This is a genomic window from Enterobacter cloacae complex sp. 382A5 (assembly GCF_050031095.1).
GTDB lineage: Bacteria > Pseudomonadota > Gammaproteobacteria > Enterobacterales > Enterobacteriaceae > Enterobacter > Enterobacter cloacae.
Window position 1 is genome coordinate 2,124,226 of the sequence record NZ_JBLGVK010000001.1, and the last position, 54,810, is coordinate 2,179,035.

Annotated in this window: 58 protein-coding genes (2 of these 58 cut by a window edge); 25 read left to right on the top strand and 33 right to left on the bottom strand. The window is 55.1% G+C overall.

Annotation, left to right across the window (positions count from 1 at the left end; translation table 11 throughout):
- Both ACQG2G_RS10100 and ACQG2G_RS10105 read left to right on the top strand, forming a co-directional pair.
- Nucleotides 1-338, top strand: partial view of a GNAT family N-acetyltransferase gene (locus tag ACQG2G_RS10100; protein WP_061771648.1) — the 3' portion only. It extends 175 nt beyond the left edge of the window; only the last 338 of its 513 coding nucleotides appear in the window; the start codon falls outside the window, past its left edge; it ends in the stop codon at nt 336-338.
- Between the two features lie 77 nt (nt 339-415).
- Complete coding sequence (locus ACQG2G_RS10105; protein WP_061771647.1) at nt 416-898, top strand: hypothetical protein; 483 nt, start codon at nt 416-418, stop codon at nt 896-898.
- 70 nt (nt 899-968) lie between these two features.
- Here ACQG2G_RS10105 and ACQG2G_RS10110 read toward each other — a convergent pair whose 3' ends face one another.
- The 3 genes from ACQG2G_RS10110 to ACQG2G_RS10120 form a co-directional block, all read right to left on the bottom strand.
- Nucleotides 969-1,664 carry an alpha/beta fold hydrolase gene (locus ACQG2G_RS10110; RefSeq protein WP_038419330.1) on the bottom strand — a complete coding sequence of 232 codons (696 nt, stop codon included), beginning with the start codon at nt 1,662-1,664 and terminating at the stop codon, nt 969-971.
- A gap of 128 nt (nt 1,665-1,792) precedes the next feature.
- Nucleotides 1,793-2,509, bottom strand: a complete 717-nt coding sequence (locus tag ACQG2G_RS10115; RefSeq protein WP_062934396.1) for an SDR family oxidoreductase — start codon at nt 2,507-2,509, stop codon at nt 1,793-1,795.
- Nucleotides 2,510-2,779: 270 nt separating this feature from the next.
- A complete protein-coding gene (locus ACQG2G_RS10120; RefSeq protein ID WP_248766864.1) occupies nt 2,780-3,613 on the bottom strand; it encodes a MipA/OmpV family protein in 834 nt (277 codons plus the stop codon).
- A 205-nt stretch (nt 3,614-3,818) separates the two neighbouring features.
- Between ACQG2G_RS10120 and ACQG2G_RS10125 the strand changes: the two genes are divergently transcribed.
- The 3 genes from ACQG2G_RS10125 (at nt 3,819) to ACQG2G_RS10135 (ending at nt 6,535) form a co-directional block, all read left to right on the top strand.
- Nucleotides 3,819-4,496 (top strand): response regulator, encoded by a 678-nt coding sequence (locus ACQG2G_RS10125; protein ID WP_062857496.1) that lies wholly within the window; start codon nt 3,819-3,821, stop codon nt 4,494-4,496.
- Nucleotides 4,496-5,884 carry a sensor histidine kinase gene (locus tag ACQG2G_RS10130; protein WP_248766865.1) on the top strand — a complete coding sequence of 463 codons (1,389 nt, stop codon included), beginning with the start codon at nt 4,496-4,498 and terminating at the stop codon, nt 5,882-5,884. The genes ACQG2G_RS10125 and ACQG2G_RS10130 overlap by 1 nt, the downstream gene beginning before the upstream one ends.
- Before the next feature lie 171 nt (nt 5,885-6,055).
- Nucleotides 6,056-6,535, top strand: coding sequence for an RrF2 family transcriptional regulator (locus tag ACQG2G_RS10135; protein ID WP_248766866.1), 480 nt, complete (start codon nt 6,056-6,058; stop codon nt 6,533-6,535).
- Nucleotides 6,536-6,593: 58 nt separating this feature from the next.
- On the opposite strand, the gene oqxB is transcribed toward ACQG2G_RS10135, so the two are convergent.
- On the bottom strand, nt 6,594-9,746 hold the full coding sequence (gene oqxB, locus ACQG2G_RS10140; RefSeq protein ID WP_020688167.1) for a multidrug efflux RND transporter permease subunit OqxB: 3,153 nt from the start codon (nt 9,744-9,746) through the stop codon (nt 6,594-6,596).
- A gap of 23 nt (nt 9,747-9,769) precedes the next feature.
- The gene (locus tag ACQG2G_RS10145; RefSeq protein ID WP_013096739.1) at nt 9,770-10,945 is read right to left on the bottom strand and encodes an efflux RND transporter periplasmic adaptor subunit; all 1,176 of its coding nucleotides are present in this window, start codon (nt 10,943-10,945) and stop codon (nt 9,770-9,772) included.
- A gap of 334 nt (nt 10,946-11,279) precedes the next feature.
- Here ACQG2G_RS10145 and ACQG2G_RS10150 point away from each other — a divergent pair, with 334 nt between their 5' ends.
- Nucleotides 11,280-11,642: a helix-turn-helix domain-containing protein gene (locus ACQG2G_RS10150; protein ID WP_023620848.1), complete on the top strand. Its 363-nt coding sequence runs from the start codon at nt 11,280-11,282 to the stop codon at nt 11,640-11,642.
- A 48-nt stretch (nt 11,643-11,690) separates the two neighbouring features.
- Here the strand turns inward: ACQG2G_RS10150 and ACQG2G_RS10155 are convergent, their stop codons facing one another.
- Both ACQG2G_RS10155 and ACQG2G_RS10160 read right to left on the bottom strand, forming a co-directional pair.
- Nucleotides 11,691-12,521 carry an alpha/beta fold hydrolase gene (locus ACQG2G_RS10155; RefSeq protein WP_248766867.1) on the bottom strand — a complete coding sequence of 277 codons (831 nt, stop codon included), beginning with the start codon at nt 12,519-12,521 and terminating at the stop codon, nt 11,691-11,693.
- 193 nt (nt 12,522-12,714) lie between these two features.
- Nucleotides 12,715-13,488 carry an SDR family oxidoreductase gene (locus tag ACQG2G_RS10160; RefSeq protein WP_047023956.1) on the bottom strand — a complete coding sequence of 258 codons (774 nt, stop codon included), beginning with the start codon at nt 13,486-13,488 and terminating at the stop codon, nt 12,715-12,717.
- A gap of 123 nt (nt 13,489-13,611) precedes the next feature.
- Here ACQG2G_RS10160 and ACQG2G_RS10165 point away from each other — a divergent pair, with 123 nt between their 5' ends.
- The gene (locus tag ACQG2G_RS10165) at nt 13,612-14,529 is read left to right on the top strand and encodes a LysR family transcriptional regulator (protein WP_248766868.1); all 918 of its coding nucleotides are present in this window, start codon (nt 13,612-13,614) and stop codon (nt 14,527-14,529) included.
- 30 nt (nt 14,530-14,559) lie between these two features.
- Here the strand turns inward: ACQG2G_RS10165 and ACQG2G_RS10170 are convergent, their stop codons facing one another.
- Complete coding sequence (locus ACQG2G_RS10170; RefSeq protein ID WP_248766869.1) at nt 14,560-14,949, bottom strand: RidA family protein; 390 nt, start codon at nt 14,947-14,949, stop codon at nt 14,560-14,562.
- Between the two features lie 150 nt (nt 14,950-15,099).
- Between ACQG2G_RS10170 and ACQG2G_RS10175 the strand changes: the two genes are divergently transcribed.
- Both ACQG2G_RS10175 and ACQG2G_RS10180 read left to right on the top strand, forming a co-directional pair.
- Nucleotides 15,100-15,411 (top strand): YebG family protein, encoded by a 312-nt coding sequence (locus tag ACQG2G_RS10175; RefSeq protein ID WP_047023954.1) that lies wholly within the window; start codon nt 15,100-15,102, stop codon nt 15,409-15,411.
- 14 nt (nt 15,412-15,425) lie between these two features.
- Entirely contained in the window at nt 15,426-15,755 is a 330-nt protein-coding gene (locus ACQG2G_RS10180) for an NIPSNAP family protein (RefSeq protein ID WP_014831789.1), read from the top strand.
- A 74-nt stretch (nt 15,756-15,829) separates the two neighbouring features.
- Here the strand turns inward: ACQG2G_RS10180 and ACQG2G_RS10185 are convergent, their stop codons facing one another.
- Nucleotides 15,830-16,240 (bottom strand): ASCH domain-containing protein, encoded by a 411-nt coding sequence (locus ACQG2G_RS10185; protein WP_047023953.1) that lies wholly within the window; start codon nt 16,238-16,240, stop codon nt 15,830-15,832.
- Nucleotides 16,241-16,345: 105 nt separating this feature from the next.
- On the opposite strand from ACQG2G_RS10185, the gene ACQG2G_RS10190 reads away from it, so the two are divergent.
- Entirely contained in the window at nt 16,346-17,023 is a 678-nt protein-coding gene (locus tag ACQG2G_RS10190; RefSeq protein ID WP_050859474.1) for a DUF1963 domain-containing protein, read from the top strand.
- A gap of 52 nt (nt 17,024-17,075) precedes the next feature.
- On the opposite strand, the gene ACQG2G_RS10195 is transcribed toward ACQG2G_RS10190, so the two are convergent.
- On the bottom strand, nt 17,076-17,393 hold the full coding sequence (locus ACQG2G_RS10195; RefSeq protein ID WP_248766870.1) for a nitroreductase: 318 nt from the start codon (nt 17,391-17,393) through the stop codon (nt 17,076-17,078).
- A gap of 193 nt (nt 17,394-17,586) precedes the next feature.
- Here ACQG2G_RS10195 and ACQG2G_RS10200 point away from each other — a divergent pair, with 193 nt between their 5' ends.
- The gene (locus ACQG2G_RS10200; RefSeq protein ID WP_094084515.1) at nt 17,587-18,087 is read left to right on the top strand and encodes a DUF523 domain-containing protein; all 501 of its coding nucleotides are present in this window, start codon (nt 17,587-17,589) and stop codon (nt 18,085-18,087) included.
- Between the two features lie 70 nt (nt 18,088-18,157).
- Nucleotides 18,158-19,081, top strand: a complete 924-nt coding sequence (locus ACQG2G_RS10205) for a LysR substrate-binding domain-containing protein (RefSeq protein ID WP_061771639.1) — start codon at nt 18,158-18,160, stop codon at nt 19,079-19,081.
- Between the two features lie 46 nt (nt 19,082-19,127).
- Here ACQG2G_RS10205 and ACQG2G_RS10210 read toward each other — a convergent pair whose 3' ends face one another.
- From ACQG2G_RS10210 to ACQG2G_RS10235, 6 genes are all read right to left on the bottom strand, one after another.
- A complete protein-coding gene (locus ACQG2G_RS10210; RefSeq protein WP_013096730.1) occupies nt 19,128-19,598 on the bottom strand; it encodes a hypothetical protein in 471 nt (156 codons plus the stop codon).
- A 151-nt stretch (nt 19,599-19,749) separates the two neighbouring features.
- Nucleotides 19,750-20,688: an omptin family outer membrane protease gene (locus tag ACQG2G_RS10215; RefSeq protein WP_013096729.1), complete on the bottom strand. Its 939-nt coding sequence runs from the start codon at nt 20,686-20,688 to the stop codon at nt 19,750-19,752.
- 243 nt (nt 20,689-20,931) lie between these two features.
- Nucleotides 20,932-24,003 (bottom strand): efflux RND transporter permease subunit, encoded by a 3,072-nt coding sequence (locus ACQG2G_RS10220; protein ID WP_248766871.1) that lies wholly within the window; start codon nt 24,001-24,003, stop codon nt 20,932-20,934.
- The gene (locus tag ACQG2G_RS10225) at nt 24,000-25,106 is read right to left on the bottom strand and encodes an efflux RND transporter periplasmic adaptor subunit (RefSeq protein ID WP_236276696.1); all 1,107 of its coding nucleotides are present in this window, start codon (nt 25,104-25,106) and stop codon (nt 24,000-24,002) included. Before ACQG2G_RS10225 ends, ACQG2G_RS10220 begins: the two co-directional genes overlap by 4 nt.
- 74 nt (nt 25,107-25,180) lie before the next feature.
- Complete coding sequence (locus ACQG2G_RS10230) at nt 25,181-25,795, bottom strand: TetR/AcrR family transcriptional regulator (RefSeq protein WP_248766872.1); 615 nt, start codon at nt 25,793-25,795, stop codon at nt 25,181-25,183.
- 152 nt (nt 25,796-25,947) lie between these two features.
- Nucleotides 25,948-26,415 carry a DUF1348 family protein gene (locus ACQG2G_RS10235; protein WP_013096727.1) on the bottom strand — a complete coding sequence of 156 codons (468 nt, stop codon included), beginning with the start codon at nt 26,413-26,415 and terminating at the stop codon, nt 25,948-25,950.
- A 103-nt stretch (nt 26,416-26,518) separates the two neighbouring features.
- On the opposite strand from ACQG2G_RS10235, the gene ACQG2G_RS10240 reads away from it, so the two are divergent.
- Nucleotides 26,519-27,097, top strand: coding sequence for a TetR/AcrR family transcriptional regulator (locus ACQG2G_RS10240; RefSeq protein WP_248766873.1), 579 nt, complete (start codon nt 26,519-26,521; stop codon nt 27,095-27,097).
- Nucleotides 27,098-27,148: 51 nt separating this feature from the next.
- Here the strand turns inward: ACQG2G_RS10240 and ACQG2G_RS10245 are convergent, their stop codons facing one another.
- From ACQG2G_RS10245 to ACQG2G_RS10260, 4 genes are all read right to left on the bottom strand, one after another.
- Nucleotides 27,149-27,745 (bottom strand): NAD(P)H-dependent oxidoreductase, encoded by a 597-nt coding sequence (locus ACQG2G_RS10245; RefSeq protein ID WP_058682573.1) that lies wholly within the window; start codon nt 27,743-27,745, stop codon nt 27,149-27,151.
- A 74-nt stretch (nt 27,746-27,819) separates the two neighbouring features.
- Nucleotides 27,820-28,413 (bottom strand): TetR/AcrR family transcriptional regulator, encoded by a 594-nt coding sequence (locus ACQG2G_RS10250; protein WP_369118581.1) that lies wholly within the window; start codon nt 28,411-28,413, stop codon nt 27,820-27,822.
- 63 nt (nt 28,414-28,476) lie between these two features.
- Nucleotides 28,477-29,247: a hypothetical protein gene (locus ACQG2G_RS10255; protein ID WP_038980562.1), complete on the bottom strand. Its 771-nt coding sequence runs from the start codon at nt 29,245-29,247 to the stop codon at nt 28,477-28,479.
- Nucleotide 29,248: 1 nt separating this feature from the next.
- Nucleotides 29,249-29,446: a hypothetical protein gene (locus tag ACQG2G_RS10260; protein ID WP_013096722.1), complete on the bottom strand. Its 198-nt coding sequence runs from the start codon at nt 29,444-29,446 to the stop codon at nt 29,249-29,251.
- A gap of 258 nt (nt 29,447-29,704) precedes the next feature.
- Between ACQG2G_RS10260 and ACQG2G_RS10265 the strand changes: the two genes are divergently transcribed.
- Genes ACQG2G_RS10265 through ACQG2G_RS10300 form a run of 8 tightly spaced genes read left to right on the top strand, consistent with a single transcriptional unit; the run spans nt 29,705 to nt 35,577 of the window.
- A complete protein-coding gene (locus ACQG2G_RS10265) occupies nt 29,705-30,139 on the top strand; it encodes a nuclear transport factor 2 family protein (RefSeq protein ID WP_013096721.1) in 435 nt (144 codons plus the stop codon).
- The gene (locus ACQG2G_RS10270) at nt 30,136-30,855 is read left to right on the top strand and encodes an SDR family NAD(P)-dependent oxidoreductase (RefSeq protein ID WP_108453196.1); all 720 of its coding nucleotides are present in this window, start codon (nt 30,136-30,138) and stop codon (nt 30,853-30,855) included. Before ACQG2G_RS10265 ends, ACQG2G_RS10270 begins: the two co-directional genes overlap by 4 nt.
- Nucleotides 30,852-32,114 (top strand): NAD(P)/FAD-dependent oxidoreductase, encoded by a 1,263-nt coding sequence (locus ACQG2G_RS10275; RefSeq protein ID WP_236276703.1) that lies wholly within the window; start codon nt 30,852-30,854, stop codon nt 32,112-32,114. Before ACQG2G_RS10270 ends, ACQG2G_RS10275 begins: the two co-directional genes overlap by 4 nt.
- On the top strand, nt 32,111-32,833 hold the full coding sequence (locus ACQG2G_RS10280) for a DUF1365 domain-containing protein (RefSeq protein ID WP_020688133.1): 723 nt from the start codon (nt 32,111-32,113) through the stop codon (nt 32,831-32,833). Before ACQG2G_RS10275 ends, ACQG2G_RS10280 begins: the two co-directional genes overlap by 4 nt.
- Nucleotides 32,830-34,050 carry an SAM-dependent methyltransferase gene (locus ACQG2G_RS10285; protein ID WP_236276704.1) on the top strand — a complete coding sequence of 407 codons (1,221 nt, stop codon included), beginning with the start codon at nt 32,830-32,832 and terminating at the stop codon, nt 34,048-34,050. The genes ACQG2G_RS10280 and ACQG2G_RS10285 overlap by 4 nt, the downstream gene beginning before the upstream one ends.
- A complete protein-coding gene (locus tag ACQG2G_RS10290) occupies nt 34,047-34,532 on the top strand; it encodes a DUF2878 domain-containing protein (protein ID WP_205918141.1) in 486 nt (161 codons plus the stop codon). Before ACQG2G_RS10285 ends, ACQG2G_RS10290 begins: the two co-directional genes overlap by 4 nt.
- On the top strand, nt 34,529-35,053 hold the full coding sequence (locus ACQG2G_RS10295; protein ID WP_013096715.1) for a hypothetical protein: 525 nt from the start codon (nt 34,529-34,531) through the stop codon (nt 35,051-35,053). Before ACQG2G_RS10290 ends, ACQG2G_RS10295 begins: the two co-directional genes overlap by 4 nt.
- Nucleotides 35,050-35,577 carry a DUF3833 domain-containing protein gene (locus ACQG2G_RS10300; protein WP_248766875.1) on the top strand — a complete coding sequence of 176 codons (528 nt, stop codon included), beginning with the start codon at nt 35,050-35,052 and terminating at the stop codon, nt 35,575-35,577. The genes ACQG2G_RS10295 and ACQG2G_RS10300 overlap by 4 nt, the downstream gene beginning before the upstream one ends.
- A 2-nt stretch (nt 35,578-35,579) precedes the next feature.
- Here the strand turns inward: ACQG2G_RS10300 and ACQG2G_RS10305 are convergent, their stop codons facing one another.
- On the bottom strand, nt 35,580-36,038 hold the full coding sequence (locus ACQG2G_RS10305; protein WP_013096713.1) for a DMT family transporter: 459 nt from the start codon (nt 36,036-36,038) through the stop codon (nt 35,580-35,582).
- 4 nt (nt 36,039-36,042) lie between these two features.
- A complete protein-coding gene (locus tag ACQG2G_RS10310) occupies nt 36,043-36,477 on the bottom strand; it encodes a DMT family transporter (protein ID WP_013096712.1) in 435 nt (144 codons plus the stop codon).
- 96 nt (nt 36,478-36,573) lie between these two features.
- Between ACQG2G_RS10310 and ACQG2G_RS10315 the strand changes: the two genes are divergently transcribed.
- Nucleotides 36,574-37,515, top strand: a complete 942-nt coding sequence (locus tag ACQG2G_RS10315; protein WP_348595954.1) for a LysR family transcriptional regulator — start codon at nt 36,574-36,576, stop codon at nt 37,513-37,515.
- Here the strand turns inward: ACQG2G_RS10315 and ACQG2G_RS10320 are convergent, their stop codons facing one another.
- The 4 genes from ACQG2G_RS10320 to ACQG2G_RS10335 all read right to left on the bottom strand — a co-directional run bounded on the left by ACQG2G_RS10320 (nt 37,516) and on the right by ACQG2G_RS10335 (nt 40,958).
- Nucleotides 37,516-38,544 carry a methionine synthase gene (locus tag ACQG2G_RS10320; protein ID WP_150057112.1) on the bottom strand — a complete coding sequence of 343 codons (1,029 nt, stop codon included), beginning with the start codon at nt 38,542-38,544 and terminating at the stop codon, nt 37,516-37,518.
- Between the two features lie 27 nt (nt 38,545-38,571).
- A complete protein-coding gene (locus ACQG2G_RS10325) occupies nt 38,572-39,546 on the bottom strand; it encodes a DUF1852 domain-containing protein (RefSeq protein ID WP_013096709.1) in 975 nt (324 codons plus the stop codon).
- A 145-nt stretch (nt 39,547-39,691) separates the two neighbouring features.
- The gene (locus ACQG2G_RS10330) at nt 39,692-40,183 is read right to left on the bottom strand and encodes an Hcp family type VI secretion system effector (protein WP_045295210.1); all 492 of its coding nucleotides are present in this window, start codon (nt 40,181-40,183) and stop codon (nt 39,692-39,694) included.
- A 253-nt stretch (nt 40,184-40,436) separates the two neighbouring features.
- Complete coding sequence (locus ACQG2G_RS10335; protein WP_061771626.1) at nt 40,437-40,958, bottom strand: DUF2778 domain-containing protein; 522 nt, start codon at nt 40,956-40,958, stop codon at nt 40,437-40,439.
- A gap of 268 nt (nt 40,959-41,226) precedes the next feature.
- Here ACQG2G_RS10335 and ACQG2G_RS10340 point away from each other — a divergent pair, with 268 nt between their 5' ends.
- Nucleotides 41,227-41,766 (top strand): DUF2058 domain-containing protein, encoded by a 540-nt coding sequence (locus ACQG2G_RS10340; RefSeq protein WP_013096708.1) that lies wholly within the window; start codon nt 41,227-41,229, stop codon nt 41,764-41,766.
- 6 nt (nt 41,767-41,772) lie between these two features.
- On the opposite strand, the gene ACQG2G_RS10345 is transcribed toward ACQG2G_RS10340, so the two are convergent.
- On the bottom strand, nt 41,773-42,459 hold the full coding sequence (locus ACQG2G_RS10345; protein ID WP_248766877.1) for an RluA family pseudouridine synthase: 687 nt from the start codon (nt 42,457-42,459) through the stop codon (nt 41,773-41,775).
- Nucleotides 42,460-42,549: 90 nt separating this feature from the next.
- Nucleotides 42,550-43,155, bottom strand: a complete 606-nt coding sequence (gene azoR / locus ACQG2G_RS10350) for an FMN-dependent NADH-azoreductase (RefSeq protein WP_013096706.1) — start codon at nt 43,153-43,155, stop codon at nt 42,550-42,552.
- Nucleotides 43,156-43,359: 204 nt separating this feature from the next.
- On the opposite strand from azoR, the gene hrpA reads away from it, so the two are divergent.
- Entirely contained in the window at nt 43,360-47,262 is a 3,903-nt protein-coding gene (hrpA, locus tag ACQG2G_RS10355) for an ATP-dependent RNA helicase HrpA (protein WP_061773038.1), read from the top strand.
- Between the two features lie 134 nt (nt 47,263-47,396).
- Here the strand turns inward: hrpA and ACQG2G_RS10360 are convergent, their stop codons facing one another.
- From ACQG2G_RS10360 to ACQG2G_RS10380, 5 genes are all read right to left on the bottom strand, one after another.
- Nucleotides 47,397-48,539, bottom strand: coding sequence for an IS481 family transposase (locus ACQG2G_RS10360; RefSeq protein ID WP_426722909.1), 1,143 nt, complete (start codon nt 48,537-48,539; stop codon nt 47,397-47,399).
- Nucleotides 48,540-49,122: 583 nt separating this feature from the next.
- Nucleotides 49,123-49,782: an O-methyltransferase gene (locus ACQG2G_RS10365; protein ID WP_061772969.1), complete on the bottom strand. Its 660-nt coding sequence runs from the start codon at nt 49,780-49,782 to the stop codon at nt 49,123-49,125.
- Nucleotides 49,783-49,858: 76 nt separating this feature from the next.
- Nucleotides 49,859-51,238, bottom strand: a complete 1,380-nt coding sequence (locus ACQG2G_RS10370) for an efflux transporter outer membrane subunit (RefSeq protein ID WP_248078499.1) — start codon at nt 51,236-51,238, stop codon at nt 49,859-49,861.
- A complete protein-coding gene (locus ACQG2G_RS10375) occupies nt 51,235-52,317 on the bottom strand; it encodes an HlyD family secretion protein (RefSeq protein ID WP_061771901.1) in 1,083 nt (360 codons plus the stop codon). Before ACQG2G_RS10375 ends, ACQG2G_RS10370 begins: the two co-directional genes overlap by 4 nt.
- Before the next feature lie 22 nt (nt 52,318-52,339).
- Entirely contained in the window at nt 52,340-53,992 is a 1,653-nt protein-coding gene (locus ACQG2G_RS10380; RefSeq protein WP_061771902.1) for an MFS transporter, read from the bottom strand.
- Nucleotides 53,993-54,213: 221 nt separating this feature from the next.
- Here ACQG2G_RS10380 and ACQG2G_RS10385 point away from each other — a divergent pair, with 221 nt between their 5' ends.
- Nucleotides 54,214-54,810: the 5' portion of a YdcF family protein gene (locus tag ACQG2G_RS10385; RefSeq protein ID WP_348595830.1), read on the top strand. It continues 198 nt past the right edge of the window; 597 of the gene's 795 nt are visible here — the first part of the coding sequence; it begins with the start codon at nt 54,214-54,216; its stop codon lies off the right edge, out of view.

Here is a 54,810-nt window from a genome sequence, read left to right on the forward strand (position 1 = left end):
GCACAAGCTGGTATGTGGCGGACCTTGATCAGCCGATTGGTTTCATGAAACTGACATGGGAAGCTACAATCCCTGATACCGACATCAGCGGTGTGCTTCTTAATAAACTCTATCTTGATCCGACCAAGACGAGTAATCACTACGGTCAGAGCATGTTTAGCCGCGTCATCGAACTTACCCGCAGTCATGGCAAAAAATTTCTGTGGCTCGAGGTGCTTGAACAGAATGAACGTGCCCGGCGATTTTATGAAAAGCAGGGGATGCGGTTTATCAAGGATACGGTTTTCGAAACAGCGTCGCAGCGGAGTGTATTGAAGATCATGGGAATGGAGTTATAGCTTTCCTTTGCTTATAGGGGGCGTTTCGTCTTCGTCAGACAGGGATTATTGGTTCTGAAAGAGGGATAGATCTGGCTATGCGGGCTCATCAACAGCACAAGTCACGTAAATTGTATCGTAGCGTCAACACGACGACACGACACTATTCTAACAACCCTGGCGCTGAGTATCGCTGGGAACGTAATCGTAAAAAATCCGGGGATGAGCTGCTGGTAACACGTGAAACCATGCACAGTGGACAAAAGCGAGGGCGTGACTACACGCCATTGTTTTACTTTTTGCTCAAACAGATTGGCAAGCGGTGGGATGACGTTTTCAGCGAAGTTTGTAGACGTCTTGATACTACCGAGCCTGTGTTCTGGTTAGTCGCGTTGCATGAGCCTCAGCAAAGGGATTTAGTCTGTATTGGCGATAGCAGCTTTTATCCGGGCCTGTTTGTTGACGAGAATGGCATTTTACAACAGGTTAACCCATCGATTAGTGCAAAGGATGTAAAGGTGACTTGCCGCTGCTGTACGCACACCTTTATTGGTGAGCCTGTGCCCTGGAGTGAGGAGTGAAATATGGGCTGTTGCGCTACATACCCTGATGAAGTAAGTCAGGATATTTGCCGGATAAACCCCCAATAATTTACGTAGCCGGGATCCATTCAACAATAGTTTTTGCCAACTCCCTGGGCTGTTCGAGCGGAATCATATGGCCGCAATCCAGAATGATTCTTAACGACGCATAAGGTATGGCTTCGACCAATTCTTCTGCCTCCTTCATCGAACGGATGGCATCATCTTCACTGGCGATAACCAGTGTTGGACAACGTATCGTTGCAGAAGGTATACCTTGCCTGGACAAGGATGATTGCGTGATGAAGGCTTCAAATCCCAGAGAGCATCCCATTTTCTGGATAGCTGAAATCATATCCTGATTTGATGTGTTTAGAGGGTGGAGTGACCGGGCAATAGCATGTCTGCTCAGCCCCTTAAACGTTGTGGGGGACAATGACTGCACGCTTTTCCGCTTTGCTTCAGCCTCTAACGGCGTATCTTCCCGTAAGGAACTGGCAATAAGCACTAAGGACTCTACACGTTCAGGGAATTCTGCTGCCAGTTGCCGGGCAATATACCCTCCCATCGAAAAACCTATCAAAGAAAATTTCTCAGGCAGAAGAGTAATCAAATGCTGCACTACATCATGAATGGTTCGTCCTTCAGTTACAGCTGCATGATGAACAATACAGTTTGACGGGAGGTATGTTTCAAATTCATGCCAAAGCATTTCATTCAGCATAAACCCTGGAATCAAAACGATTTTACGCGGCTTTAAACTCATAGATCTCGCTTAAATGCATCAGTGTATTTATTGGATTAGACAGGTTAAAAATATCTTACTAACTGCGACAATATCAAATTTCAGCCATGGGTAGGCGTTGTCTATTTCCACAGAGTTTCTGAACGTTTCTAACGTCCACCCAGGCTTCCTCCACCATCAACAGGCAGTACTACGCCAGTAATAAAACTCGCTTCTGGTGATAAAAGAAAGGCTATTGCTGAAGCCACTTCAGCAGGAGAACCCAGTCTGCCCATTGGAATTGTCGATAAAATACGTTGTTCTGCTTCACTTCCAACAGGTCGTGTTTTATGAAAAAGCTCTGTCTCTATTGGCCCTGGAGCAATCGCATTTGAGGTGATCCCGAATTGAGCAAGCTCTAATGCCCAGGTCCGTGTACAACCTACCAGAGCACTTTTTGCTGCTGAGTAAGCTGTTCGGTCAATCGCACCGTAGATGGCACGGCTACATACATTAACTATTCTTCCCCAGCCTCTGCTCTTCATGTTGCCGATGAGTGCTTGTGTTATTTGAACTGCCACCCGTACGTTTATATCCATGACATTCAGGAACGTTTGAATATCAATGCTTCCAAGTTGTTGAGGTAAGGCTACACCCACATTATTTACAATGCCGTGAATTTCGTGATTTTCGACTATTTTTAATAAAATTAAGTTAGTCTCATCAGCGCTACTCAGGTCAGCCGTATATAAAACCCCCGGAAAGCTGGCATCAACATTACGGGCAATACCCACAACCTGGTGACCCTGTTCTGATAATTTGTCACTGAGTGCTCTTCCTATCCCTTTTGTTGCACCAGTGATTAGATAAGTGCGATAAGGCCCCATATTAAAATCCTCAGTTTCGTTTGGCAGAATGAGAATCCAATGCTTACTGAAATCCCATTTTTTACTAACCCTCTATTAGGCTAGCAGAATAATTGCCAACGTTTGCTCCTCGCTCAAAACCGACGCTCACGCAGGAACAGAATGGCGTATTGGTACACATGCCAGCCTGCAATCATGACCTGTCAACCTGACGCGATACGTCCCTTATCCCTATCAAGTGCCGCCCCGTCATCTAACACGGGGCGGATGTTGGCATTCCATCCAACTAAATCAGAAACTGTACGTAACCTTCAAACTTCCCGTCGGCGAGGTTTTTCGCTGAACAATCGGGCTGTCGGCTGCATCCCCCATCAGCTGCGTAACGCCTGCGCCAGCAACCACGCTCCAGCGTTGGGTGAGCTTATGCGTCCAGTCGAGATTCGTTGACCAGGCATAAATTCCGGCTCCAGCGTCATATCGGGCAAACCCGGATGCGGCGGACTGGGATGCATTCACCCCGTAGTAAGTCTGCATGTACTTGCTGCTGCCCCAGCTACCGGTCAGCGACAGCGTCACCGCGTTGTTCGGTGAGGTAAAGAGCGGGCTGGAAATGCCGAAATGCAGCGCTTCGCCGTTGTCTCGCTCCGAAACCGGCACCTCTGCCTGTAATTGCAGATTTAGCCAGTCGGTCACTTTGTACCCCAGCCCTGGCACCACCAGAGCCGAACCTTTGATATCGCCCATACCGCGCAAATAATCGCTGCCGCCGCTGATCGAATCGCTGTCCACGTCCCGATCCTTACGGCCCGCGCGATAGCTCAGCGCCGCGCTGTAATCCAGGTTGCCGATGTTGTTGCCGTAACCGATCCCTCGCGTGGTGCTGACGAAGAATCCGTTATACATCGCGTAATCCACCACCACCGCCGTGGTGGCGCGGTTTTTATCCGAACCCGAATAGTGGGGCGCAATATCCACGCCTCCGCCTAAGGTCAACACGTTACCCTGTTGTTCTGCGGCCAGTACCGGGGTGGCCAGTAATGCCAGCAGCGCGCCTGGCACGATGTTCTTCAGACTGAGCCCCGGGAGCGAAAGGGGGAACGAGTGACGCAGTTCGATATGTCTCATTAAAGAAGTCCTTTTGGATTCAAATGATTACGTTACAAGCGGTGTTAATCGCCAGAGCGCCCAGTTTGAATGTCCACCCTAAGGTTCTTATGAGCTCAAAATGAAGAAAGACTGAAGCAGATGCCGATGATGCAAAACTGTTAAATTACCTGTTACCGTCTCTTTCTTAAGACGTTCTTCATTCACGGTTGATAAAGTTGCCCTTGTGAAAATATTACTTATTGAAGACGACCTTGATCTCGGCAATGGCGTGCGTATTGCCCTTGCAGATCAAGGATTAGATGTCATATGGGTCCGCCGCAAAGAGGATGCGCTGCATCAACTTGCTGTCTGCGCGCCTGAACTTATTCTGCTCGACCTGGGGCTGCCGGACGGCGATGGCATGAGTCTGATGGCGTACGTACGTCAGCAGCTAAAAGGCATCCCCGTTATTATCCTGACGGCGCGAGGAACGCTGCAGGATCGCCTGAGCGGGCTGGATGCCGGGGCGGATGATTATCTCGTTAAACCGTTTGTGCTCGCCGAGCTGCTGGCCCGGGTGAGGGCGCTTGCGCGACGCAGCTATGGTTATCAGAACGAGGCGGTAGAAATCAGAGGATTATCCCTGCATGTGCCGACGCGTCGCGTCACGGTGAGTTCCCGCCATATTGAGCTGACGGCCAGCGAATACGCGCTGCTTGAAACCCTGATGTTGCGTGCTGACCGCGTGCTTACGCGCCGTTTTCTGGAAGAAAGGATCTTCGGTGCGAAAGAAAACATGAGTAATGCGCTTGATGTGCATATGGGGAACTTGCGTCGAAAAATTGGCGACGGCTATGTACGAACGGTGCGGGGCGTCGGGTATGTCATTGACACCGTTGCGATTCAGAAGGGAGCATATTGATGCGAAACCTGTGGCATTTCCTGCGGGTGCCCACGCTGGTGCGGCGAATCATGGTCGCTCAGATGCTTCTGCTGACACTGCTGTGGTGTCTTTTTTTAACCTGGATGCTGTGGGATGACTTGCGTAGCCCCCCGATCCTGACCGGCGATAAGACATATAAAACCCTATTTACCCTTGTTGAACGCATGGAAGGGCGTGCGCAGGAACGAAGCGAGGTGCTGGAGCAGTTCAGCCAGGCGTTGCGGGAAGATTACGGCGGAGGGGACGATGCGGGACTCTCCATCACCATGATTATTCGCAAACATAACGCAATACTGTATGCCTCTGCTGGCGCACCGATAGGCGTGAAAAATACCCGGTTGGGGAAGATTGAGCGAATTCACAGCGACGGGCGTAGCTGGACAAGCCGCACGCTAAAATCCGCGAATTCCGACGTGGAGGTGACGCTGGTGACGCCTGCAGCGGGGTGGAATTTCTTTATCTACCTCAACTCGCGTGGCTACTACATCATGCCGCTGCTGGTGTGTATTCCTTTTCTGCTGTTTCCCGCATGGCTGTCCATCCGCATCGCTATGCGCCCGTGGAACAACGTCGTGAATGAAATTGCCTCACGCGCGCCAGAAGATCTCTCTCCGTTAAAGGCGGTTCCAACGCACCGGGAGCTTAGCCAGATGGTGAATGCGATTAATCAGTTCCTTGCCAGGGTGCGAGAAAGCACGGAAAGGGAGCGGGTATTTATTGCCGATGCCGCTCACGAACTGCGCACGCCGCTGGCTGCGATGCGAATCAATGTGGAGGCGTTGCAGGCCTACGTCAGCAGTGATAATCAACAGGCGCTACTTGCAGGGATTATTCGCAGCAATAGCCGGGCGGCACGTCTGGTTAATCAGCTTTTGCTGATGATGCACAGCGAAGCAAGCGTGGATACGGCGATGGAGCCGGTGCCGCTTACGACGCTCATCCAGGAGCGCATGGCGGTGCTGGCACCGCTCGCCGCGGAACGTAATATTGAGCTTGAATTCTACGCTCTGGAAGAAAGCTGGGTGAGCGGTGTCAGAGAACGTCTGATGTCGCTTATCGATAACGTGATTGAAAATGCCATTAAATACAGCCCGCAAGGCGGGCGGGTGGCGGTCGATCTCTTTTCGGCGGAGACGTCCACTCAATTCAGCGTCTCCGATGCCGGGCCGGGTATTCCGGTTGCGTTGAGGGAACGGGTGTTTGACCGGTTTTTCCGCGATCCGAATCAGGTGCAGAACGGGAGCGGGCTGGGTCTGGCCATCGTTAAAGCGGTGGCGCAGCAGCACAACAGCAGCGTGAGGCTGAGTACCTCTGCTGACGGTGGGCTCAGGGTGACGGTGGATTTCCCCAACCCGGCGTTTGCCTGAGGAAAACGGGAGGGTGATCCCATTTCGTGCGCGATGGAAACTCTTTTTTACGGGGCGGGTCAAAGTAGATAGCTTCAAAATAATTACGGTATTTGTTATATTGTTGCTTATTGATTATTCACCTCTGCGGTGCCAAAAAGAATAAGATTCACCGCAACCCAGGATACGTAAATGTTAGATTACCGCTTCCCGACAGCTTTGCAGATGGTTCTCAGCGTAGCGATGGCGGAGCAATTGGGTGAACGTTCGACGAGTGCGATTCTGGCTTACGGCCTGGAAGCGAATCCGAGCTTCATCCGCAAACTGATGGTTCCCCTCACGCGTGACGGTATTATCGTCTCAACGCTTGGTCGCAACGGCTCAATTCATCTTGGCCGCCCGCCGGAACAGATCACCCTGCGTGATATCTACCTTTCTGTTATAGAAGACAAAAAGCTGTGGGCGTCGCGCCCCGACGTACCGGCGCGCTGCGTGGTGAGCGCGAATACGTGCTGGTACTTTAAATCCATCGCTGATGAGGCCGAGCAGGCATCCCTCGCGGTCTTAGCCGGTCATACCGTGGCAAGCGCGCTGGAAGAGCTCAAGAAAGCGGATACCAGCGGGTGCGATCCGGTGCCCGAACTGATTGCCCAGTACAAGAAAGCGCATTAATGGCTGCATAAAAAAACCGCCTTCATCGTGAAGGCGGTTTTTTGTTATCTGCAGCGTATTACGCGGGCAAGACCTCTCTTTCCACTTTGCCGCGCGTGACAAATTTACGCAGCGTCACGTAAAACACCGGCGTCAGGAACAGGCCAAACAGCGTTACGCCCAGCATACCGGAGAATACCGTGATCCCGGTGACGCCGCGCACTTCTGCACCCGCACCGTGGCCGAGGATGAGCGGGATGGTCCCGGCGATAAAGGCGATGGAGGTCATCACAATCGGGCGTAAACGCAGGCGGCACGCTTCAAGCGCCGCTTCCATTATACCTTTGCCCTGGATTTCCAGCTCGCGGGCGAACTCCACGATAAGAATCGCGTTTTTACACGCCAGCCCCATCAATACCACCAGACCCACCTGCACAAACACGTTGTTATCACCGCCGGTCAGCCAGACGCCAAACAGGGCAGAGAGCATCGTCATCGGCACGATAAGGATCACCGCCAGCGGCAGCGTCCAGCTTTCGTACAGTGCCGCCAGTACCAGGAACGCCAGCAGAACCGCGACCGGGAAGACGATTAACGCCGTGTTCCCCTGAGTGGCCTGCTGGAAGCTCAGATCCGTCCACTCGATATTCATCCCGTTCGGCAGAATCTGCTTAGACATCCCCTCCAGTTGCGTCATCGCCTGGGTAGAGGAGAGGACGCGCGGGTCGGCATCGCCAATCAGGTCCGCCGCCGGATAGCCGTTGTAGCGGATCACCGGATCGGGCCCGTAAGTGGTACTGATATTGACCATACTGCCAATCGGCACCATCTCACCCTGGTTATTACGGGTGCGCAGATTCGCAATATCTTCCACGCTGTCGCGGTACGGCCCGTCGGCCTGCGCCATCACACGCCATGTGCGGCCGAACTGGTTAAAGTCATTCACATAAGACGATCCCAGATAGGTTTGCAGCGTCCCGAACAGATCGGTCAGCGACACGCCCTGGGCTTTGGCCTTATCCCTGTCGACCTGCACATCCAGCTGCGGAACGTTCGCCTGGTAGGTGGAGATAGGGAAGTGCATTCCCGGCGTCTGCATAATTGCGCCCGACATGGTGTTCACCGCGTTTTGCAGCGCACCGTAGCCCAGACCGGCCCGATCCTGGATGTACAGCGAGTAACCCGACCCCTGACCTAGCCCCAGAATAGGCGGCGGCAGAATGGAGAAGCCAAAGCCCTGCTGGATTTGCGCGATTTTGGCGTTGATCTCGGCGTTAATTTCCGCCGCCGTGTGTTTACGCTGATCAAACGGTTTCAGGCCAAAGAAGACCGTCCCGGTATTCGGCGTATTGGTGAACTGCAGCGCATTCAGCCCCGGGAAGGCGACCGCATAATCCACGCCCTCGGTGTTCATACCGATTTCGCTCATTTTGCGGATCACCGCATCGGTACGTGCCAGCGATGAGCCTTCCGGCATTTTCACGCCGCCAATCAGGTACAGCTTATCCTGAGTGGGAATAAACCCGCCGGGTACGGCTTTAAACATCACGCCTGCGGCACAGAGCAGCAGCACATAGACCACAAACACCGCACCGCGTCGTCCGAGCGTTTTGCCCACCAGCCCCTGATAACCGTTCGAGCTACGGTGGAAGAAGCGGTTGAACGGACGGAAAATCCAGCCGAACAGGCGATCGATAAGCCGGGTAGGGAGGTCCTTCGGCGCGCCGTGCGGCTTCAGGAGCAGGGCGGCCAGCGCAGGCGAAAGCGTCAGCGAGTTAATGGCGGAGATCACCGTTGATATCGCAATCGTCACCGCAAACTGCTTGTAGAACTGACCCGTAACCCCCGAAAGAAATGCCATCGGCACGAACACCGCGCACAGCACCAGCGCAATCGCGATAATCGGCCCGGAGACTTCACGCATCGCCTGATGCGCTGCCGCCAGCGGCGCAAGCCCCTCTTCGATGTTTCGCTCGACGTTTTCCACCACCACAATGGCGTCGTCCACGACGATACCGATCGCCAGCACCAGCCCGAACAAACTCAGGGTGTTAAGCGAAAAGCCCAGCAGATAAAGAACGCTGAACGTGCCCACCACCGAGACCGGCACCGCGATCAGCGGAATGATCGACGCACGCCAGGTTTGCAGGAACAGAATGACCACCAGTACAACCAGCACCACCGCTTCCAGCAGCGTCTGCACGACCGCGCGAATGGAGTCACGCACGAATACCGTCGGATCGTACGGTGCCGCCCATTTCATGTCTTCCGGGAAACGGGTAGACAGTTCTGCCATTTTAGCGCGCACCGCGTTAGACAGATCGATAGCGTTCGCTCCCGGCGACTGGAAGATACCAATCCCGACCGCGTCTTTATTGTTGAGCTGGGAGCGCAGCGCATAGCTACCGGAGCCCATTTCAATGCGCGCCACATCGCGCAGGCGCACCAGTGAGCCGTCCTGCGCGGTTTTCAGGATAATATTGCCAAACTCTTCTTCAGTATGCAGACGACCCTGCGCGTTAATGGAGATCAGGAAATCGCTCTCTTTCGGCAGCGGCTCGGCGCCCAGCTGTCCGGCGGACACCTGCACGTTTTGTTCCTGCATTGCCGTTACCACGTCCGAGGCGGTCAGGCCGCGTGCCGCCACCTTATTCGGATCCAGCCAGACGCGCATCGCGTATTCGCCCGAGCCAAAAATCTGGATTTGGCCGACGCCGGGCAGACGCGCCAGTTCATCCTTCACTTTCAGCGTGGCGTAGTTACGCATATAGAGTGAATCGTACTTACCGCCGGGCGAAAACAGATGCACCACCAGCGTCAGCGTCGGCGACTGTTTCTGGGTGGTGATACCCAGACGGCGAACGTCTTCCGGCAGGCGCGCTTCGGCCTGTGACACGCGGTTTTGTACCTGAACCTGGGCCTGATCCGGGTCGGTTCCTGGGCGGAACGTGACGGTGGTCACCAGTACGCCGTCGGAGCCGGCGACGGACTTCATGTACATCATGTTTTCAACGCCGTTGATCGCTTCTTCCAGCGGCGTCGCCACGGTCTCTGCAATCACCTTCGGGTTGGCGCCGGGATACTCCGCGCGCACCTGCACGCTTGGCGGCACAACGTCAGGGTATTCGCTCACCGGCAACAGCGGGATGGCGATTAAGCCTGTGATAAAAATCAGTATCGACAGCACCGCGGCGAAGATCGGCCTGTCGATAAAAAAGCGGGAAAAGTCCATGGGTCGGATTCTCAGATAAGGGATCAGTTAAGGGCGGCGCGGGTGGTCATGGCAACGGTTTTCGCGTTAACCGGCATGCCCGGCATAAACACTTTTTGTAAACCGTCGACGATGACTTTATCGCCAGGCTTCAGCCCCTGCTGGACGATACGTAAACCGTCGGCCAGACGCCCTGGCGTAATATCACGACGCTGCGCTTTACTCTCTTTATCAACGACATAGACATACTTACGATCCTGATCGGTCAGCACCGCTTTGTCGTCGATAAGCGTGGCCTGGAACTCCGCGCTGCCCGGCAGGCGGACGCGGGCAAACAGTCCCGGCGTGAACTGACGCTGTGTGTTATCCAGCAGCGCGCGCATGCGGATGGTGCCGGTACTGGGTGTTAACTGATTATCAAGAAAATCGACTTTGCCCTGATGGGGATAGCCATCCTCGCCCACCAGCCCAATCTCAACCGGTAGCGCCTGGTGAGTGCTGGCGGCACCTTGCCCGCTGAGGGCGAGTTTTTGATAGTGAAGGTAAGTTGACTCATCCACGTCAAAGTAGACGTAAACCGTCTTCTGCGAGACCAGCGTGGTGAGCACGCTGGCGCTGTCACCGGCGGTAACGAGGTTCCCGCTGGTGATCAACGCGCGGCTGGCGCGCCCGTCGATAGGGGCGGTCACTTTAGTGAAATCCAGGTTCAGCTGCGCGGCATCCACCGCCGCCTGTGCGGCGCGAATGTCGGCCTGGGCCTGGACGGCAGCAGCGCGGCGCTGCTCCCACTCTTCACGTGAGACCAGATGGGTATTGACCAGTTTATCGGTACGGTTTGCCTCGCTTTGCGCCAGGCTGGCCTGCGTTTTGGCTCTTGCCAGCGCTGCCTGCGCCTGTTCCAGCGTGGCGCGATAGGTTCTGTCATCGATCGTGAACAATACCTGGCCTTTTTTGACCTCCTGACCGTCGGTGTAATTCACTTTATCAATGTAGCCGGAGACGCGGGGGCGGAGCTGTACGCTTTCCACCGCTTCGATCCGGCCATTAAAGCTATCCCACTGGCTAATGGATTTGACGACCACGTCAGCGGCGCTGACGGTGGGCGCTTGTGGCGCGGCATTTTGCGCGACACCCTCGTCACACCCGACGAGCAGGGCGGAGAGTAACACCGCGCCCAACGCGTTCAGATGAAAATTACCCCAGGTTTTTTGCAGGCTCATTATTTTTATTCCGGTAGTTGTAGCCGCCGGGCAAGACGCAACGGGGGACGCCGCGCCACTTCCTTTGTCCGGGCTGGCTTAAGGCCATTTGTGTCGTTCATCGCCACAAAACTGTAACAATTGTGAATACACTATCGCGGCGATTGTAGGTAGGCGCTAAATTTAGTGCAAGAATAATTGTTGCACTTTATGTGCTATTTGTGGCCGGGGAAAAAGGCGCGTTTTCGGCAGGGATTTAAATGCAACAATAAAACTTGCATTTAACATCAAAACGGGCCATCTTTAAATGCAACAAACAAAGGTGCTTTTTACTACGTGGCGTGTGGGGGAGAAGATGGACACTGGCGCATTTATTCACGATCTGCTCGACTGGATCGATAACAACCTGGATAGTCGTCTGGACATTGAGACCGTATCAAAGCGTGCAGGCTATTCAAAATGGCATCTTCAGCGGATCTTCAAAGAACACACGGGTTACCCTATTGCCGAGTATATCCGTGCGCAGAAACTTCAAAAATCGATGGAGCGGTTAACCCATAGCGATGAGCCGATCCTGAACGTGGCGATTGCGTTGGGCTTTGACTCCCAGCAGTCTTTCAACCGCAGCTTTAAGCGTCAGTATGGTCAGGCGCCGGGGGCATGGCGTCGCAGCATTGTCAGCCCGAAAACGCAGCATCTATGCCGAACATCCCCCTAGCCTGGGCGGGAACCGTTTTGCTCCCGCCTGAGGGGGTAATGTGCGGGGTTAACTGTTTATAAAGGCGAGAAGATCGACATTGACCTGATCGGCATGTGTCGTTGGGATACCGTGAGGCGCGCCTTTATAGGTATGCAGGGTTCCGTTTTGGACCAGCTTGACTGACATCGCGCCGGAATCTGCATACGGCACCACCTGATCGTCATCCCCATGGATGACCAGAACAGGGATGGATATCCCTTTGAGGTCTTCCGTAAAGTCAGTCTGCGAGAAGGCCACAATCCCATCGTAATGCGCCTTGGCGCTTCCCATCATCCCCTGACGGTACCAGTTATAGATGACCGCTTCGGAAGGCTTCGCCCCCGGACGATTAAATCCATAGAACGGTCCCGCGGGCACGTCATAATAAAACTGAGGACGATTCGCCGCCAGCTGGGCCTGAAAATCATCAAACACTGACTTTGGCGTACCCTGAGGATTACTCTCCGTCTTCACCATCAGGGGCGGTACAGCACTGATCAGTACGGCTTTGGAAACTTTGTCTTCACCGTGCCGGGCGATATAACGCACCACCTCACCGCCGCCGGTTGAATGCCCGACATGCATCGCACCCTGTACGCCAAGATGTTCCACAACGGCGGCCACATCGTCAGCGTAGTGATCCATATCATGGCCGTCCCACACCTGATCTGAACGCCCATGACCGCGACGGTCATGGGCCACAACGCGAAATCCTTTATTGACGAAGAACAGCATCTGGGCGTCCCAGTCATCACTGCTTAGCGGCCAGCCGTGATGGAAAAAGATCACTTTCCCGTCTTTTGGACCCCAGTCCTTGTAGTAGATATTGACGCCATCGCGAGTTGTTACATAACCCATGATTATTCTCCACTCAGATAGACAGATTGCATGAAAGGCAGAAATGAAATGCGGTATACGGCCCGACTCCGCCGCGAATTAAGAAGTGTAGTTCATACGCTGGCCGTCTGGGTTAAGGCTCAAGCGAAGCACGGGTGATGCGGCTGGTGGGGGGAGGCAGACGCCTGTACCAGAACAGGCGCCCGGGTCAGTCTTATTTTGTGGTGTAACCCCCGTTAACCAGAATGGTCTGGCCGGTCATCCACCATCCTTCACTCACCAGAAAGCGAACCCATGGCACGATATCGTCGATATCGGTCAGGCCGGTTTTGCTGAAGGGGGAGAGCGCTGCGGCGGTTTTGTGATACGCCACTGCATCTTCACCCTCGGCGGGATAAAAGAAGGGGGTATCCATCGGACCCGGCCCGATTGCAGTCACGGAGATCCCTCTTTCGCCAAGTTCCTTTGACGCGGCGCGGGTGAAATGTTCCACGGGCGCCTTCATGCCAGCATAGGCGGCGTAAAACGGCGTGTAGGCGCCCAGCAGGGAGGTGACCAGGGTGCAAATCTTGCCGTTATCGTTAACGTGCCTGCCGGCTTCTTTCAGGAAGAAAAATGCCGCTTTCGCATTTACGTTGCTCATTTCATCAAACTCTTCCTCAGTGACCTCGGCCATGGGTTTTTTCAGTACCTTGCCGACGGTATTAATGGCGATATCTGGCTTCCCGACAGCGGCCACCACATCGCTGAAGAGTTTTTCCATCGCGGCGGCTGAGGTCAGATCAGCCTGAAAGGCATGCGCTTGTGCGCCCGCCGCCCGGATGGCCTGTACGGTCGCCTCAGCGTCCTGTTGCGTGGCGGCACTGTTGTAATGAATGGCGATGGCTCGCGCGCCATGCCGGGCGAAATCCCGGGCAATCAATCCCCCCAGATTTTTCGCACCGCCGGCAATCAGCACAGTTTTACCGGTCAGAGTATGGTCGGTCATAAGAAGGCTCCTTATCATGGATTAGCCGGGAAAACCCCGTACAGCCATCTTACTGTCTCGGTTTTGATTATTAATCCTGCTATTCTGAATGAACTATCCATGAAAAACGAATAATGAGGGCGCATGGACTCTGTCGATTTGTTCAGAATTTTTCTCAGGGTGGCGGATAACGGCAGCTTTGTCCGTGCGGCAGAATCACTCAATCGTCCTGCCTCCACCGTTTCTGCCGCCATTCAGGCGCTGGAATCGCGGTTAGGTGCGCGCTTGTTTCACCGCACGACCCGCAGCGTATCCCTGACCATTGACGGTCATGCGTTTTACCCGCGCTGTCAGGCTGCTGTTCAGAACATGGATGAGACAGAGAATCTTTTCAGGGAAAACGGCCGCGACGTCAAGGGGTCTATCCGGGTTGACGTTCCCGGACGCGTCGGTAGCCATCTTATTATTCCCGCTATACCCGCTTTTTATCAGCTGTATCCCGGCATCAGAATTGAACTTGGCGTAACCGATCGCAACGTTAACCTTGCTGAAGAAGGGGTGGACTGTGCCGTGCGGGTTGGTCCGCTGGACAACTCCGGCATGGTGGCGAAGTGTCTGGGATATCTCAGCATCATCAATGTCGCGTCAGCAGATTACCTTGCCACTTACGGACAGCCGCAATCCCCTGAAAAACTGAACCAACATTATTTGATTGGCTATGCATCACCGACATCTGGCCGGAAAGAGCTGATGGAATGGGTGGACAAGGGGGAGGTGAAACGAACAGAAGTGAACAGCATGCTTACCGTCAACAGCGCAGAAGCCAGCATTGCTGCCTGCGTTGCCGGATTGGGTATCCTGCAGATCCCTGCCTATGATGTTCATACTTATCTGACCAACGACGTCCTGTACGAAGTGATGCCGGAGTGTCGACCTCAGGCGTTGCCGGTGAATATTTTGTATCCTCACCGGCGACATCTTTCCCGGTCAGTACGGGCGTTTACGGAGTGGCTGACGCCGCTGCTGCAGGAAAAAATGCAGCTTAGCCAGAAGGGAGGATGATCCCGATAACGCCCATCCTGGAGCACATGCCTAAATTGACCTTTTTGCCACAATCCGCATTTCCACAAGAGCATTTTCTGGAATAAATTCTGCTACGCCGATGGCAGACCATGCCGGATAGGGTGCCTTTACGTACTCATCTTTTACTTTAGAAAAAGTGGCGATGTGTTTTTTAAGATCGAGATGAAAAGTGGTCATCTCCAGTATGTTTTCATAGCTTAAACCGGCGGCTTTTAAGTACACGCCAAGCTTATAAAACGCATCATGAAACTGTTCTTCAGGATCCTTACTTATCGGTTTGTCCTTGCGTGCGGCGGTAACGCCTGAAAGATACACTGTGCCATCTGCTTCGATGACCGGTGAGAAGTGCCAGTCATTAAAGTAGTGTTGAAATTCTGCAGGAACGATCGATTTTTTCATGATGTTTACTCAGGTTGATGACATTATCCATGCCAGCACGTTTAAAACCGGGTTGCCAGAAAACTGGCCGGAAGACATGTAAGCATATTTTGGCTGCAATACAAATCCGGAACTGATATACTGTATGTAATTACAGTATGGGAGCGCATCATGGCGGTTGAAACAAAATATGTTGTTGTAAGAAAAGGTGAAGAGAAAATGACATTTGCCAGTAAGAAAGAGGCTGACGCGCACGACAAACTGCTCGACATGGCAGACGCGTTTACCGACTGGCTGCTGCAAAGCGGACTGCAGATGGATGAAACACAGGCTGAAAATCTGGGGCTGTATCTCGCCGAGCAGAAAGAGACCGTGCAGCATATTCTGCGTACCAGCAAACTGCCCGATCTCAACGCTGTAACCGATAAAACTGAATCTGATGAAGCGGGCAGTAAAAAAATCAGAGCCGTGAAAGCAGCCTGACAGGGACAATAACGGTGGAAAAAACAGTCGAGATACTGCAATACACCTTACGCAAAGGCACTGGCGTCGCCTTTCACACCCTCATGCAGGACATCAGCGTTCCCCTGCATCAACGCCACGGGATCGATGTTGTTTCGTCTGGAAACTCCCTGCATGACCCTGATTGCTATTATCTGATTCGCGCCTTTGACAGCGCTGAAAGCATGGTGACGGTTCTTGATGCTTTTTATGCCAGCGCTGACTGGCGCAGCGGCCCACGCGAAGAGATAGTGCGTTGTATCGAAACCAGCATTAAAACAGTGATGAATCTGCCATCGGTTAGCGTCGATGGGCTACGGAGGTAATCCTGACTCAATCCTCTTATGATTGAGTCAGGATTGTTCTGTAGAGTTGGCGCGGGCTATCTAATTTCTCTCATTTACAGCACCTCAACCACTTCAAATTCTTCCGCGATCAACTCCATATCTTCAGAAAAATAACCTTCTCGGGTGAAAAATCGCTGATGCTCTTTCTGCCAGTATTCAAGGCTTAAATCGCCTTCACCTTCTTTACGGGCAAACGCCTCAGTCACATCACAAAAACGCACCAGTCGCATTGAAACCAGCCGGGTTACACAGACCGGAACATTCTGACCATCAAGAATAATGTTATAGCTCCCAATCTTCGGGGCCGGGTCTTCCTGCTGATAAGAGGCAAAAGATCCGCAGGAAGCGGTTTTGATCCCTTTTTTAATCAGGTCTGCAAGCTCGCTGGCCAGTTCCGGGCTGTCGCCCATTTGCCAGGCACCGGCGCCTGGGTACTTCACTTTTAATTTCTCAACCGCAAACATGACAAGCCCTTTTTATATGCAGGTCTGATGAATAATGATTACGATATAATAAAAACGTCTTTATTTCAGACTGTATAGAGCATCTCCATACGTAAGGCGACAAATATGAAATCCAGGAGTGCGTTAGTTTTAGACGAGCTCAGATCCAAATTACGTCCTGCATCGGTGGCACAAGTGGGCGGTTTTCGTCCCCCGGCAGACCCCCTTACATCGTGGTTTTTGAACGGTGTCGCTCTTCCCGGTGAAGGATTACCACTCTGGAAAGGGCAGCCGATGTTTCCGCTTCTTCAGATTCGTATAGATGAACTTCCCGTTATCCCTGAGCAACTGAAGGACGTCGCACTCCTGGTGCTCTTTCACAATATTGAAAGCCATCCATTTGATAAACCTCATGGTGAAGGTTGGCTCATACGCGAATATGCCACCCTTGAAGGGCTTGAGTTATTGCCTGCAACAGACACGCCTTATCGCGCATTTCCGGTTCGATGGTTGGGCGTCAATGATGATGCGCCGGGATGGGAGGATGCCTGGGATATTATTGACCTTTCTGACGTAAACGATGATCAGGAGGCAAGCGACCGCTTCCATGATGATTTCAAACGCTACAGGGGAACCAAGGTCGGAGGATATCCGATGGAGATACAACATGGCGCGGGGATAGAAGACTTTGTCTTTCAGGTGGGATCAGAGGAAAAGGTCAACTGGATGTGGGCGGATAATGGTATCGGCTATTTTCATAAATCACCGGAGGGACTTTGGACGTTTTCGTGCCAGTTTTACTGAGCATACGTCATCACAATTCCAGGAATGACCCATGCCCGACCATTTCTGCGACTCACTCTCTCGACTTATCCGCCTCAGCATTTACGCTGATGTTCAGCCTCTTTGCTTCCATAGTCAGCATCTTTTGGGCCAGCGCCATATCGCCACCGTGCACGTTATCTATCAGATGTTGTATAAGCGACATCATCAGGAAATGCTTATTCGCGGGATAGAAATCTGTCATGTCGATGCCGTTATCCTTCAATTGATGGTGTGCCGTAGATTCTGTATCTTCAATGATTTGAGCAATTTTCTCATTCATTACGTTGATTTGTGCAAAAACAACACGGTTTATCATTTCAATTTGTTCAGGTGTGAAATTTTGTTCCATCCTAATCCCTCATCAACGTATCGAATTCAGATAATTTACGATGCTGAATGATAATACTGAACAGCCAGACGATTAAACAGTTGCTTATCTTCCTCGCCTGAACTTATCGCACACAGCCAACCTTCACCATCCACGCCAGTACCGGCAGCGTGTTACACTTCCTCACTTTCATCATCTACACGACAGGGAAGCGATGATAAATAAAATTCTGGTCAGTGCGTGCCTGATGGGGTTCAGGGTGCGTTACAACGGCAGCGAAAAAGCGAAGGCGGCGGCACAACTCTCCCGCTGGCATGCGGAGCAGCGGTTAGTGATCCACTGCCCTGAACTGGCTGCCGGGTTGCCAGTGCCCCGACCACCAGCAGAGATTTTGTCGGCCGACGGTCGGGATGTCATGCGCGGGCAGGCCAGAATCATTGAGAATACGGGCCAGGATGTCACAGAGCACTATCAGCTTGCCGCCTGGCTGGCGCTACGTACCGCACAGGAGCATGGCTGCCGCGCGGCGCTGCTCACGGATGGCAGCCCAACCTGCGGGAGCCAGCATATCTATGATGGTTCTTTTACCGGCGTGCGCAACACGGGGATGGGTGTCGCGGCAGCATTACTCGCTGAACATGGGATCGCGGTATTCTCAGAAACGCAGCTTCCGGCGCTGATACGCTGGATAGAAGAAAGTGAAAGGGTCAATTAACCGACCCGATCGTCATTTAACGTAAGCCCGGTGTATTACGGGTTTAACCGCCGCCTTGTTAAGGGAAACGATGTCCTTACCACCACTCTATGCCCTGCGCGCCTTTGAAGTCGCTGCGCGAGTAAACTCCTTCAGTAAAGCCGCTGAAGTGCTCAATATTACGCCGGGCGCGGTCAGCAGACATGTCCGCACCCTGGAAATGTGGTTCGACTGTGAGCTGTTCAAACGGCAGGGGCCGAGAGTGGAGATCAGTGAGGCGGGGCGTGTTCTGGCCGGGCAGCTTCACGAAGGGTTCAGGAGTATCGAGTGGGCCTGTCGGGCTTTCAGAAGTGAAAACCACCTGTTGCGGCTGAAGGCACCCAGTACGCTCACCATGAGATGGTTGCTTAACGTCCTGCGATCGTTTCGTGAACATCATGAAAAACCCAACGTTGAAATAGCCAGCGTCTGGATGGACATCGATACCGTTGATTTCACGCGAGAGCCCTATGATTGCGCGATCCTGCTGGGCAACGGCCATTTTGGCGAGTCAACGGAGAGCCGATTGCTTTTCAGTGAATGGCTTATTCCGGTCTGTAACCCCGCTTTACTGGAATCTGCCCGAGAGCAACTTTCGCAGTGCGATCTGATCCATCCTTCCCCGGACAGACGCGACTGGCGGCGGTGGCTGAGAAGGACGGGGTTATTCCCCGGGCTTGATATGAGTCGCGGAGCGGTTTTCGACACCCTTGAACAGGGGAGTAGTGCCGCCATGAACGGCCATGGCGTCGCGATTGCCGACCTGCTGCTTTCGCTTGACGCGCTGAATAGCGGCCTGCTTGCGCTGCCTTTCAAAGAAGCCATCGCCACCGGAGACGGTTATTACATTGTCTGGCCGAAAAATTCACTCAGGAAAAAGAGTATTGAATGTCTGCTGGACTGGCTTGACCTGCATGCCCCGGTCATTCCTTCTCTTGATATCATCTGTCTGGAATATGACGAGCATCGGCTGTAGTCATCAAAAGCAGGATATGCCGCGGGCGTATCCTGCTCTATAGACTTCAGGCGTATGGAATATTTGCCATTTTTTTATACCTTTCCGGCAATGCACCGTTCAGGTTGAGAAGTTTATCGAGAATAGCGATCGCAGGCGTATTGTTTGCGCGCTCTGAATCTACTATTGCTGCACGCAATATAGTGGCAGCCGACGTGACGTTCTGAAAGTATGCCTCGGACTCGGGCGTTTGTAATTCACCTGAAAGGGCGTAACGCACCAGCGGCCATCCTGAAAAATCCAGTACGGGAAGGGGCTCACCTTCTTTTGGCAGATTAGCGGCGAGCAACGCTTCAGCTTGCATGGGGTCGTTGTGAGCGGCACACAGAATGTGAAGGCGATGCACAAAGGCCGCAAGGGTGACATCGTTCTCTTTTTCTGCTGACAGCGATTCCAGCAGTGCCGATAAATTGGCGCCGGATGAATATTCATCTAGTGAGACCAGCTTCATTAAATGAAATATAACGTCAAGCGTCATGTTTGCTCCCTGAACATTTATCAATTTTGAAGAATGATATTTCAGGGACGTCGCGTTTGAAAAACGACAAATAGTCAGACTCAATGTGAGTTTAACTCAACATCACAAAAAGGCCCCGTAAGGGGCCCGATCTTGATTAACCACAACGGGATCAGAAGCGGTATTGCAGACCCGCAGTAATGGTATAGTTGCGGTTTGAAATACCGGCAGCGTCTCCGCCAATAGAGCCCGATTCGCCAGTATTGGTATCAATAATCTGCGTACCGCCTTTACCTTCTTCGTAACTGCTATAGGTAAATTCTGCGAACACTTTGGCGTTCGGCGTGACGTAATAACCTGCGTCAACGGACGCACCGTAATAGCGGGAATCAGAGGTCTTCTCACGGAAGGTCAGATCGCGCATATAGTGCTCGTCGTTGTCGTGTGCGCGCACCCAGTCACTGAATTTAAACAGGGCATTGAATTCAAAATCATTGAAACGGTACTGACCCGCCAGACCAATGTACGGCATGGAGAAGCGCTGGCTATAGCCAATACCGCGTTCACCTGCCGGGAAGTTGCCCGTATTGGTGCCGTTATCATAATTATAAGAGCCACCGGTCGCCGTCCAGCTGAAGCGCGTTTCCTGATAACCTGCGGTTACGCCAGCTTTATAGTTATCGCCCTGGAAGATCCAGCCTTTAACGTTGAGATCGTATTCATTGGCGTAATTGACGTTGGTCGCAGGATGGGATGAATGGTCTGTCCAGGAGGATTGTTTTGCATTCATCCAGTCGTAGTCATCCATATGACCCGAGCCTGATGCCAGAGACGTCCAGCCGCGGGCGTTCAGTGTCAAAAATGAATAAGCATCCCAGGAAATATCACCTTTCAGAATGGCAACATTTTTGATTTTCCAGTCGAGCTGGCTGATTTTTCTTCCTGTGACTTCGTCGTACACCATTTCATGGGATTTTCCGCTCAGCATCCCGGCAGAGGCTGAAACCGATAAACTTTCCGGTGAAAAATCCGGTATGGCTTGTGCGGATCCTGCATATACTGCCCCTGAAAACGCGGCCATCATCATTCCCGCAACAATATTTTTTGTCATTTTAATTTCCCTAAATCAAATTTTATCAATACCTTGCAGACAAATCTTAAAAGTCATACAAATAAGAATCAACTGCCAGTTTTGGTATTTTTTTATTATTTGACCTAGGGAGCGATATTTAACTTTGGGCCGCCTCAGTGAGGCGGCGAAAGGTGGGGTGAATAAACATTGAGTCGGTGCAAAATAGCTGTCGGTAATTAAAAATGCACTCCCGGCTGTAATAAACTTAACGCATTCTCCCCGTTAATTTGAAACGCTACTCGCAGGACGGATCCTGAACCAAATCGCATACATCGCCGGCAGGAAGACAAGGGTGATGATCGTTCCGCCCAGCGTCCCGCCAATCAGCGTATAAGCCAGCGTCCCCCAGAATACGGAATGGGTCAGTGGTATGAATGCCAGCACGGCGGCCAGGGCTGTCAGTAACACCGGCCGTGCCCGCTGGACGGTTGCTTCGACCACCGCATCGAACGGGGCGAGACCTTCCTTCTGGTTATGCGTAATCTGCCCGATAAGGATCAATGTATTTCGCATAAGAATGCCCGAAAGCGCAATCAACCCGACAAGTGCATTAATCCCAAAAGGTTGATTGAACAGCAGCAGCGTGGGAACCACGCCGACCAGACCCAGCGGGGCAGTCAGAAAAACCATCACCATCGCCGAGAGAGATCGCACCTGCACAATGATGATCAGTAACGTCAGGGCAATCATTATCGGGAACAACGGCACCATGGCCTGAGTCGCTTTACCTGATTCCTCAATCGAGCCTGCCATCTCAATGCGGTATCCGGGCGGGAGCGTATCAATGATCGGTTTTAGCTGTTTCATGATCGCCACCGACACATCCGGTGGCTGAAGATTGTCGGCGATATCTCCGCGCACGGTAATGGTGGGCGTGCGGTCGCGACGACGCAGGAGCGGGTCTTCCATTTTGACCTCAATCTGACCGATTTGCGACAGCGGCACCCGCTGTCCCGCACTGCCAACCAGGGTAAACCCGTCGATCTTCGCCGGATCAAGACGAATATCACCCGCAGCGCGTCCTGTTACTTGTACAGCGCGAATATCTTCACGCACGGCGGTAATTGGTACACCCGATAACAGGAACTGGAGCTGCTGAGCCACGCTATTTGAGGTCAAGCCGGTGGCCTGCAGACGGTTCTGATCCAGGGTGAAATGGAGTGTGGGAACACGTGAACCCCAGTCGGTGTTGACGGTTCTCATCATCGGGCTGGCCTGCAGAACGCCTTTAACCTTATCGGCGATGTCGCGAAGCGTATCGACATCGGGCCCCATCACACGCCAGGCAACCGGGAAGGGGGAGTAGGGGCCAAACACCAGTTGTGTGACACGCACGCGCGCTTCCGGCGCAAGTCCACCGGCGACCGCTTCCCGGAGCCGGAACTTGAGCGCCTCGCGTGACGTCTGGCTGTCCGTCATCACCACGATTTTCGCAAAAGAGGGATCGGGTAATTCAGGTGCCATGGCCAGGTAAAAACGTGGTGAACCCTGCCCGACGTAGGCGGTCACGATGCTGGCTTCCGGCTGCTGTTTTAACCACGCTTCGATTTTCGCCGTTGCGGCGCTGGTCTGCTCAATTGAGGTGCCATAAGGCATCTGCACTTCCACCAGCACTTCCGGACGGTCGGACGTTGGGAAAAACTGTTTTTTTACCAGTCCCATACCCACTACGGCCAGGGTAAAAATGAAGACCACGGAACCGGCCACGATCCACTTTCTGGCAATCACCCGGGCCAGCAGCTGGCGAAAGCGGTTATAGCGCGGGGTGTTATAGATGGCGGCATGGCCCCCTTCGACTTTGGCGATATCTGGCAGGATCTTAACGCCAAGATAGGGCGTGAACACCACCGCAACCAGCCAGGAGGCAATCAGGGCGATACCGACAATCCAGAACATATTGCTGGTGTATTCCCCGGCGGTCGACTGGGCGAACCCGTTTGGCATAAAGCCAATCGCCGTCACGAGGGTACCGGCCAGCATAGGCGCGGCGGTATGGCTCCAGGCGTAAGCGGAGGCTTTGATTCGGTCGTAGCCTTCCTCCATTTTCACCACCATCATTTCAATGGCGATAATGGCATCATCAACCAGTAAACCCAGAGCAAGGATCAGCGAGCCCAGCGTTACGCGGTCAAAGTTTATCCCCGTCGCCTCCATCACCACGAAGACGACTGCCAGCGTCAGGGGAACCGCCGCCGCGACGACTACGCCCACGCGCCAGCCCATGCTGACAAAGCACACCACCATCACCACAAGCAGGGCGACGAAGAATTTGATCATAAATTCATCCACCGACAAGCGGATATTCACGGACTGATCGGTGACTTTGGTCAGGGTCATTCCCAGCGGCAGGTTTTCGTTGATCTTAGCCGTTTCGGCATCCAGCGCTTTCCCCAGCGCCAGACCGTTCCAGCCCTCCCGCATCACAATACCTAACAGCAGCGCCGGTTCACGCTGGTTACGGATCTGCAGCGTGGGAGGATCTTCATAACCGCGTTCAACCGTTGCCACATCGGACAGCCTGAGCGTTTTACCCTGAGCGACCAGTGGCGTATCGCGGATCTTCTGCAACGTATCAAAAGCACCATCAAGGCGAATAAAGATCTGCGCACCCTGTGTTTCTATGGAGCCTGCTGGCGTGAGAACATTCTGATTGTTCAGCGCGTTGAAAATATCCTGCGGCGCCAGCCCCATCGTCGCCAGACGGTCATGAGAGAGGGCGATATAAATCCGCTCGGCCTGTTCGCCGATGATGTTCACTTTTTTGACGCCAGGCACGTGCAGGAGCTGCTGGCGCAGGCTTTCAGCATCACGCACCAGCAGACGCTGCGGTTCACCCTTTGCCTTCAACGCAAAGAGGGCAAAGGTGACATCCGCAAACTCGTCATTGATCATCGGGCCCATCACACCTGCCGGGAGATTTTTACTCTCATCGCCAAGCTTTTTGCGCGCCTGATAGAACTCTTCCTGCACCTCGGAGGGGGGCGTCATGTCCTGTAAGGAGAGGGTGATAAACGCCATGCCCGGGCGGGTATAGGTTTCGGTACGGTCATACCACTTGAGTTCCTGCAGCCGTTTTTCCAGCGGTTCAGCAACCTGATCCTGCATTTCCTGTGCGGTTGCGCCGGGCCAGACGGTAATCACCGTCATTTGCTTTACCGTGAAGGGCGGATCTTCAGCCCGTCCCAGTCCAAAGAAGGCGTAAATACCGGCAAGCGTCACCAGAATAATCAGAAACAGCGTGATGGCACGCTCGCGCACGGCAAGCGCTGAGAGGTTGAAGCGTCCGTCGCTCATGGCTGACTCCCCGCCTGAGCCGTACCGCGTTGTTCAGCCAGACGGACAGCTTCACCGTCATGCAGAAGATGCGCGCCCAACGCCACTATTTTCTCGCCAGGCTTGACGCCACCCGTCACCTGCGCGGCATCGTCGCTCATGCTCAGCACGTTGACGGGCTGCCACATCACTTTTGCGGGCTGCGCGGAGATCCGCCACACGCCGGGCCCTTTGCCTGCATCGTACAGAGACGCCAGCGGAACCTGCATTACCTGACGTTCAGCATTTTGTTCGATATACAGGGTGACGGTCGCACCCAGCGGCGCGTCAGCCAGCGAGCCTTCCAGCACATAGCGCGCTTCATAGGTGCGGGTGGTGGTATCGGCTGCATCAGAGAGCAGGCGCAGTGTCGCGGTAACAGGCTGTGCCTCGCTGCCATAACGCGTTGCCAGCGCTTCACTACCGACGGCAGGGCGCAATGTCTCTGGTAACTGGACGAGCGCCTCGCGTTGCCCTGAGCGGGCCAGTCTGATCACCGCCTGACCCGCACTGACCACCTGGCCGGGTTCAGCAAGCGTTTCCATGACCACGCCGTCGGAATCGGCCAGCAGCACGGCATAGCCGGTCGCATTTTGCGCGACGGTGGCCTGAGCGCGTGCGGCACTGAGTTCAGCTCTGGCGGCATCCGCCGCGGCTTTTATCTGGTCATACTCCGAGGCAGAGACAGCACCTGTTGCCACCAGGCCGCGATAGCGCGCCTCATCGCTGGTGGCTTTTCTCGCCCTGGCCTGGGCGGCATCCACCGCCTGCTGCTGTGCTTGTGCCTGTAACTTCAGGTCAACCGGATCCAGACGCATTAACGGCTGGCCCTGCTTAACGGTCTGCCCCGTATCAACAAGGCGTTCAAGGATTTTGCCCTGAACCCGGAAACCGAGATCGCTTTGCGTTCTGGCAACGACCACACCCGTAAACGCGCGGGACGCATCGTTCGCCGGTTCAACGGAGGCGGATCTGACAAGCGGTGGCTGGGTGCGCGGATCGTCGGTGGCGGGGTTATCACCGCATGCCACCAGGGCGAAAGGGAGGAGACAAACGGCAAAACGGGCGGAATGAAGCCTGAGCATGGGGAAACCTTATCGTATCAAAGGACGGTTTCCGCATTCTCAGACTAGTGACCAATAAAGTCAATGGTCACAAATCAGGGGGCCAGGCTTCGTAAAATCAGGGAAGGGAGGAGGAGTGCTGCGGTCGGGGCGGTTTCGAGGTTATATTGCAACTGCACGGGGTTGATGAAAGGGCACATCACCATGTATATGGCGTAGGTCACCTCATCCAGGGGCGTTTTTCTTTCGAACTCCCCTCTTTGGCGGCCTTCAACAATGATGCTTTCAATCAGTTTCATCAGGCTCTCGGTATACCGCTCGGTAGACGGCCACTTATCCCGCGCGGCAACGGCGGCGATGTCATAAAGTTTACGATCGTGGAAAAAGAGTTCGCTGCCAGCCTCGGTTAACGCCCGGAAAAGGCGGCGCATTTTTTCACTGGCCGACGGCGCGTCGGCGATGGCTGTTTCCACTGCCGTCATGATCAGCGCCAGGCGGTTAGCGCAGATAACCTCGCCAATTGCCTGTTTGGAATCGAAAAATTTATAGATATAGGCTTTTGAAAAACCGATGGATTTAGCCAGTTCTGCCACGGTGGTTTTTTCATAGCCGTAATGGCCGAAGTGCTCAAAAGCCGCTTCGACGATTTGCTCGCGGACAGAGTGGTCAAGGGGACCACGCGTGGATGGGGTGTTCATATTTTTCGTCATTATTTCAGCTTAGCGCGACGGGCATCAGTTGACAACGAGTGACTGTTATATGATTTGGTCACTCTTTTAATCATGTATCTTTCAGTGCTGTGAGCCTGAGTGTATCACTCTTTGCCCGGAGTTATTGCACAAGCCCGGAGAGATGAAAAATCCTATAACCCCAGATCGCTCAGGGACGGGTGATCGTCCGGGCGTCTGCCCAGCGGCCAGTGAAACAACCGTTCAGATTCCTTGATGGGCATATCGTTGATACAGGCAAAACGCCGCTTCATGAGGCCGTCCGGCTCGAACTCCCAGTTTTCATTGCCGTAAGAGCGGAACCAGTTACCTGAATCATCATGCCATTCATAGGCATAGCGCACGGCGATGCGGTTGTCGGTAAATGCCCAAAGCTCTTTTATCAGGCGATAATCCAGCTCTTTCTTCCATTTCCGCTCAAGGAACGCCTGCGCCTCCGCGCGGTTCGTGGCGAACTCCGCACGGTTACGCCACTGCGTGTCCAGCGAATAGGCCAGTGCGATTTTTGCCGGGTCGCGGCTGTTCCAGCCATCTTCTGCCAGCCTGACTTTTTCAATGGCGCTTTCACGGGTAAACGGCGGTAAAGGGGGGCGTGTGTTCATCTCGGCTACCTCGGGTTGATAGTATGTAGACAGGTCTGTCTACTTGCGTTAATCTATGCCTGTAAATACCGTCTGTCAACACACTGTTTGAGGCCAGATAAGCGTGAATACTCTCACTACGAATAACGATCAAAAAGTCAGCGTCAGGGATAAAATATTGCTCACCGCGCACGAACTCTTTTATTCCACCGGGTTCAGAGCAACGGGCGTTGATACGCTTATCAAACAGGCAAAAGTGACTAAAGTGACGTTTTATCGCCATTTCCCGAGTAAGCGTTTGCTTATTCTTGCCTATCTGCAATATCGGCACGAACTGTGGATTACCTGGTTTGAAACCACGCTTCGACACTATCTCGAAGAGGGGCGGGCTGCATCGGACGCATTAGCAGCAACGCTTAACGGGTGGTTTATTTCCCCGTTGTTTCATGGCTGTGCGTTTATTAATGCCAGCGCAGAAGCAAAATCAGAAGACAATGAAAGTGAAATAAAAGCCATTTGCCGCAACCATAAATCTGAAACCCGGGAAAAAATTGCCTCCCTCACCGGTATTGCCGATGAGGCTATTAACACGCAGATTTTAATGCTGATAGACGGTGCCATCATACATGCGCAAATGGGTATGGATACCAAAGAGGTGGTTAGCCAGTTGCGAAGGGGACTTGAAGCGATGATACCGCGCTAATTACGGCTTTGCGTGCGCAGCCAAACCTCGGGAATGGCTGCGCCGTACGATTCAGATCTTAGTGAGGCTTTGCAGGAAATCGTCCACCTGCTGAGGAGTGGCTGAATCGGCCTGATAGAGGATATCGAGTGTCACGTTTTTAAGGCCACAGAAGCCAAACACCCCTTCAACAATCTGGGTCTGAATAGCACCGGAATAACCGTGCTTATCGAACCCGGCCAGATCGCTGCCCGCCGTTGCGACCAGGCGCACGGGCACATCACGTAAATTACCCACGATGCGACCATCTTCAGCCACTTTATAGGCCCAGTTCACGGTCAGCACCCGATCAAACCAGCCTTTCAGAAGGGCGGGAACGGACCACCAGTAAATCGGGAAGACAAATACCAGCATATCCGCGCGCTCGACACGCTGCTGCTCGCGCAGCACCTCGTCCGGCAGCGCGCTGACATCGCCGTGGTAGAGGTCAAGGTCGGGTCGAATCATGGTCGGGGAAAAGCCTTCGGCATGCAGATCGGCTATTTCAACCTGCGTACCCTGTTCCTGTAACTTCCCGGCAATTCGCTGCGCGAGGGATTGGGATAACGAATTTTCGACCGGGTGAGCCGTCACGATCAGGGCAGTATTGATGACGTTTGATGCAGACATAGAGACCTCAACAGGGTGAGTGAAGATGTCTATATGTTACTATTGGTAACTTAACTGTCAATCTGGCAGGGCACTCATTTTGTGCTGTCCAGATAGGCGTTGAGGACGCCAGCCATCGCGCCGCTGAGCATCTCTTCGGCTACGTTACGCGCGAGGATCCCATTTCCGGCAGCCGTACTGAGCGCATCCGCGGCCCCAATAATGGCCGTCAGGGCCGCTTCACCTGTTACCCCTTGCAGCACAATAAAAGGGGAAAGCGCCATCCGCAGGCAGTCTGCGCAGTCGGCCACGCAGGCCTCGCGGAAAATCTGCAGCGCCCGCGAGCCGGACAGAGCCGCCGCTATGGGGCCCGTTTCGGGGCCCGCAGAAATCGCGCAGTCGATATACGCGGCGCTGAAAAAACGGATCGTCTGTGCCAGCGTTTTATTGTCTCTGTTCAACGTCTCGCGAAATTTCTTGAGCTGCCTGTCGCTGAAGTCCTGGTAGAGTGCCATCAGCAGCCCTTCACGATCGCCAAAATGATCGTAAGGAATGGGTTTGGTGACGTTGGCGCGCTCGGCCAGGAAACCCAGCGTAAGGGCCTCAGTGCCTTGCTGGCGCACAATTCCGCGCGCGACTTCCAGCAGCTGTGCGCGGCGTTCTTCTTTTCTTAAGCGCTTAACAACCATCTTTTCCTCAAATCAGTTAACTACTAAAGGTAGTTTACACGCCTTACTGAACGGATGAGAAGCTCATTGCGCGGCTTTTTCCCGCTGAGCCATGTCGAGCACGCTGGCGCTTGCCGGGTCGAACAGCGCAAGGCTCTCAATCTGGTTGAGCATAATCACCTTTCTGAAATCCATCGCACTTCTGGGCTCAGAGTCGAGGGTGATGTCATGCCCGTCATACCATTTGCTGTAGTTATTTTCGATTCGAAAATTCATCGTCTGGCGATCGCGATAGCCACTCAGCATGGGAATAAGCACGATATTGGCCGTTTTCTCATATTCCAGCGTCGCCGTATGGATCATGCCGACATAGATACGCCCCGACCGTAGCGTCACCTGCGCCAGCTCGCCTTGCTCCATGCACTGATAAAGCAGTTGTTCAATCCCGCTCGCCTGCGCCAGGCGCTTATAGAGCTTTTTCCTGCCTTCACCGTCCAGTCGGGCGCTGCCCGCCCAGTTTGAGCGGTAAAGACAAAACAGGATGGCGAAGGCCAGCATCACCACCACGGGTGCCTGGATACCCAGGAAACTCCAGTTCATAAAGTCCATTTGCCAGTCGGCATAACGCTCTGACGTAAAGTGGAAGGTGTTGTCAGCCGCGGAGAGGGCGAGCAGCAGCAGCCAGAGCAGCCCGGTGGCGATCACACCTTGCAAAACGAAGATCGAGCCGTAAAGGGCAACCAGAAAATAGACATCCCAGCCGAAGGATCGCTTGATTTTGAAGCGGGTAGAGAGGTCGCGGCTGGTGTACCAGTACCCGCAGACCATCAGCACCATAAATATCGCCGTTCCCATATTACGCCCTCTTTAACGCATTGACGTGGCGCAGAAAATCCTGGCGTACCTCGTTGCTTTTATAGTTCACCGAGGCATTACCATCCTGGTCGATGATAATCCGGTCGCCATCCTCAACGGCTTCAATGATTTCCTGCTGACTCATCACCTGAAGTAACGATTCCGGGCTGGAGAAAAGGGAGAGAAAGAAACGTCTCATGGCATGTCATCCTTATGAATAAAAAGAATAAGCCTGGAAGAGAACGGGGGAATTTACCTTAGGGTTAACCTGAAAAAGTAGCCCGATGGCGGTCAGCCCTTATTGCGCCTCAACTTCTGGCACGAAAGTAACTTACCCAACTCACTGATAATTAAAATAATAAAAATATATTTCTGCATAAACTTGGACAAATAACTCGAATTGTGTAAGTTTTAATTATGCGCTTACGCTACGTTGTTTACCGCCAGGATGTGACCCATGAACCTTTTGCCTGACGTCATCAGTCGGTTTGTTGATTACTACACCGCGCTGGATTCCCAGCCGCCCTCGGCGCTGGCGGGGCTTTACCATCCCGATGCCACGCTTATCGATCCGTTTGGTGAACATAACGGCCTGTTCGCCCTGCAGCGCTATTTCACCCATCTGCTGGCGAATGTCGAACACTGTCGTTTCACGCTTGATTCCCCTTTGATTGGCGAGCATCGCTTTGTTGTCACCTGGGTCATGCACTGGTCGCACCCGCGCATTGCCGGTGGCGAGCCTCTGGAACTGCCTGGCTGCTCCGTGGTGGACGTGGAAAAGGATCGGATTATTCGCCAGCGGGACTACTACGATGCCGGAGAGATGATCTATGAACATCTGCCTTTGCTTGGCTGGGCGGTTCGCGGCGTGAAGCGGAGGGTGAAATCATGATGACGGTCCTGATCACCGGCGCCAGTTCAGGTATTGGGGCGGGGCTGGCGCAATCTTTTGCCCGTGACGGTCACCATGTCATCGCCTGCGGGCGGGATCCGGCGCGTCTGGAAGCCCTGCATCAGCACAGTTCAAACATTACGCTACGCCTGTTCGATATGACAGACAGGGACGCCTGTCGCCAGGCGCTGACGGGCTGCGCGGCCGACCTGACAATCCTCTGTGCCGGAACCTGCGAATATCTGGAACATGGCGTGGTGGACGCCGCGCTGGTAGAGCGGGTGATGACCACTAACTTTCAGGGGCCTGTCAATTGCCTTGCCGCGCTGCAGCCACAGCTTGTGGCCGGTAACCGCGTGGTGCTGGTGAGCTCTATGGCTCACTGGCTGACGTTTCCACGCGCTGAAGCGTACGGCGCATCCAAAGCCGCGCTCACCTGGTTTGCGCAGAGCCTGCGTCTCGACTGGGAGCCAAAAGGGATTGCGGTCACCGTGGTATCGCCCGGTTTTGTCGACACCCCGTTGACCCGCAAAAATGATTTCGCCATGCCGGGCAGGGTGAGCGTTGAAGAGGCGGTAAAAGCCATTCGCCGTGGCCTGGAAAAAGGGAAAAACCACATCGCGTTTCCAGCGGGATTTGGTCTGACGCTGCGGCTGCTTTCCGGGCTGCCAGCGTTCTTACAGCGCGCACTGCTGCGCAGGATGGTGCGCTCATGAAGATCGCCATAATCGGCAGCGGCATCGCCGGGTTGACCTGCGCCTGGCGCCTTGCCGGGCATCATGAGGTCACCCTGTTTGAAGCCGGTGCCACCCCCGGCGGCCATACCGCCACGGTTGACGTGCCGACGCCACAGGGTACCTACGCCATAGACACCGGTTTTATCGTCTACAACGACCGCACCTATCCGCGCTTTATGGGGCTGCTTGGCGAGCTGGGCATCAGCGGGCAAAAAACGCAGATGAGCTTCTCGGTACACAATCCGCAAAGTGGGCTGGAGTACAACGGCCACACCCTGACGACGCTCTTTGCACAACGTCGTAACCTGGTGAACCCGGCGTTCTGGCGTCTGCTTGGGGAGATTGTCCGTTTTAATCGCCTGGCGAAGCAGGCGCTGAAAGAGGACGTGGAGTCCGGCGCGACGCTGCAAACGTTCCTGGAACAGCATCGCTTTACGCCGTTCTTTGCGCGTCATTACATTCTGCCGATGGGGGCGGCCATCTGGTCGTCGTCGCTACAGGAGATGAAACGTTTTCCGCTGCCGCTCTTTTTACGCTTCTTTGAGAATCATGGTCTGCTGGATATCACTCAGCGCCCGCAGTGGTACGTGGTGCCCGGCGGCTCGCGGGAGTATATCCGCGCTATTCTGGCACAGCTGGGTGACCGGCTCACGCTGCACCTCAACGCGCCGGTGCAGCGGGTAAGCCGTGATGCACAGGGTGTCACCCTCCATCTTGAAGAATCGAGCCACCGTTTTGAACACGTGATTTTTGCCTGTCACTCAGCCCAGGCGCTGGCCATCCTCGACGCACCTTCCGCCGCTGAGCAGGAGGTGCTGGGCGATATTGGCTGGCAGCGTAATGAGGTAGTACTGCACAGCGATCCGCGCTGGCTGCCGGTGCGTCAGCGCGCCTGGGCCAGCTGGAACTACCGCCTGAGCGACCAGGATCAGGCCAGCGCCTGCGTAACGTACAACATGAATATCTTGCAGGGGCTGCCCGCCGGTAGCCCGCTGTTCTGCGTCACCTTAAACCCGGAAACGCCAGTGGACGAACGCTTCGTGCTGCGGCGCTTTGTGTATGAACATCCACTGTTTAACCCGCAAAGCTGGCGGGCACAGGCGCGCCGCAGCGAAATCAACGGTCACCAGCGGAGCTGGTTCTGCGGCGCGTACTGGTACAACGGCTTTCATGAAGATGGCGTGCGCAGCGCGCTGGACGTCGTCAATGCGATAACAGCCGGGGAGGGAAACCGATGAACAGTTGCCTCTATCACGGCGTATTACGACACCGCCGTCTCCAGCCGAAAACGCATGAGTTCAGCTACGGCGTCTTTATGGCCTGGCTCGATCTCGACGAGCTGGAGAAGTTGCCCACCGTTGGCGTGCGGCGCAACCGGTTTGCCGCCGCATCGTTCCATGATGCGGATTATCCGCTGGGTTCGCCGCTTAAAGAGAACGTGCTGAATCGGCTGGAAAGCCTGACCGGCGAACGTCCTGAGGGGCGGGTGATGCTCCTGACGCAGCTGCGCTACTTCGGCTTTCATTTTAATCCCGTCAATTTTTACTACTGCTATGACCCGGCAGAGACGCTGCGCTGGGTGCTGGCCGAAGTGCGCAATACGCCCTGGAACGAACGACATTATTACGCCGTCAATGGTCAGCACGCCCAGCCCACGGAGAAAGCCTTTCACGTTTCTCCGTTTAACCCCATGGACATGATTTACCACTGGCGCTTCAACAACCCGGATAACACGCTGCATATGCACATTGAAAATCATCAGGCGTCAAAGGTATTTGATGCCACGCTGGCGCTTCGCCGCGCGCCGCTGACCCGCCCGGCACTGCGTGGGCTGCTGCTGCGTATTCCGCTGATGACGCTCAAAACCGTTTTCGCGATTTACTGGCAGGCGCTGCGGCTGTGGCTTAAGCGTGTGCCTCTGTATAACCATCCTGTCAGCAGGAGTGAACGCTCATGACCGATCCTGTCTTTGCGCTTGAACCCGATATCCCGCGCAACGTTCGCGTCGCGCGCTGGCTGCTCTTTCGCGTGCTGAGCGGCCTTCGTGGCGGCTCGCTCATGCTGCGTGAAGGGGCGCAGACCTTTCATTTCGGTGAGCTGTCTGCCGCGCTGCATGCCGACGTTGAGATACTCAGCCCGGGCGTCTACTGGCGCGTCCTGACCGGGGGCAGTCTGGCCGCGGCGGAAGCCTGGATGGACGGCGAATGGGAAACCACGCAGCTCACGCCGCTTCTGCAACTGCTTGCGCTAAACAGCCAGGTACTGGGGCGGCTCGAAAACGGGTTCCGCCTGCTTGGCAGACCGCTGGAGCGGCTTCGCCACTGGACGCGGCGCAACTCCCGGGCGCAGGCGCGGGAAAACATTGCGGCGCATTACGATCTGGGTAACGCGTTTTATGCCCATTTTCTGGACAAGGAGTTGCTCTATTCCAGCGCGCTGTTTAGCGGGGAGGAGCAGGATCTTGGCGACGCGCAGCGGGCGAAAATGGCGCGTCTGTGCGAACAGCTGGCGCTGAACCCCAGCGATCATCTGCTGGAGATTGGTACCGGCTGGGGGGCGATGGCGGAATACGCGGCCCGTCACTACGGCTGCCGGGTGACCACTACCACGCTGTCGCAGGAGCAGTATCGCTGGGCGACAGAGCGGATTGCCCGGGCCGGTCTGCAGGACCGCGTTGAGGTGTTGCTCTGCGACTATCGCGATTTAACCGGTGAGTACGACAAGCTGGTGTCGATTGAGATGATTGAAGCCGTCGGGCAACGTTATCTGCCAACGTTCTTCCGCACCTGTCAGGCGCGTCTGCGTCCGGGTGGGCGCATGGCGATTCAGGCCATCACCATTCAGGATCAGCGGTATCGCGATTACAGCAAAAGCGTGGATTTTATTCAGCGGTATATCTTCCCCGGCGGCTTTTTGCCGAGCATAACGGCGATGAATGCGCTGATGACGCGCCATACCGATTTTGTGGTACGCAACCTGTTTGATATGGGGCCGGACTACGCGCGCACGCTGGCGCACTGGCGTCAGCGCTTTCTCCATGCCTGGCAGGAGATTGAAAAACTGGGATTTGATGAGCGGTTTCGTCGGATGTGGCTCTATTACTTTGGCTACTGCGAAGCCGGGTTTAACGCCCGCACCATCAGCGTGGTGCAACTGACCGCCGAGCGCGTATGAAACGTTACGTGCAGGTTTTCGCCCTGGCTATCGCGTTCGATCTCTACTGGACGCTGGTGGTGCTGTTTCGCGAACGTGGCCTGATTATCTGGTGCGTGCTGGCGATCTTCGCCTGCCTGATGTTGCCGCCTGCACACCGCGTTTATGCCATTCTGCTGGCACTCGCGGGCAGTCTGCTGGATGCACTCTGGGCGCTGACGGGGCTGATCGCCTTCACCGGTGAATCGCTGATGCCCGTGTGGATGGTGGCGCTGTGGCTGATGTTTGCCACCGTCTGGACGCAGCTCACCCGCACCACAACGTTACCCGGCTGGATGCTGATGCTGCTGGCTTCCGTGGGCGGTCCGGTGGCGTATCTTATCGGTGAACGGCTCGGTGCCATCGCCTTTCTGGAGCCAACCTTTATCGTCGTCAGCTGGATGGTGCCGGGCTGGCTGGTGATGATGCTGTTTTACCACTTGCTGACAGGGAGGCAACAATGAGAGCCGCACTCCTGTTCCTCTGGCTCATCACCCTGACGCCTTTCGCCCAGGCAACCGACTGGCTTGGCTGGCGCAAGGTGGGGGATGCCACGCTGACCTGGGGGCCTTTCACCGTTTATACCTCCCAGTTACGCACCCCCGAAGGTCGCTACACCGGCAAGATGCAGGATCAGGCGCTTATTATCACCTACGCGCGTGACATCGACAGTGAAGACCTGGTCGAGGCAACCCGCGACCAGTGGCGAGCACAGGGGGTTTTGCAACAGGAACCGCAGAGCGAAGCCTGGTTGCGGATGCTTGCTTCGCTGTGGCCGGATGTCGGGCCGGGGGCGCAGCTGGCGTTCGTGCTTAACGATAAGCAAGGACAGTTCTGGTACCGCGCGCCTGCCGCATCGGGCACTTTCAGACCCCTGGGGCCGCCTCAGTCGCAAGCGTTCAGCACCCGTTTTCTGGGGATCTGGCTTGATCCCCGCACGCAATACCCTGAGCTGCGTCAGCAGTTAATCGGAGGACAACAATGAAACGTTTTTTGATCATGGCGCTGGGTGTGGCGATGTTGCTGGCAGGCTGCAGCACGGACGTGACGGAGTACCGCCAGCAGCAGCCGCAGCTTGATATATTCCACTATTTCCAGGGCAAAACGGAAGCGTGGGGGATGGTGCAGGATCGCAGCGGGAAGCAGATCCGCCGCTTCCACGTGGAGATTGTCGGGGACGTGATTGGCGACACGCTGACGCTGAATGAACATTTTGTCTACGACGATGGTGAAAAACAGCAGCGGGTATGGCATATCCGCCGCGTGGCGACCGATCGTTATGAGGGCACGGCGGGCGATATTGACGGCGTGGCGACGGGGCAGGCGGCGGGCAATGCCTTCAACTGGCGGTACAGCATGAACGTGAAGGCCAACGGCAGCACCTGGCTGCTGCACTTCGACGACTGGATGTACCTACAGGATGCTACACACCTGTTTAATAAAACCGAGATGAAGAAATTTGGCGTCACCGTCGCCACGGTGACGCTGTTCTTTACCCGCAAGGCGTAACGTTACTCGTGGGGAGGGGCGTTTTTACTGCCTGAGTAAATGAAAAACAGCGCAATACCCAGGCAGAGGACGGCGGCCAGTCGGCTCATCGAAAACGGAATGGCCGCATTGCCCAGCCAGCCAAAGTTATCAATCAGCATACTCATGGTGAGCTGACCAAAAATCACCGCGACCGTGGCGACGGCGGTGCCGATGCGCTGCACCGCCAACACCATGATCACAATGTACGGCACGCCAAACATCGCCCCGAGAAGCTGCCATTTCGGCACGTCCAGCAGGGTGACTGTCTGTTTTGGTTCAAAGAAAAAAATCAGCAAGGCGGTGACCAGCGCGCCAACGGAGAACGTCAGGAACGCGCTTTTGAATACGCCCACGCGGCTGCCGAGTTGCCCGTTGATCGCCGCCTGAACACTTAGCGTCGCGCCGCCGCACACGGCCAGAATAATCATCATCAGTGTCATCGTGTTACCCCTGTGCGACCAGAATCAGTGCCGCGATAATAAAACCCAGCGCGACGATCCGTTTCGCGTTGATCTTCCTGTGCGGTGTGCCCAGCAGACCGTAATGGTCGATCAGCAGGCTTTTAAAAACCTGCCCCGCCAGAATGCCAATCATCGTCAGGGCGATGCCGATGGCCGGGGTGGCGAGGGTCAGGATCACCACGTAAACCGGGCCAAGTACCCCGCCGAGCAACTGCCAGCCAGGCTGGGCAAAAAACGACGGGCTGTTGCGCGGGCTGAAGAACAGCATCAACAGAAACGTCAGCGCGGCGCCGACGCCAAAAATGCTGAACGTGGCCCATAAATCACCAACTTTTCCCCCCAGCGGCCCCAGCAGGCCAGCCTCTACGGAAAGCCCCATCCCCCCGGCAATCACCAGTAAAATCAAAACAAGCTGCATTGTTATTCCTCCGTTTTGCAGGCGGAGAAGATTACGTCGGTCTGGTCATGAGAAAAATGCCATAATGCAGGAAACACCTTTGCAGGATATGCACGAATGTACGACGCCGGGAGCATGAACCTCCGTTCGCTGAAGATTTTTATCGCGGTTTTTGAAGCCGAAAATTTTTCCGTGGTCGCGCGCCGCGAGGGCCTTTCCGCCTCGCAGGTTTCGCGCATTATCCACCAGCTTGAGGACGCACTCGGCCAGCAGCTTTTTTACCGCAATACCCGGGCGGTGATCCCCACAGAAAGTGGTCATCTGTTTATCCGCTATGCCAGGGAGATGATGACGAGTTTTGAGGAGGCTCGTCGGGAGCTGGATGCACGTTCAACGGAGCCTTCCGGCACGATCCGCATTAATGCACCGGTCTTTTTCGGCCAGCGGCACATTGCGCCAGGGCTGCCTGGTCTGACGGCGCGCTATCCGCGGCTGAATATCGAGCTGACGCTGACCGATGATTTTATTGACCCGCACAAGAATGCCGCCGACGTGATCTTTCGCATCGGCGTGCTGACGGACTCCACCTTTCACGCACGCATTTTTGGTCAGCAGCGCTACCATCTGGCCGCCTCGCCGGACTATCTGCGACAGCACGGCGCGCCGCAAGGGCCGGACGATCTGGCGCATCATCAATGCCTGGTCTACCGTGGTTCGTCGGGGCCTAACCGCTGGCTGTTGCGCGGTGCGGGGGAGGAGTGGGTGCACTATCCGGTGGTGCCATTAATGACGTCAAATAATGCGGAATCGCTGCTTGCTGCCGCGCTGGGTGGGATGGGAATTGTGCTGTTTCCTGACTGGCTGATTGGCGACCGCGTGCAGCAGGGCGAACTGGTCGCACTCCTGCCAGGGCTGGAGTGCGCCATTCATACGGAGCCCCTGAATATTGCGGCGATCTACCCGAACGCGCGGCATCCGCCCCTTAACGTCAGGGCGGTGATTGATCATTACGTCGGGTGTTTCGGTACGCCGCTCTACTGGCAAACGCAGGGCAGGTGATTACGCGCCAAGCTCGTTGCGGATAATCGCGGCTCCGGCGCTCAGCGCCTTCAGCTTGCCGTTGGCAACCTGACGGGAAAGCGGCGCCATACCGCAGTTGGTTGACGGGTAAAGCTTGTCGGCATCGACAAACTGCAGCGCTTTACGCAGGGTGCCAGCCACTTCTTCCGCGGTTTCAATGGTGTTGGTTGCCACGTCGATGGCGCCTACCATCACTTTTTTGCCGCGGATCAGCTCCAGCAGATCCATCGGCACGCGGGAGTTGTGACACTCCAGCGAGATGATGTCGATATTCGATGTCTGAAGCTTAGGAAACGCCTCTTCATACTGGCGCCATTCTGAGCCAAGGGTCTTTTTCCAGTCGGTATTGGCCTTGATGCCGTATCCGTAACAGATGTGCACCGCTGTTTCGCATTTCAGCCCTTCAATGGCACGCTCCAGCGCCGCAATCCCCCAGTCGTTGACCTCATCAAAAAAGACATTAAATGCCGGCTCATCAAACTGAATGATATCGACACCTGCGGCCTCTAACTCTCTCGCTTCCTGATTGAGGATTTTGGCGAACTCCCAGGCCAGCTTTTCGCGGCTTTTATAGTGCGCGTCGTAAAGGGTGTCGATCATGGTCATCGGCCCCGGCAGGGCCCACTTGATTGGCTTATCCGTGAGCTGGCGTAAGTATTTTGCGTCGTCCACGAATACCGGTTTTTGACGCGCCACGGCGCTAACCACCGTCGGCACGCTCGCGTCGTAGCGGTTACGAATGCGCACGGTCTGACGGTTTTCAAAATCCACGCCGCTGAGGTGTTCAATAAAGGTGGTCACAAAGTGCTGGCGCGTCTGTTCGCCATCGCTGACGATATCAATCCCCGCACGGATCTGCTCATCAAGCGATAAACGCAGCGCATCCTGCTTACCGGCCAGTAACTCCTGATCCTGTAATTTCCACGGTGACCACAGCGTTTCAGGTTGTGCAAGCCAGGTTGGCTTAGGCAGGCTGCCAGCGGTTGACGTCGGGAGCAATGTTTTCATATGTATAACCCTTTTAAATTCGATTAATTAACGCGCGTAGTTATCAGACCACTGCTCGAGTACGTGTTTGTAAGGTTTGATAAATTGTTCTTCCGTGAATTTACCCTGCTCAATGGCCAACTGGCTGCGTTCGACACGGTCGTAAACAATTTTGGTTAATGAGTGATCCTGCTGATTCAGATCGGGGCGATAGCAGTGTCCTGCCGCCGAGTTAGCGTTATAAATTTCCGGGCGATAGATCTTCTGGAACGTCTCCATCGTGCTGATGGTGGCGATCAGTTCAAGATTGGTGTAATCACTGAGCAAATCGCCGGTGAAGAAGAAGGCAAACGGCGCCACGCTGTTTTCAGGCATGAAATAGCGTACCTTCAGGCCCATTTTCGCAAAGTACTGCTCCGTCAATGACTCGCCATCCGGCGTGTACTCAATGCCCAGCACCGGGTGCTGGTTACCCGTGCGACGATAAGTGTCTTTGCTGGACACGCTCAGGCAAATCACCGGTGCTTTTTTGAAATTCTCACGGTATTCCGGCGAATTAACAAAATGGCGGAAGATATTGCCGTGCAAGACACCAAACTTCTCCGGAATGGTGAAATGGGGCTGGTTTTTATTATGCTCCAGCAGCAGGACGCTGAAATCGTAATCGCGTACGTAAGAGGAGAAGTTATTGCCGACAATACCGTCGATGCGTTCGTTGGTTTTTTTATCGACGATTGTGGTTTGCAATATTTCAATGGCCGGGAAGGTTTTCTCCGCACCAATATTCAGATCCACAGAGACGATCTCAAGCTCGACCGCGTAACGATCGGCATTGGGGTTATCCCAGCGCGCCAGGGCGTTAAAGCGGTTATTGATCATCACCAGGGTATTACGCAGGTTCTCCTGACGCTTTTCCCCGCGGGCGAGGTTGGCAAAGTTGGTGGTCGTACGCGTATTCTCTGACGGGTTATAATTTTCATCGAAGCAACTGCGCTTAAGGGTAAATGTAAAAGCTTTACTCATCTTGGTTATGCATCCTAAGTTCATGTTGCCAGGAAGTTATCAATGCATAATTTATGCCTGACGCGGTGGCGCAGGGGAAGTGACTTAATTTCACAGCAACATGAGCGAACTTCATGAAGGCTCAAGGGGCATGCGCCCCTTGATGTCAGGCTGAAGGGCGTTCGTTCCAGGCGTCGCTGTGCATGATGTTCCCATCGACGATACGCCAGGTAATTTTTTCATACTGCAGGCTTACGCTTTCAACATGGTTCATTTTATCGTTGGCCGCGATTTTCACGTTCGGCACGCTGCAGTTAACACCGGTGACCTTTACATTCTCCATTAATACGGTGTAATAACAGACCTCCTGTCCAGCATCATTAATATGATAGAACTTAATTTCAGCACTTTTTAGCGCTTGCCCGGTAGAAGCTGCTTTATAGAGATAGGGCGTGGAGCTATCAACTTCCTTTTCAATCCGCATGGATGAATGTTGACGCGTGCCGGTGATCTTACCGTTAGCACTATCTACCGGGAGATTTAGACCATGACTTAGCCCTATGATCTCAATGCTACCTTCACGGTCCTGAACGTCTACGGATCCTTTAATATGTGCTCCGCCATCGTCTTTTAGCCACATATAGGGGGGAATTGGCATTCTTTATTTCCTTATTCTATTGATTAGCAGCATTGTTAATCGGTAAATAACCGTAGTAAGGGTAAATACAGTTAAAATATCGATATACGTATATGTGTCATAGAGTGTTTCAGCATTAACATCACCATAAATAAAATCACATACGGAAGAAGCCACGTCATGATTAAGATAGAATTCAGCAGGCTCCAGCGTGCAACCTACCATCAGGCTAATGAGTAGAAACCCGATCGTTTTGAATAGCCTGATGCTCCATTTACCGGCAGGTGTTGGTATAGCCACTTTCAATCACCTCAACCCAGCCGCGTGCCATAAGTGAACGCATACAGGGAACCTGAATAAGTTCGGTACTCATCAGAGCGTTACGGATCAATGCGTAATCAGAATTATGGGCAATCGTGATACATCCTTCTGATTGCGTACCCGGATGCAGACGAAATAATCCACGATATATGTTATCAATCCAGGTTCCATCGTCGATACCCCAGTCATCCTTGTACAGAGCAAACCACTCATCACGGCCAAACTCTGCACCGGATCGGACTTTGTTCCACTGGTCCTGCAACTTAGCTTTTAACCCTGATATGAAGCCTCCGGTTCCTCTGTCAATTATCCAGTATTTTCCCGGAGGAATAGGTCCCGAGCCTTTAACAGCGCCACATAGTCCATTGTTTCGATAGATTCCCTGCCCGGAATGCGCCATAAACACGCCTACACCGTGCAGGTTAAAAGGCGCATAGTCAGCACCGTTAAGCAGCATTGTTCCTTTTAAGGCCATATTTTCTCCGTACCCTTATAATAAGAGAAAGGCAGCCTACGCCTGTAGAGGGTACAGATACTGAACTCACATCATATTTATGAGTTGCTCATTTTTTTTAAGAAAATGACCTGACAATTTTTAATCACTCGTTAGGCGTTAACGTTAATAAATGCTGAATGAATAATGAACCAGCCTCAGGCAACTAAACGCCATGCCTACTTCTCTAACACACGCTCCGCAATTCCCGCTATAATCCCCAAAATTTCCAACCGGTTTAAACACACTCATGACAAAACTCACCTTACAAGAGCAGATGCTGAAAGCGGGCTTAGTCTCCAGCAAGAAAATGGCCAAAGTTCAGCGCACGGCCAAGAAATCCCGCGTGCAGGCGCGTGAGGCCAGAGAGGCGGTAGAAGAGAACAAAAAAGCGCAGCTTGAGCGTGACAAACAGTTGAGCGAGCAGCAAAAACAGGCCGTGCTCGCCAAAGAGTTTAAGGCACAGGTGAAGCAGCTGATTGAGATGAACCGCATCACGGTGGCAAAAGGCAACATCACCTTTAACTTCACCGACGGCAACTTGATCAAAAAAATCGAGGTGGATAAGGCAACCCAGACCCAGTTGATTAACGGTCGTCTGGCCATCGCACGTCTGGTGATTAACGCTAACGGCGATTGTGAATATGCCATTATCCCGGCGGTGGTGGCGGATAAAATTGCCCAGCGCGATGCGGACAGTATTGTGCTAAACAGCGCCCTGAGTCAGGAAGAGCAGGATGAAGACGATCCGTATGCCGATTTCAAAATCCCTGACGATTTGATGTGGTAATACGGCTCAGAACGGTGCGGCGTGACGGGCGTTAACCGGCTCGCCGCTCACCGGATGAATAAAATTCAACTGACTGGCATGCAGCATCAGCCTCGGCGTTGTTCCGCTGCCAGGCCACGCCCGTCCCCCATATAAATCGCAGCCTAAAATCGGGTGGCCCAGCAGCTGACAGTGAATGCGCAACTGGTGGGTTCGCCCCGTTTCAGGCGTCAGTTCTACCCGCGTGAGCGGCATCGCCGCGTTTTGATGCAGGCGTTCCATCACCCGATAGCGGGAACGGGCGGGTTTGCCGTTAACGGCACAGATCGACATCAGCGGAAACAGCGCCGGATCTTTGGCAATCGGCGCATCAATCACCCCTTCATCGTTTTCCAGGTGGCCGCAAAGCAGGGCGCTGTAGACTTTTTCCACGCTGCGCTGGCTAAACTGCTGGCACAGCGCGGCGTTGATCGCCTTATTACGTGCAATCACCATCAGGCCGGACGTGCCAAAATCCAGGCGATGCACCAGCGTGCAGCCTGGGAAGCGTTGAACCAGACGATAGTGCACCGAATCGAGATTTTGCGGATTTTTACCCGAGAGGCTAAGCAGACCGGAAGGTTTATTGATCAGCAGCAGATGTTCATCCTGCCAGAGGATCTCAATGTCGTCATGACACGGTGGGGCAATAAAAGAATCAATAATCGCAGACATCAGGCCGCCCGGCTGGAGAGTGGGAGCGGATGATAACGAAATGCGGGAGAAAAGAAAAACCCTCTCACCGGGCGGTGAGAGGGGGAAATCTTAGGCAGCCACCAGGCTGTCGATCGCGGCTTTCGCGTCGGTCTGTGCTTTGGTCGCCACTTCAGGACCGTAAGCGATACCTTCTGCAAACACGAAGTTCACATCGGTGATCCCGATGAAGCCCAGGAACAGGCTCATGTACGGCGCAACCAGGTCGGTTGGGGTATCTTTATGAATACCGCCACGGCTGGTCAGCACGATGGCACGCTTGCCTTTCACCAGACCTTCCGGGCCATTTTCGGTGTAACGGAAGGTAACACCAGCGCGAGCCACCAGGTCGAAGTAGTTCTTCAGCTGGGTTGGGATGTTGAAGTTGTACATTGGGGCGTTGATCACGATAACGTCGTGCGCCTGCAGTTCAGCAATCAGCTCATCAGAGAGCGCCAGGGCTTCCTGCTGGCGTGGGCTCAGCGGTGCATCGCTTGGACGCAGCGCGCCAACCAGCTCGCCATCCAGCACAGGAATTGGGTTTGCAGCCAGGTCACGCACGGTGATTTGGTCTGCGGAATGGTGTTCACGCCACTGTTCAACGAAGTAATCAGACAGCTGACCAGACTGAGAGTACCCTGCCAGAATACTGGATTTCAAAACTAATACTTTGCTCATGGGTGATTCCTGTTTTGCATTTGATTGAAGGGGGTTGCCCCGTTGCTTGTTGACACTTTATTCACAATCCTGCCACAGAGATAGCGCAATATATCGAAGCCTATGTTCGAATTTTTTGAATAAGGCGTAGAAAGCGCTGATGTGGTACTCTATAGCAATCATTACAAAGAGATTTTATCCGGCAGTGCACTGCCCGTTAATGCTATGACAGAACAACAAAAACTGACCTTCCCGATGCTCCTGCAACAGCTTGATTCACTGATGCTGCGCGATAAACAGCGCTTTGCTCGCCGCTTGCACGGGGTGAAGAAGGTTAAAAATCCTGATGCACAACAGGCCATTTTCCAGGAGATGGCGAAAGAGATTGAACAGGCGGCAGGGAAAGTTGTGCTGCGCGAAGCGGCACGTCCGGCAATCACCTATCCTGAAAATCTGCCCGTCAGTCAGAAGAAGCAGGAGATCCTCAACGCCGTGCGCGACCACCAGGTGGTGATCGTGGCGGGGGAGACCGGCTCGGGGAAAACCACACAGCTGCCAAAAATCTGTATGGAGCTCGGCCGCGGAGTGAAGGGCCTGATTGGTCATACCCAGCCGCGTCGTCTGGCGGCGCGTACCGTGGCGAACCGTATTGCCGAGGAGCTGCAAACGGAGCCGGGCGGCTGCATCGGTTATAAGGTGCGTTTCAGCGACCATGTGAGCGATAACACCATGGTCAAGCTGATGACCGACGGTATCCTGCTGGCGGAAATTCAGCAGGATCGTCTGCTGATGCAGTACGACACCATCATTATTGATGAGGCGCACGAGCGCAGTCTGAACATCGACTTCCTGCTCGGCTACCTGAAAGAGCTACTGCCGCGTCGCCCGGATCTGAAAATTATCATCACCTCCGCGACCATCGACCCGGAGCGTTTCTCAAAACATTTCAATAACGCACCGATTATTGAAGTTTCCGGTCGTACCTATCCGGTAGAAGTGCGCTATCGCCCGATCGTGGAGGAGGCGGAGGATACCGAGCGCGACCAGTTGCAGGCAATTTTCGACGCCGTTGACGAACTGGGCAATGAGAGCGCGGGCGACATTCTGATCTTTATGAGCGGCGAGCGTGAGATCCGCGATACCGCCGACGCGCTCAGCAAGCGCGATCTACGCCACACGGAAATTTTGCCGCTTTACGCTCGTCTCTCTAACAGCGAACAGAACCGCGTATTCCAGCCACACAGCGGGCGCCGCATCGTGCTGGCGACCAACGTGGCGGAAACCTCGCTGACCGTGCCGGGCATCAAGTATGTGATTGATCCGGGTACGGCGCGTATCAGCCGCTACAGCTACCGCACCAAGGTACAGCGTCTGCCGATTGAGCCGGTTTCACAGGCGTCGGCCAACCAGCGTAAAGGGCGCTGTGGACGTGTGTCGGAGGGGATCTGTATTCGTCTCTATTCAGAAGACGATTTCCTCTCCCGCCCGGAGTTTACCGATCCGGAAATCCTGCGTACCAACCTCGCTTCCGTCATCCTGCAGATGACCGCGCTGGGGCTGGGCGATATCGCCGCTTTCCCGTTTGTCGAAGCGCCGGACAAACGCAATATTCAGGACGGCGTACGCCTGCTGGAAGAGCTGGGGGCGATCACCACTGACGAGCAGGCCACCGCGTATAAACTGACGCCGCTGGGACGGCAGCTCAGCCAGTTGCCGGTGGACCCGCGTCTGGCGCGCATGGTGCTGGAAGCGCAAAAACACGGCTGCGTGCGCGAGGCGATGATCATCACCTCGGCGCTCTCCATTCAGGATCCGCGTGAACGCCCAATGGACAAACAGCAGGCGTCGGATGAAAAACACCGTCGCTTCCACGACAAAGAGTCGGATTTCCTTGCCTTCGTGAACCTGTGGAACTACCTCGGCGAGCAGCAGAAAGCGCTGTCATCTAACCAGTTCCGCCGTCAGTGCCGCGTGGATTTCCTCAACTACCTGCGCGTGCGCGAGTGGCAGGATATTTACACCCAACTGCGCCAGGTGGTGAAAGAGCTGGGTATTCCGGTGAACAGTGAACCGGCGGAGTACCGAGAGATTCACATCGCATTGCTGACCGGACTGCTGTCCCATATCGGCATGAAGGACGCCGAAAAGCAGGAGTATACCGGCGCGCGCAACGCCCGTTTCTCCATCTTCCCCGGCTCCGGGTTGTTCAAGAAACCACCCAAGTGGACCATGGTTGCTGAACTGGTGGAAACCAGCCGTCTGTGGGGGCGTATTGCCGCGCGTATCGATCCGGAATGGGTAGAGCCGGTGGCGCAACACCTGCTGAAACGCTCATACAGTGAACCGCATTGGGAGCGTGCGCAGGGGGCGGTGATGGCAACCGAAAAAGTGACCGTCTACGGCCTGCCGGTGGTGGCCGCGCGTAAGGTCAACTACAGCCAGATTGACCCGGCGCTGTGCCGCGAGCTGTTTATCCGCCACGCGCTGGTGGAGGGTGACTGGCAGACGCGTCACGCCTTCTTCCGTGAAAACCTCAAGCTGCGTGCTGAAGTGGAAGAGCTGGAGCACAAATCCCGTCGTCGCGACATTCTGGTGGATGACGAGACGCTGTTCGAATTTTACGACCAGCGCATCAGCCACGATGTCATTTCCGCCCGTCACTTTGACAGCTGGTGGAAGAAGGCCAGCAAAGAGACGCCGGACCTGCTCAACTTTGAAAAGAGCATGCTGATTAAAGAAGGAGCGGAGTCGGTCAGTAAGCTCGACTACCCGAACTTCTGGCATCAGGGCAACCTTAAGCTGCGGCTGACCTATCAGTTTGAGCCGGGAACGGACGCGGATGGTGTCACCGTTCATATCCCGCTGCCACTGCTAAACCAGGTGGATGAGAGTGGATTTGAGTGGCAAATTCCCGGCCTGCGCCGCGAACTGGTGATTGCGCTGATCAAATCGCTGCCGAAACCGGTGCGGCGTAACTTTGTTCCGGCCCCTAACTACGCCGAAGCGTTTTTAGGCCGCGTCACGCCGCTGGAACTGCCGCTGCTGGATGCGCTGGAGCGTGAGTTCCGCCGCATGACCGGTACCACCATTGACCGCGAAGACTGGAACTGGGATCAGGTGCCCGATCACCTGAAAATCACCTTCCGCGTGGTGGACGATAAAAACAAGAAGCTGCAGGAAGGCCGTTCGCTCACCGCGCTGAAAGAGGCGCTGAAAGGCAAAGTGCAGGAGACCTTGTCCGCGGTGGCGGATGATGGGATTGAGCAGAGCGGGCTGCACATCTGGAGCTTTGGTCAGCTCCCGGAAAGCTACGAGCAAAAACGCGGCAACTACAAAATGAAGGCCTGGCCTGCGTTGGTGGATGAGCGCGACAGCGTGGCGATCAAGCTGTTTGATAACCCGCAGGAACAGCAGCAGATGATGTGGCGCGGGCTGCGCCGCCTGTTGCTGCTCAACATCCCGTCGCCGATCAAGTATCTGCACGAGAAGCTGCCGAACAAAGCCAAGCTGGGGCTGTACTTTAACCCGTACGGCAAAGTGCTGGATCTGATCGACGACTGCATCTCCTGCGGCGTGGACAAGCTGATCCACGAGGCGGGCGGTCCGGTCTGGTCAGAAGAGGGCTTTGCTCAGCTTCATGAAAAGGTACGCGCGGAGCTGAACGACACCGTGGTCGATATTGCCAAACAGGTCGAGCAGATCCTCACCACCGTGTTCAATATCAACAAACGCCTGAAAGGGCGCGTGGATATGACCATGGCGCTGGGGCTTTCGGATGTCAAAGCGCAGATGGCGGGCCTGGTGTACCGGGGCTTTGTCACCGGCAATGGCTTCAACCGTCTCGGCGACACGCTGCGTTACCTGCAGGCGATTGAAAAACGGCTGGAAAAGATGGCCATCGATCCGCATCGTGACCGTGCCCAGATGCTGAAAGTGGAAAACGTGCAGCAGGCGTGGCAGCAGTGGTTAAACAAACTGCCACCGGCACGTCGTGACGATGAAGACGTTCAGGCGATCCGCTGGATGATCGAAGAGTTACGCGTCAGCTTCTTTGCCCAGCAGCTCGGTACGCCGTATCCGATTTCGGATAAACGTATTTTGCAGGCGATGGAGCAGATTTCGGCTTAACACCCTGTTTTCTCCCTCTCTCTCCGGGCTGAGGGATCCCCATAAATAATGCCTGCACAGACGGCCCCCTCTCCCTTTGGGTGTACGGTCCGGGGACATGGTAGACAGGTGTTCGGGGACATGGTGAACACTTTTTAACATCCTTTACCCATGGTGATCGACTTTTTCTTCAGGTCGATCACCCCCACTTTTGTGCTGTACCACCACACCTCGTAGCGGCCGTCTTCCTGCATCTCCTTCAGCCCGACCCGTTCTCCCCTGAATGCCTTGCCTGCGCTCAGACTTACCCCTTTCACGCTCAGCTTTCCGCTGATATCCACTTTCCTGACCATCACGCCCTCGTCATACTCCGGAGGTGTTGTGTTGCCGCTGTACTGCCGTGCAGACGGCTGATACCGCGAGCCCGGTACCGCCATGTCCAGCGCCTCATGCGGGCGTTCAAGGTTATAGACCGTCCTCCAGTGGTCGAAGGCGCGCTGCAGTTCTCCCTCGTTCGCGAACCACTTCCCCTGCAGCACCTCTGCCTTCAGGCTGCGGTGAAAACGCTCCAGCTTGCCCTGCGTCTGCGGATGATACGGCCGGGAGTGCCCCACCCGGATACCATGGCGCATCAGCCACAGCTCCAGTGCCGTCCAGGTGCCGGTGGTGTCTCCCCACGGGGCGCCGTTGTCCATTGTCATCCGGTCCGGCAGGCCGTAGCGTTCAAACACGCTGACCAGCCGCTGCTGCACGGTCTCACGCCGTTCATCGGTACAGTGCGCCAGGCACAGGGAAAAACGGGAGTGGTCATCCAGCAGGGTGAGCGGATGGCAGCGGCCACCGCCAAAGGGAAAGTGGCCCTTAAAATCCATCTGCCAGAGCCGGTTCGGCGCGTCATGTTCGAAGCGCCCCGTGGCGGGAATGCCCGGAGAAGTGCCCGGCAGCAGGCCGTGACGGGCCATCAGGTTATGAACGGTGCTGAAGGCGGGCATACGGTGCCCCTGGTCTTCCAGCCAGCGCTTTATCTTGCGTGCGCCCCAGCGTTCATGGCGGTCATGGGCCATACGCAGCAGGGCAGTGATGTCGTCAGATGAGCGGTTCGGGAAATGGTGCGGTATGCGCGGGCGGTCCTGAAGGCCGGCGGCCCCTTCCTCCGCCCAGCGGTGAAGCCACTTGTAGCCGGTGGCAGGTGAAATGCCGAAGCGACGGCAGAGGGAACGGATGTTCGCCCCGTCCTGCGAGGCGAACAAAACAAACTCAGTACGTAATGACATGGTATCTCTCGCATCCCAGGGCATAAGCGACTCCATAAACGGGTTCTTATGTCTTAGTTGTAAGTGTCTACCATGTCCCCGAACAAGTGTTCACTATGTCCCCGGACCGTACATGGGAGAGGGCTGGGGTGAGGGGGAACATACGGCTGTGGAGGTCATTCCGTTCACTTTATGTTCCTTGCTACTCTGTAACGGCATGACTTGTGAACGTGCCAGGGCGGCTCAGTCGCCGCCGCCCTGGCGACCCGGGCTCCCGGCGGTAAATCGCCGCTTCGCGGATTGTTCGCCCCATCCCTGGGGCTCACCCCTTTGGGGCCAGCGCAAGCGCTGTCCAAAATTGCTCCCGGCAATTTTGTCTTCGGCTTATTCCTTCCGGCTTATCGGGGACGGGCGGATGTAACGTCCCTGTAAAGCCGCCCTCTCGGCGCATCCATGCGCCTCGCCCCGGCCTGCAGGAAACGCCTCAGCGATTTACAGCCGGACCAGGGCGTCGCTATAATTCATTCATTTTCCTGAAGCAACATTCATCGCTTTCGGTAAAAAATTACTGGGGATCCCTCAGCCCGGTGGGAGAGGGCCGGGGTGAGGGCATCAGGCCGCACAATTTTCACCCGTTCACAATAGCCAGCGTAAACCCATCCCACCCCTTAACCCCGACCGTTTGCAGCGCGGTGGTGGTTAAGCGCGGATTGTCCCCCATCATCTCGATAAACCGGCGAACACCCTGCACGCGCGCGTCGTCGCTTTGGCCGTTAATCACTTCGCCATCGCGCACCACGTTATCGCCGATAATCACCGTGCCGGGGCGGGAGTAGTGCAGCGCCCATTCGAGGTAGCTAGGATTGTTTGGCTTATCAGCATCAATAAAGATCAGGTCGAACGGCGGAACGTCGCCGAAATTTTCCAGAGAAGTCAGCGCCGGGCCTTCGATGAGTTCAATGCGTTGGTTGAGACCGGCAAGCTGAATATTCTGCCGTGCCACGCGGGCATGCGTGGAATCGGCCTCAAGCGTAATCAGCTTTCCGTCCGGCGGCAGGGCGCGCGCCATCCAGATTGAACTGTAAGCACCCAGCGTACCGATCTCCAGAACGCGCCGCGCCTGCGTCATGCGCACGAACAGCGCCAGCAGCTGCCCCTGATTGGCCGCAACATCGTGTTCGGGGAGTCCGGCGCGCTGGTTGTTTTCCAGTACCTTGCTCAGTACCTCATCTTCAGGAATAAGCGACGAAATCATGAAATTATCAACTGCAGACCACTGTTGTTGCATAGATTGTCTCCTTGGGTTTTACTCCCTCTCCCTGTGGGAGAGGGCCGGGGTGAGGGCATCAGCGCGCAAACCGGGTTCACTCGCTCTCCCAACCGCCGCCCAGCGCTTTATACAAATCAATCTGCGCCAGCAGCAGGTTATTTTTCACCTGCACCACGTTGGTTTGCACCGAGTAAAGTGTACGCTGTGCGTCGAGCACATCCAGATAAGATGAATAGCCGTTGCGATAGCGGTTCTGCGCAATGCGCAGCGTCTCCTGGGCCACCTCCTGCTGGGCCAGCAGTTCGCTAAGTTGTTCCTGATAACGCGTAATGGCGTCAAGGCTGTTGTTCACTTCGGCAAACGCATTGCGCACGGTTTTCTCATAGGCGTACAGCGCCTGATTACGCTGCGACTGGGAGATATCCACCTGCGCATTCAGCGCCTGGCGGTTCAGCAGCGGGGCGAGAATACTGCCGCCTGCGCTCCAGAGCTGTAACGGGTTGTCCAGCAGTCCGGAAAGGGTGCGATCCTGAATCGATCCGGTCGCCGTCAGGTTGATCGACGGCAACAGGCTGGCGCGCGAGGCGGCAAGGCTGGCATCGGCCGCAATAAGCTGATGCTCCGCCTGAACGATGTCAGGTCGTCGGTTAAGCAACGATGACGGCAGCTGTGAAGGCAGCCTGAGCGGGGTAAGCGTGCTGAAGCTTTCACTGCGCGCCACCTCGCCCGGGTTACTGCCCAGCAGCAGACTCAGGGCATTCTCTTGCTGCGCGATCTGATGCTGCAGCAGCGGCACCTGCGCCCGGGTGGCCCGCAGCTCAGAGTCAGACTGCATCAGCTCCAGGCGCGAACTGTAGCCCGTTTCAAACTGCCGTTTAGCAAGATTAAATGCCTCTTCGCGTGATTTCAGCGTGGATTCGGTGACGCGAAGCTGCTCGTCAAGCGAGAGCAGGGTGACATACCCGGAGGCCACCGACGAGGCGACAGTTAAAACTGCGGCAGCGGCGGCGGCTTTTTGCGCCTCCAGCGAGGCCTGCGCGGCATTGGCCGTGCTGCGGTTGACGCCCCAGATATCCACATCATAGCTGGCGGTGAGGCTGCCTTTGTACAGCGTACTGTATACCGGTAACCCCGTGGCGGCCGATTGCGTCCGGGCGCGGGTGCCGGTTACGCCCGCATCCAGCGACGGAAACAGGCTGCCGTCAGCAGCATAGACTCTTGCCTGATACTCATTGATCCGTTCGCGGGCGATCAGCACGTCGCTGTTATTTTTCAGCGCCTGATCCACATAGCGGTTGAGATTGTTGTCGTGAAAATTTCGCCACCAGAGTTGTTCTGGCGCGCTGGCAGGGCCGGATGCCGCCCGCCACTGGGCAGGAATATGCAGTGACGGTTGGGCAGGTTTTACATCCACCGACTGGCATCCGGCAAGCAGAACGGCAACCAGCAGGCTGGCTAGCGGGCGAAGGGTCATTGCTTCGCCTCCCGCGTATCAATGGTCACCTGTACCGACATGCCAGGACGTAGCAGTGCTGACTCTTCAGGCTTACCCAGCACTTCGATACGCACCGGAATACGCTGGGCGATTTTGACAAAGTTCCCGGTGGCGTTATCCGGTGTGATGGCACTGAATTCGACGCCGGTCGCCGGGGAGATGCTCTCCACGCGACCCTGATAGGCTTTGTTATTGAGCGCATCGACGGTAAATTTCACCGGCTGGCCCACGCGCAGCTCCGCGAGCTGGGTCTCTTTAATATTGGCGATCACCCAGTGCTGTGGCGGTACCAGGGTGGTGAGATGGGTCCCGGCCGTCACGTACGCGCCCAGACGCACCGCGATCTGCCCCAGCTGGCCGTCACGCGGCGCCACAATGCGGGTATTTTGCAGGTCGATTTGTGCCAGCTCCAGCGCCGCTTTGACGTTTTCCACATCCGCCTCCAGCGCACCACGATTCACAATTACCGTCTGCAGATCCTGGCGCGACATCTCAAGCGTCGCTTTTGCCTGCTCAATATCGGCACTGCCCTGGGCCGCGCTGGCCAGCGCCGCGTCGCGTTCGCGGATGGAGAGCGAGCCGTCAGCCGTCAGATCTTTCACCCGCTTTAAATCCGCCTGAGTTTTCAGACTCTGGGCGCGGGCATTTTTCAGCGCAGCGTCATTTTTTGCGATGACGGCTTCAGCGCTTTTACGCTGCTGGAGATTGTTATTCAGGGCGGCAATTTTCATCGCCAGCTGCGCCTCAGCCTGATGTACCCGCTGGCGATAGATACGGTCATCAATCTGCAGCAGCAGCTCGCCTTTTTTAACCTGCGCGAAATCCTGTACCTTCACTTCGGTGATATAGCCATTCACCTGCGGGCTGATAAACGTGGTCTGGCCGCGCACGTAAGCGTTATCGGTAAACTGGGCGTGGCGGGTGAACGGCGGCAGCTGCCACGCGTAAAGGATCACCAGCACGCCGACAATACCGATGGCAGCGGCGGTGAAAACGGAAACAATGCGCACATTTTTGCGGGTGTTGGCCTGCTCTTTGGCGGCATCCTGCTGACTCATAAACTCTCCAGAAATATTTCAATTATTTGTTGCCGGTGGCGTTCTTAAGCGCCATACGGGCAGTGATGCGCAGACGCAGCAAGCGCCATAAAATCCAGATCAGCGTGGCCGCGGCAATACTCGCGGTCAGTAAATAGGTGTCGTTGTAAGCCAGAATGTTTGCCTCAAGCGCGGTCACCGTCTGCAACTGGGTGATCGCCTGCGTGCCCAGCAGGGCGCTGTCGCCAATCAGGCTTTTGTACATCTGGGTATATAGCTGAATCCGCTCGTTAACCAGCGGATTGAGCGTGGTGAGCTGGTCCGCCAGCAGGCTGGAGTGATACTTTTCGCGCCAGGTCTGGAAGGTACCGAGAATAGCCGAGCCCAGCAGGCCGCCGAGGTTCTGGCTCATGCCGAACATCACCGAGAAGCTCACCAGATTACGCGGGTCGGCGATCACGCCGCCAATGGCGGCCAGCATCGCAGGGGCGAGGAAGAAGGCGCTGCCAAAGCCCAGCAGGAACTGGCTGACCATCAGCTGATCCGGGCGCGTCAGATTGTTGGACTGGCTGTCCAGCAGCGAGGCGACAATCATCAGCACCAGGGAGGTGATAATCGGCCATGCCAGTTTGGTCGGCTTAATGGTCAGACAGCTGGTGACGATCCCGCAGACGATCCCGGCAAATATGGACCACGCCAGGTGCGTCATCTGCTCGTTCTGTAACCCTACGTACTGCAGCCAGCCGATGACGCCGGTGTTTTGCTCGGCCAGCACGATGCGGATCAGCAGCATAATCAACCCAAGGCGCACAATACTGCCGCTCGACAGCCAGCGGGTGTTCAGCAGCGGGTTAGTGCGGTTATGTTCAAACACGATGGCGGAAACAATCAGCACCAGTGAGAGCGCCAGCGACCAGCCGATCCACGGCGCTTCAAACCACCAGTCCAGACGGCCCAGCGACAGCACTGCGCACAGCAGCGCCATACCCGGTGCCAGTAAAAAGAAGGTAATAAAGTCTTTTTTCTCAAAGACCTTACGCCGATCGCCCGGCGGCAGTTTCAGCGCTATCACGCACGCCAGCGAGATGAGGGCCAGCCCCAGCTCGAAGAAATAGAGCCCGCGCCACTCATCAAGCTGCAACAGCTCGGTTGAAAAGAGTCGCGCCAGCGGAATGGCCAGCGACGAGCCGGTGATGCCAATGGTCAACGCCTTCAGGCGGTGTTTCGCCGGCCAGGCCTGGATCTGGTAATAAATCCCCAGCGAGCTGAGCGCGGCGGCCACCATCCCGTGCGCGGCGCGCACCATCAGCGCCGAGCTAAGATCGTTGACAAACAGGTGGAAAAAAGTGACCAGCACATACAGCACCAGAAAACCTTCGGTGAAGGCGCGCAGACCGTACTGCTGGCGGAATTTCACCAGCAGCAGGTTAATGGAGATATTGGTCATCACATAGACCGCCGGTAGCCAGGCGATCTCGGTTGACCAGGCGCCAAAGGTGCCTTGCAAATTTTGCAGGTTGGCGGTGACCACCGCATTCCCCAGGGCGCCCGTCAGGCAAACCAGCAGACCGACAACGCCATAGGCAATCCGCTTTGGCGTACTGTGCTCCGGCGTGGAAGGTGAACCCAGCAGGGCGGGTTTCTCGTGTGGCTGCCACTCGCGAGGAGCATAAGGGTCGCGTTCGGGCAGGCGCATAACGTCGTTTACCTTTGATAAAATGGGAGAATTAACAGGCTGGCGATTCTACGTCTGCCGTAAAACATAATACAAGTGAATATGATTTACGCATGTTAATCAAATGTTGAACTGAAGGTTTTAGGAAAAAGAGCGGCCTTATCTCTGGCACTTTAGGAATCAACGCCTGTTTTGACGCGACAAGTGCGGTACGCTAATCCAAATGCTGTAAGGAGGTTACGATGATACCGACAATTTTTCCCTGTTTGCCCGGCAGCACGCTCAGTGCCGTAAACACGGTTGGGCAGTGGCTGGCGCAGGATGACCTGCAACCGGGTCAGTCCGCGGATATAGTGATTCTGGCGGGGAATGCCGTCATTCCAACCATCGAAGCTGCCTGCCGTCTGGCGGCGGAGCAGGGGGTGCCCATGATCATTAGCGGAGGCATCGGACACTCCACCACTTTTCTCTATGCCGCAATTGCGAAACATCCGCGCTATCACACCATTCCCACCACGGGCCGGGCAGAGGCGGCTATCCTGGCGGATATCGCCCGTCAATTCTGGCAGATCCCGGCCGACCGGGTGTGGGTGGAAGATCAATCGACGAACTGCGGGGAGAACGCCCGCTTTAGCCGCGAGTTAATGAAGCACCATCAATTTGCCCCTGAAAGGGTGCTGGTGGTGCAGGATCCAACCATGCAGCGCCGCACCATGGCAACATTCGCCCGTGTATGTCGGGACGAACCCGTATCGCCGGAATGGGTAAGCCACGCGGGCTTTACGCCCGTCCTGCAAAACGGCGACGATGGACTGGTGTTCAGCGATTCCGGTGAAGGG

What these genes read in the sequence shown, in the direction of transcription:
- ACQG2G_RS10360 (WP_426722909.1), bottom strand. Translation starts at nt 48,539, where the DNA reads ATGCCCTGGGATGCGAGAGATACCATGTCATTACGTACTGAGTTTGTT.
- ACQG2G_RS10105 (WP_061771647.1), top strand. Translation starts at nt 416, where the DNA reads ATGCGGGCTCATCAACAGCACAAGTCACGTAAATTGTATCGTAGCGTC.
- ACQG2G_RS10135 (WP_248766866.1), top strand. Translation starts at nt 6,056, where the DNA reads ATGTTAGATTACCGCTTCCCGACAGCTTTGCAGATGGTTCTCAGCGTA.
- ACQG2G_RS10170 (WP_248766869.1), bottom strand. Translation starts at nt 14,949, where the DNA reads ATGAAAAAATCGATCGTTCCTGCAGAATTTCAACACTACTTTAATGAC.
- ACQG2G_RS10185 (WP_047023953.1), bottom strand. Translation starts at nt 16,240, where the DNA reads ATGTTTGCGGTTGAGAAATTAAAAGTGAAGTACCCAGGCGCCGGTGCC.
- ACQG2G_RS10345 (WP_248766877.1), bottom strand. Translation starts at nt 42,459, where the DNA reads ATGTCTGCGATTATTGATTCTTTTATTGCCCCACCGTGTCATGACGAC.
- azoR (WP_013096706.1), bottom strand. Translation starts at nt 43,155, where the DNA reads ATGAGCAAAGTATTAGTTTTGAAATCCAGTATTCTGGCAGGGTACTCT.
- ACQG2G_RS10275 (WP_236276703.1), top strand. Translation starts at nt 30,852, where the DNA reads ATGAAGATCGCCATAATCGGCAGCGGCATCGCCGGGTTGACCTGCGCC.
- ACQG2G_RS10205 (WP_061771639.1), top strand. Translation starts at nt 18,158, where the DNA reads ATGTCCTTACCACCACTCTATGCCCTGCGCGCCTTTGAAGTCGCTGCG.
- ACQG2G_RS10115 (WP_062934396.1), bottom strand. Translation starts at nt 2,509, where the DNA reads ATGGGGCCTTATCGCACTTATCTAATCACTGGTGCAACAAAAGGGATA.
- ACQG2G_RS10320 (WP_150057112.1), bottom strand. Translation starts at nt 38,544, where the DNA reads ATGAAAACATTGCTCCCGACGTCAACCGCTGGCAGCCTGCCTAAGCCA.
- ACQG2G_RS10190 (WP_050859474.1), top strand. Translation starts at nt 16,346, where the DNA reads ATGAAATCCAGGAGTGCGTTAGTTTTAGACGAGCTCAGATCCAAATTA.
- ACQG2G_RS10255 (WP_038980562.1), bottom strand. Translation starts at nt 29,247, where the DNA reads ATGGGAACGGCGATATTTATGGTGCTGATGGTCTGCGGGTACTGGTAC.
- ACQG2G_RS10290 (WP_205918141.1), top strand. Translation starts at nt 34,047, where the DNA reads ATGAAACGTTACGTGCAGGTTTTCGCCCTGGCTATCGCGTTCGATCTC.
- ACQG2G_RS10265 (WP_013096721.1), top strand. Translation starts at nt 29,705, where the DNA reads ATGAACCTTTTGCCTGACGTCATCAGTCGGTTTGTTGATTACTACACC.
- ACQG2G_RS10210 (WP_013096730.1), bottom strand. Translation starts at nt 19,598, where the DNA reads ATGACGCTTGACGTTATATTTCATTTAATGAAGCTGGTCTCACTAGAT.
- ACQG2G_RS10285 (WP_236276704.1), top strand. Translation starts at nt 32,830, where the DNA reads ATGACCGATCCTGTCTTTGCGCTTGAACCCGATATCCCGCGCAACGTT.
- ACQG2G_RS10310 (WP_013096712.1), bottom strand. Translation starts at nt 36,477, where the DNA reads ATGCAGCTTGTTTTGATTTTACTGGTGATTGCCGGGGGGATGGGGCTT.
- ACQG2G_RS10230 (WP_248766872.1), bottom strand. Translation starts at nt 25,795, where the DNA reads ATGACGAAAAATATGAACACCCCATCCACGCGTGGTCCCCTTGACCAC.
- ACQG2G_RS10365 (WP_061772969.1), bottom strand. Translation starts at nt 49,782, where the DNA reads ATGCAACAACAGTGGTCTGCAGTTGATAATTTCATGATTTCGTCGCTT.
- ACQG2G_RS10245 (WP_058682573.1), bottom strand. Translation starts at nt 27,745, where the DNA reads ATGTCTGCATCAAACGTCATCAATACTGCCCTGATCGTGACGGCTCAC.
- ACQG2G_RS10215 (WP_013096729.1), bottom strand. Translation starts at nt 20,688, where the DNA reads ATGACAAAAAATATTGTTGCGGGAATGATGATGGCCGCGTTTTCAGGG.
- hrpA (WP_061773038.1), top strand. Translation starts at nt 43,360, where the DNA reads ATGACAGAACAACAAAAACTGACCTTCCCGATGCTCCTGCAACAGCTT.
- ACQG2G_RS10150 (WP_023620848.1), top strand. Translation starts at nt 11,280, where the DNA reads ATGGACACTGGCGCATTTATTCACGATCTGCTCGACTGGATCGATAAC.
- ACQG2G_RS10120 (WP_248766864.1), bottom strand. Translation starts at nt 3,613, where the DNA reads ATGAGACATATCGAACTGCGTCACTCGTTCCCCCTTTCGCTCCCGGGG.
- ACQG2G_RS10340 (WP_013096708.1), top strand. Translation starts at nt 41,227, where the DNA reads ATGACAAAACTCACCTTACAAGAGCAGATGCTGAAAGCGGGCTTAGTC.
- ACQG2G_RS10370 (WP_248078499.1), bottom strand. Translation starts at nt 51,238, where the DNA reads ATGACCCTTCGCCCGCTAGCCAGCCTGCTGGTTGCCGTTCTGCTTGCC.
- ACQG2G_RS10145 (WP_013096739.1), bottom strand. Translation starts at nt 10,945, where the DNA reads ATGAGCCTGCAAAAAACCTGGGGTAATTTTCATCTGAACGCGTTGGGC.
- oqxB (WP_020688167.1), bottom strand. Translation starts at nt 9,746, where the DNA reads ATGGACTTTTCCCGCTTTTTTATCGACAGGCCGATCTTCGCCGCGGTG.
- ACQG2G_RS10155 (WP_248766867.1), bottom strand. Translation starts at nt 12,521, where the DNA reads ATGGGTTATGTAACAACTCGCGATGGCGTCAATATCTACTACAAGGAC.
- ACQG2G_RS10335 (WP_061771626.1), bottom strand. Translation starts at nt 40,958, where the DNA reads ATGGCCTTAAAAGGAACAATGCTGCTTAACGGTGCTGACTATGCGCCT.
- ACQG2G_RS10225 (WP_236276696.1), bottom strand. Translation starts at nt 25,106, where the DNA reads ATGCTCAGGCTTCATTCCGCCCGTTTTGCCGTTTGTCTCCTCCCTTTC.
- ACQG2G_RS10110 (WP_038419330.1), bottom strand. Translation starts at nt 1,664, where the DNA reads ATGAGTTTAAAGCCGCGTAAAATCGTTTTGATTCCAGGGTTTATGCTG.
- ACQG2G_RS10300 (WP_248766875.1), top strand. Translation starts at nt 35,050, where the DNA reads ATGAAACGTTTTTTGATCATGGCGCTGGGTGTGGCGATGTTGCTGGCA.
- ACQG2G_RS10200 (WP_094084515.1), top strand. Translation starts at nt 17,587, where the DNA reads ATGATAAATAAAATTCTGGTCAGTGCGTGCCTGATGGGGTTCAGGGTG.
- ACQG2G_RS10305 (WP_013096713.1), bottom strand. Translation starts at nt 36,038, where the DNA reads ATGACACTGATGATGATTATTCTGGCCGTGTGCGGCGGCGCGACGCTA.
- ACQG2G_RS10315 (WP_348595954.1), top strand. Translation starts at nt 36,574, where the DNA reads ATGTACGACGCCGGGAGCATGAACCTCCGTTCGCTGAAGATTTTTATC.
- ACQG2G_RS10160 (WP_047023956.1), bottom strand. Translation starts at nt 13,488, where the DNA reads ATGACCGACCATACTCTGACCGGTAAAACTGTGCTGATTGCCGGCGGT.
- ACQG2G_RS10295 (WP_013096715.1), top strand. Translation starts at nt 34,529, where the DNA reads ATGAGAGCCGCACTCCTGTTCCTCTGGCTCATCACCCTGACGCCTTTC.
- ACQG2G_RS10280 (WP_020688133.1), top strand. Translation starts at nt 32,111, where the DNA reads ATGAACAGTTGCCTCTATCACGGCGTATTACGACACCGCCGTCTCCAG.
- ACQG2G_RS10380 (WP_061771902.1), bottom strand. Translation starts at nt 53,992, where the DNA reads ATGCGCCTGCCCGAACGCGACCCTTATGCTCCTCGCGAGTGGCAGCCA.
- ACQG2G_RS10270 (WP_108453196.1), top strand. Translation starts at nt 30,136, where the DNA reads ATGATGACGGTCCTGATCACCGGCGCCAGTTCAGGTATTGGGGCGGGG.
- ACQG2G_RS10235 (WP_013096727.1), bottom strand. Translation starts at nt 26,415, where the DNA reads ATGAACACACGCCCCCCTTTACCGCCGTTTACCCGTGAAAGCGCCATT.
- ACQG2G_RS10250 (WP_369118581.1), bottom strand. Translation starts at nt 28,413, where the DNA reads ATGGTTGTTAAGCGCTTAAGAAAAGAAGAACGCCGCGCACAGCTGCTG.
- ACQG2G_RS10375 (WP_061771901.1), bottom strand. Translation starts at nt 52,317, where the DNA reads ATGAGTCAGCAGGATGCCGCCAAAGAGCAGGCCAACACCCGCAAAAAT.
- ACQG2G_RS10220 (WP_248766871.1), bottom strand. Translation starts at nt 24,003, where the DNA reads ATGAGCGACGGACGCTTCAACCTCTCAGCGCTTGCCGTGCGCGAGCGT.
- ACQG2G_RS10130 (WP_248766865.1), top strand. Translation starts at nt 4,496, where the DNA reads ATGCGAAACCTGTGGCATTTCCTGCGGGTGCCCACGCTGGTGCGGCGA.
- ACQG2G_RS10260 (WP_013096722.1), bottom strand. Translation starts at nt 29,446, where the DNA reads ATGAGACGTTTCTTTCTCTCCCTTTTCTCCAGCCCGGAATCGTTACTT.
- ACQG2G_RS10330 (WP_045295210.1), bottom strand. Translation starts at nt 40,183, where the DNA reads ATGCCAATTCCCCCCTATATGTGGCTAAAAGACGATGGCGGAGCACAT.
- ACQG2G_RS10175 (WP_047023954.1), top strand. Translation starts at nt 15,100, where the DNA reads ATGGCGGTTGAAACAAAATATGTTGTTGTAAGAAAAGGTGAAGAGAAA.
- ACQG2G_RS10325 (WP_013096709.1), bottom strand. Translation starts at nt 39,546, where the DNA reads ATGAGTAAAGCTTTTACATTTACCCTTAAGCGCAGTTGCTTCGATGAA.
- ACQG2G_RS10165 (WP_248766868.1), top strand. Translation starts at nt 13,612, where the DNA reads ATGGACTCTGTCGATTTGTTCAGAATTTTTCTCAGGGTGGCGGATAAC.
- ACQG2G_RS10195 (WP_248766870.1), bottom strand. Translation starts at nt 17,393, where the DNA reads ATGGAACAAAATTTCACACCTGAACAAATTGAAATGATAAACCGTGTT.